This window comes from Pseudomonas sp. NY15364, assembly GCF_048068235.1.
Taxonomy (GTDB): domain Bacteria; phylum Pseudomonadota; class Gammaproteobacteria; order Pseudomonadales; family Pseudomonadaceae; genus Aquipseudomonas; species Aquipseudomonas mendocina_D.
Window position 1 is genome coordinate 1 of the sequence record NZ_JBLUPX010000001.1, and the last position, 54673, is coordinate 54673.

55 protein-coding genes and 1 pseudogene (1 of these 56 cut by a window edge) are annotated in these 54673 nt (G+C 63.0%); 33 read left to right on the forward strand and 23 right to left on the reverse strand.

The features are described from left to right. Positions 1-223: 223 nt before the first annotated feature. Entirely contained in the window at positions 224-1324 is a 1101-nt protein-coding gene (locus ACNFCJ_RS00005; protein WP_143505002.1) for a TRAP transporter substrate-binding protein, read from the reverse strand. 245 nt (positions 1325-1569) lie between these two features. On the opposite strand from ACNFCJ_RS00005, the gene ACNFCJ_RS00010 reads away from it, so the two are divergent. From ACNFCJ_RS00010 to ACNFCJ_RS00020, 3 genes are all read left to right on the forward strand, one after another. After that, on the forward strand, positions 1570-2115 hold the full coding sequence (locus ACNFCJ_RS00010) for a TRAP transporter small permease subunit (protein WP_004422912.1): 546 nt from the start codon (positions 1570-1572) through the stop codon (positions 2113-2115). Continuing rightward, complete coding sequence (locus ACNFCJ_RS00015) at positions 2108-3484, forward strand: TRAP transporter large permease (RefSeq protein WP_074859838.1); 1377 nt, start codon at positions 2108-2110, stop codon at positions 3482-3484. Before ACNFCJ_RS00010 ends, ACNFCJ_RS00015 begins: the two co-directional genes overlap by 8 nt. A gap of 99 nt (positions 3485-3583) precedes the next feature. After that, positions 3584-4486 carry a D-hexose-6-phosphate mutarotase gene (locus tag ACNFCJ_RS00020; protein ID WP_416769081.1) on the forward strand — a complete coding sequence of 301 codons (903 nt, stop codon included), beginning with the start codon at positions 3584-3586 and terminating at the stop codon, positions 4484-4486. Here the strand turns inward: ACNFCJ_RS00020 and ACNFCJ_RS00025 are convergent. The 6 genes from ACNFCJ_RS00025 to purE all read right to left on the reverse strand — a co-directional run bounded on the left by ACNFCJ_RS00025 (position 4479) and on the right by purE (position 8288). Then, positions 4479-4952, reverse strand: a complete 474-nt coding sequence (locus ACNFCJ_RS00025) for an FAD/FMN-containing dehydrogenase (RefSeq protein ID WP_416769082.1) — start codon at positions 4950-4952, stop codon at positions 4479-4481. The two genes, ACNFCJ_RS00020 and ACNFCJ_RS00025, sit on opposite strands and share 8 nt — an antisense overlap. Before the next feature lie 30 nt (positions 4953-4982). Next, positions 4983-5516 carry a DUF3299 domain-containing protein gene (locus ACNFCJ_RS00030; RefSeq protein WP_416769084.1) on the reverse strand — a complete coding sequence of 178 codons (534 nt, stop codon included), beginning with the start codon at positions 5514-5516 and terminating at the stop codon, positions 4983-4985. A gap of 63 nt (positions 5517-5579) precedes the next feature. Further along, positions 5580-5825 (reverse strand): GlsB/YeaQ/YmgE family stress response membrane protein, encoded by a 246-nt coding sequence (locus ACNFCJ_RS00035; protein ID WP_024306226.1) that lies wholly within the window; start codon positions 5823-5825, stop codon positions 5580-5582. 66 nt (positions 5826-5891) lie between these two features. Beyond that, positions 5892-6656, reverse strand: a complete 765-nt coding sequence (locus tag ACNFCJ_RS00040) for a substrate-binding periplasmic protein (protein WP_416769086.1) — start codon at positions 6654-6656, stop codon at positions 5892-5894. A 55-nt stretch (positions 6657-6711) separates the two neighbouring features. Then, positions 6712-7797: a 5-(carboxyamino)imidazole ribonucleotide synthase gene (locus tag ACNFCJ_RS00045; protein WP_416769088.1), complete on the reverse strand. Its 1086-nt coding sequence runs from the start codon at positions 7795-7797 to the stop codon at positions 6712-6714. After that, complete coding sequence (gene purE / locus ACNFCJ_RS00050) at positions 7797-8288, reverse strand: 5-(carboxyamino)imidazole ribonucleotide mutase (protein ID WP_416769089.1); 492 nt, start codon at positions 8286-8288, stop codon at positions 7797-7799. Before purE ends, ACNFCJ_RS00045 begins: the two co-directional genes overlap by 1 nt. A 276-nt stretch (positions 8289-8564) precedes the next feature. Between purE and adhP the strand changes: the two genes are divergently transcribed. From adhP to ACNFCJ_RS00065, 3 genes are all read left to right on the forward strand, one after another. Then, positions 8565-9587, forward strand: a complete 1023-nt coding sequence (gene adhP, locus ACNFCJ_RS00055; RefSeq protein WP_416769091.1) for an alcohol dehydrogenase AdhP — start codon at positions 8565-8567, stop codon at positions 9585-9587. A gap of 121 nt (positions 9588-9708) precedes the next feature. After that, positions 9709-10503, forward strand: a complete 795-nt coding sequence (locus ACNFCJ_RS00060) for a hypothetical protein (protein ID WP_416769092.1) — start codon at positions 9709-9711, stop codon at positions 10501-10503. 80 nt (positions 10504-10583) lie between these two features. Next, a complete protein-coding gene (locus tag ACNFCJ_RS00065; RefSeq protein WP_416769093.1) occupies positions 10584-11576 on the forward strand; it encodes an AraC family transcriptional regulator in 993 nt (330 codons plus the stop codon). Positions 11577-11679: 103 nt separating this feature from the next. On the opposite strand, the gene ACNFCJ_RS00070 is transcribed toward ACNFCJ_RS00065, so the two are convergent. The 5 genes from ACNFCJ_RS00070 to ACNFCJ_RS00090 are packed head-to-tail and all read right to left on the reverse strand — an operon-like array spanning position 11680 to position 16212. Next, entirely contained in the window at positions 11680-13716 is a 2037-nt protein-coding gene (locus ACNFCJ_RS00070) for an LTA synthase family protein (protein ID WP_416769095.1), read from the reverse strand. Beyond that, positions 13713-14303 carry a hypothetical protein gene (locus ACNFCJ_RS00075; protein ID WP_416769097.1) on the reverse strand — a complete coding sequence of 197 codons (591 nt, stop codon included), beginning with the start codon at positions 14301-14303 and terminating at the stop codon, positions 13713-13715. The genes ACNFCJ_RS00070 and ACNFCJ_RS00075 overlap by 4 nt, the downstream gene beginning before the upstream one ends. Next, a complete protein-coding gene (locus ACNFCJ_RS00080; protein WP_416769099.1) occupies positions 14296-15576 on the reverse strand; it encodes a sialidase family protein in 1281 nt (426 codons plus the stop codon). The genes ACNFCJ_RS00075 and ACNFCJ_RS00080 overlap by 8 nt, the downstream gene beginning before the upstream one ends. A gap of 10 nt (positions 15577-15586) precedes the next feature. Then, positions 15587-15889: a PepSY domain-containing protein gene (locus ACNFCJ_RS00085; RefSeq protein ID WP_416769100.1), complete on the reverse strand. Its 303-nt coding sequence runs from the start codon at positions 15887-15889 to the stop codon at positions 15587-15589. Positions 15890-15942: 53 nt separating this feature from the next. Next, positions 15943-16212 (reverse strand): PepSY domain-containing protein, encoded by a 270-nt coding sequence (locus ACNFCJ_RS00090; protein WP_416769101.1) that lies wholly within the window; start codon positions 16210-16212, stop codon positions 15943-15945. A 212-nt stretch (positions 16213-16424) separates the two neighbouring features. On the opposite strand from ACNFCJ_RS00090, the gene ACNFCJ_RS00095 reads away from it, so the two are divergent. Both ACNFCJ_RS00095 and ACNFCJ_RS00100 read left to right on the forward strand, forming a co-directional pair. Further along, complete coding sequence (locus tag ACNFCJ_RS00095) at positions 16425-17453, forward strand: histone deacetylase family protein (RefSeq protein WP_416769103.1); 1029 nt, start codon at positions 16425-16427, stop codon at positions 17451-17453. A 51-nt stretch (positions 17454-17504) separates the two neighbouring features. Continuing rightward, the gene (locus ACNFCJ_RS00100; protein ID WP_416769104.1) at positions 17505-18599 is read left to right on the forward strand and encodes a polyamine ABC transporter substrate-binding protein; all 1095 of its coding nucleotides are present in this window, start codon (positions 17505-17507) and stop codon (positions 18597-18599) included. A 113-nt stretch (positions 18600-18712) separates the two neighbouring features. On the opposite strand, the gene ACNFCJ_RS00105 is transcribed toward ACNFCJ_RS00100, so the two are convergent. After that, complete coding sequence (locus tag ACNFCJ_RS00105) at positions 18713-19618, reverse strand: LysR substrate-binding domain-containing protein (protein ID WP_256834053.1); 906 nt, start codon at positions 19616-19618, stop codon at positions 18713-18715. A 179-nt stretch (positions 19619-19797) separates the two neighbouring features. Between ACNFCJ_RS00105 and ACNFCJ_RS00110 the strand changes: the two genes are divergently transcribed. Together ACNFCJ_RS00110 and ACNFCJ_RS00115 are read left to right on the forward strand one after the other, a co-directional pair. After that, a complete protein-coding gene (locus ACNFCJ_RS00110; protein WP_416769105.1) occupies positions 19798-21222 on the forward strand; it encodes an aspartate ammonia-lyase in 1425 nt (474 codons plus the stop codon). Between the two features lie 12 nt (positions 21223-21234). Then, complete coding sequence (locus ACNFCJ_RS00115) at positions 21235-21363, forward strand: hypothetical protein (protein ID WP_255311661.1); 129 nt, start codon at positions 21235-21237, stop codon at positions 21361-21363. 257 nt (positions 21364-21620) lie between these two features. On the opposite strand, the gene ACNFCJ_RS00120 is transcribed toward ACNFCJ_RS00115, so the two are convergent. After that, positions 21621-22433 (reverse strand): helix-turn-helix domain-containing protein, encoded by an 813-nt coding sequence (locus ACNFCJ_RS00120; protein WP_416769107.1) that lies wholly within the window; start codon positions 22431-22433, stop codon positions 21621-21623. 159 nt (positions 22434-22592) lie between these two features. Here ACNFCJ_RS00120 and ACNFCJ_RS00125 point away from each other — a divergent pair, with 159 nt between their 5' ends. The 3 genes from ACNFCJ_RS00125 (at position 22593) to ACNFCJ_RS00135 (ending at position 25621) form a co-directional block, all read left to right on the forward strand. Then, entirely contained in the window at positions 22593-24032 is a 1440-nt protein-coding gene (locus tag ACNFCJ_RS00125; protein ID WP_125834764.1) for an alanine/glycine:cation symporter family protein, read from the forward strand. A 128-nt stretch (positions 24033-24160) separates the two neighbouring features. Next, positions 24161-25150, forward strand: coding sequence for an asparaginase (locus ACNFCJ_RS00130; protein ID WP_416769108.1), 990 nt, complete (start codon positions 24161-24163; stop codon positions 25148-25150). A gap of 27 nt (positions 25151-25177) precedes the next feature. Beyond that, positions 25178-25621: a GNAT family N-acetyltransferase gene (locus ACNFCJ_RS00135; RefSeq protein ID WP_416769109.1), complete on the forward strand. Its 444-nt coding sequence runs from the start codon at positions 25178-25180 to the stop codon at positions 25619-25621. A gap of 83 nt (positions 25622-25704) precedes the next feature. Here ACNFCJ_RS00135 and glsB read toward each other — a convergent pair whose 3' ends face one another. Beyond that, complete coding sequence (gene glsB / locus ACNFCJ_RS00140; protein ID WP_143504983.1) at positions 25705-26613, reverse strand: glutaminase B; 909 nt, start codon at positions 26611-26613, stop codon at positions 25705-25707. Between the two features lie 142 nt (positions 26614-26755). Here glsB and ACNFCJ_RS00145 point away from each other — a divergent pair, with 142 nt between their 5' ends. Then, a complete protein-coding gene (locus ACNFCJ_RS00145) occupies positions 26756-27685 on the forward strand; it encodes an AEC family transporter (protein ID WP_416769110.1) in 930 nt (309 codons plus the stop codon). On the opposite strand, the gene ACNFCJ_RS00150 is transcribed toward ACNFCJ_RS00145, so the two are convergent. Then, the gene (locus ACNFCJ_RS00150) at positions 27675-28316 is read right to left on the reverse strand and encodes a hypothetical protein (RefSeq protein WP_416769111.1); all 642 of its coding nucleotides are present in this window, start codon (positions 28314-28316) and stop codon (positions 27675-27677) included. The two genes, ACNFCJ_RS00145 and ACNFCJ_RS00150, sit on opposite strands and share 11 nt — an antisense overlap. A gap of 403 nt (positions 28317-28719) precedes the next feature. Between ACNFCJ_RS00150 and coxB the strand changes: the two genes are divergently transcribed. The 4 genes from coxB to ACNFCJ_RS00170 are packed head-to-tail and all read left to right on the forward strand — an operon-like array spanning position 28720 to position 32899. Further along, positions 28720-29844 carry a cytochrome c oxidase subunit II gene (gene coxB, locus ACNFCJ_RS00155; protein WP_416769113.1) on the forward strand — a complete coding sequence of 375 codons (1125 nt, stop codon included), beginning with the start codon at positions 28720-28722 and terminating at the stop codon, positions 29842-29844. 4 nt (positions 29845-29848) lie between these two features. Further along, positions 29849-31432 (forward strand): cytochrome c oxidase subunit I, encoded by a 1584-nt coding sequence (gene ctaD / locus ACNFCJ_RS00160; protein WP_143504979.1) that lies wholly within the window; start codon positions 29849-29851, stop codon positions 31430-31432. Between the two features lie 10 nt (positions 31433-31442). After that, a complete protein-coding gene (locus tag ACNFCJ_RS00165) occupies positions 31443-31991 on the forward strand; it encodes a cytochrome c oxidase assembly protein (RefSeq protein ID WP_143504978.1) in 549 nt (182 codons plus the stop codon). 11 nt (positions 31992-32002) lie between these two features. Continuing rightward, positions 32003-32899 (forward strand): cytochrome c oxidase subunit 3, encoded by an 897-nt coding sequence (locus tag ACNFCJ_RS00170; protein WP_179575086.1) that lies wholly within the window; start codon positions 32003-32005, stop codon positions 32897-32899. 6 nt (positions 32900-32905) lie between these two features. Here the strand turns inward: ACNFCJ_RS00170 and ACNFCJ_RS00175 are convergent, their stop codons facing one another. Next, on the reverse strand, positions 32906-33109 hold the full coding sequence (locus tag ACNFCJ_RS00175) for a twin transmembrane helix small protein (RefSeq protein WP_416769116.1): 204 nt from the start codon (positions 33107-33109) through the stop codon (positions 32906-32908). Positions 33110-33180: 71 nt separating this feature from the next. On the opposite strand from ACNFCJ_RS00175, the gene ACNFCJ_RS00180 reads away from it, so the two are divergent. The 5 genes from ACNFCJ_RS00180 to ACNFCJ_RS00200 are packed head-to-tail and all read left to right on the forward strand — an operon-like array spanning position 33181 to position 37140. Then, positions 33181-33912 carry an SURF1 family protein gene (locus tag ACNFCJ_RS00180; protein ID WP_416769117.1) on the forward strand — a complete coding sequence of 244 codons (732 nt, stop codon included), beginning with the start codon at positions 33181-33183 and terminating at the stop codon, positions 33910-33912. Next, a complete protein-coding gene (locus tag ACNFCJ_RS00185; protein WP_416769118.1) occupies positions 33887-34465 on the forward strand; it encodes a hypothetical protein in 579 nt (192 codons plus the stop codon). The genes ACNFCJ_RS00180 and ACNFCJ_RS00185 overlap by 26 nt, the downstream gene beginning before the upstream one ends. A gap of 55 nt (positions 34466-34520) precedes the next feature. Then, positions 34521-35576, forward strand: coding sequence for a COX15/CtaA family protein (locus ACNFCJ_RS00190; RefSeq protein ID WP_416769120.1), 1056 nt, complete (start codon positions 34521-34523; stop codon positions 35574-35576). Between the two features lie 23 nt (positions 35577-35599). Continuing rightward, positions 35600-36499, forward strand: coding sequence for a heme o synthase (gene cyoE / locus ACNFCJ_RS00195; RefSeq protein ID WP_416769122.1), 900 nt, complete (start codon positions 35600-35602; stop codon positions 36497-36499). Positions 36500-36507: 8 nt separating this feature from the next. Beyond that, positions 36508-37140, forward strand: coding sequence for an SCO family protein (locus ACNFCJ_RS00200; RefSeq protein ID WP_343351831.1), 633 nt, complete (start codon positions 36508-36510; stop codon positions 37138-37140). A gap of 166 nt (positions 37141-37306) precedes the next feature. Here the strand turns inward: ACNFCJ_RS00200 and ACNFCJ_RS00205 are convergent, their stop codons facing one another. Continuing rightward, the gene (locus ACNFCJ_RS00205; RefSeq protein ID WP_055986022.1) at positions 37307-38257 is read right to left on the reverse strand and encodes a homoserine kinase; all 951 of its coding nucleotides are present in this window, start codon (positions 38255-38257) and stop codon (positions 37307-37309) included. 17 nt (positions 38258-38274) lie between these two features. Further along, positions 38275-38559 carry a DUF2782 domain-containing protein gene (locus tag ACNFCJ_RS00210; protein ID WP_125834775.1) on the reverse strand — a complete coding sequence of 95 codons (285 nt, stop codon included), beginning with the start codon at positions 38557-38559 and terminating at the stop codon, positions 38275-38277. Between the two features lie 75 nt (positions 38560-38634). Here ACNFCJ_RS00210 and polA point away from each other — a divergent pair, with 75 nt between their 5' ends. Beyond that, positions 38635-41430, forward strand: coding sequence for a DNA polymerase I (gene polA, locus ACNFCJ_RS00215; RefSeq protein ID WP_416769125.1), 2796 nt, complete (start codon positions 38635-38637; stop codon positions 41428-41430). A gap of 441 nt (positions 41431-41871) precedes the next feature. Here the strand turns inward: polA and yihA are convergent, their stop codons facing one another. Beyond that, positions 41872-42513 (reverse strand): ribosome biogenesis GTP-binding protein YihA/YsxC, encoded by a 642-nt coding sequence (gene yihA / locus ACNFCJ_RS00220; RefSeq protein ID WP_416769126.1) that lies wholly within the window; start codon positions 42511-42513, stop codon positions 41872-41874. A gap of 243 nt (positions 42514-42756) precedes the next feature. On the opposite strand from yihA, the gene ACNFCJ_RS00225 reads away from it, so the two are divergent. From ACNFCJ_RS00225 to ACNFCJ_RS00245, 5 genes are all read left to right on the forward strand, one after another. After that, positions 42757-43047 carry a c-type cytochrome gene (locus ACNFCJ_RS00225; RefSeq protein ID WP_179575945.1) on the forward strand — a complete coding sequence of 97 codons (291 nt, stop codon included), beginning with the start codon at positions 42757-42759 and terminating at the stop codon, positions 43045-43047. Positions 43048-43097: 50 nt separating this feature from the next. Beyond that, on the forward strand, positions 43098-43703 hold the full coding sequence (locus ACNFCJ_RS00230) for a c-type cytochrome (protein WP_017676420.1): 606 nt from the start codon (positions 43098-43100) through the stop codon (positions 43701-43703). A 150-nt stretch (positions 43704-43853) separates the two neighbouring features. Beyond that, positions 43854-44480, forward strand: a complete 627-nt coding sequence (locus ACNFCJ_RS00235; RefSeq protein ID WP_416769128.1) for a thiol:disulfide interchange protein DsbA/DsbL — start codon at positions 43854-43856, stop codon at positions 44478-44480. A gap of 21 nt (positions 44481-44501) precedes the next feature. Further along, complete coding sequence (locus ACNFCJ_RS00240) at positions 44502-45374, forward strand: endonuclease/exonuclease/phosphatase family protein (protein WP_125834779.1); 873 nt, start codon at positions 44502-44504, stop codon at positions 45372-45374. A gap of 5 nt (positions 45375-45379) precedes the next feature. After that, positions 45380-47212, forward strand: a complete 1833-nt coding sequence (locus tag ACNFCJ_RS00245; RefSeq protein ID WP_416769130.1) for a GGDEF domain-containing protein — start codon at positions 45380-45382, stop codon at positions 47210-47212. Here ACNFCJ_RS00245 and ACNFCJ_RS00250 read toward each other — a convergent pair. Then, positions 47207-47978: pseudogene (locus tag ACNFCJ_RS00250) on the reverse strand (solute carrier family 23 protein); the annotation flags it as partial. The gene ACNFCJ_RS00245 and the pseudogene ACNFCJ_RS00250 overlap by 6 nt on opposite strands. A gap of 229 nt (positions 47979-48207) precedes the next feature. Here ACNFCJ_RS00250 and ACNFCJ_RS00255 point away from each other — a divergent pair. Both ACNFCJ_RS00255 and ACNFCJ_RS00260 read left to right on the forward strand, forming a co-directional pair. Further along, positions 48208-48798, forward strand: a complete 591-nt coding sequence (locus tag ACNFCJ_RS00255) for a MarC family protein (protein ID WP_416769132.1) — start codon at positions 48208-48210, stop codon at positions 48796-48798. Then, positions 48795-49577: an N-acetylmuramoyl-L-alanine amidase gene (locus ACNFCJ_RS00260; protein ID WP_013713335.1), complete on the forward strand. Its 783-nt coding sequence runs from the start codon at positions 48795-48797 to the stop codon at positions 49575-49577. The genes ACNFCJ_RS00255 and ACNFCJ_RS00260 overlap by 4 nt, the downstream gene beginning before the upstream one ends. On the opposite strand, the gene ACNFCJ_RS00265 is transcribed toward ACNFCJ_RS00260, so the two are convergent. Both ACNFCJ_RS00265 and ACNFCJ_RS00270 read right to left on the reverse strand, forming a co-directional pair. After that, positions 49578-50246 carry a DUF3313 domain-containing protein gene (locus ACNFCJ_RS00265; RefSeq protein ID WP_416769134.1) on the reverse strand — a complete coding sequence of 223 codons (669 nt, stop codon included), beginning with the start codon at positions 50244-50246 and terminating at the stop codon, positions 49578-49580. 51 nt (positions 50247-50297) lie between these two features. After that, entirely contained in the window at positions 50298-50690 is a 393-nt protein-coding gene (locus ACNFCJ_RS00270; RefSeq protein ID WP_013713337.1) for a response regulator, read from the reverse strand. A gap of 131 nt (positions 50691-50821) precedes the next feature. On the opposite strand from ACNFCJ_RS00270, the gene ACNFCJ_RS00275 reads away from it, so the two are divergent. Continuing rightward, positions 50822-54313, forward strand: coding sequence for a response regulator (locus ACNFCJ_RS00275; RefSeq protein WP_416769136.1), 3492 nt, complete (start codon positions 50822-50824; stop codon positions 54311-54313). Further along, on the forward strand, positions 54313-54673 hold the 5' end (the start) of the coding sequence (locus tag ACNFCJ_RS00280; RefSeq protein WP_416769137.1) for a CheR family methyltransferase. 449 nt of this gene lie beyond the right edge of the window; the window shows 361 of its 810 coding nt (coding positions 1-361); it begins with the start codon at positions 54313-54315; the stop codon falls past the right edge of the window. The genes ACNFCJ_RS00275 and ACNFCJ_RS00280 overlap by 1 nt, the downstream gene beginning before the upstream one ends.

Sequence of the window (54673 nt, forward strand, 5' to 3'; positions counted from 1 at the left end):
GAGATGGCGATGGCCGTGCAAGCCTACAACCTCAAACGTGCTATTTCGGTACTCGGGGCACGCCGCATGATCGAGCTGCTGACCTGAGCGCTGCACTTTGCATCATTGCACCAGTAAAAACACAAACGCCCCGAATCAATCGAGGCGTTTGTATTGAACCGGTTCAGTTCAGAACGTTTTCACACAGTCTGTAGAAGCCGGCGTTTTGTTTTGCCCTGAGCGGTCAGCCGCGGATGTTGTAGATATCCTTCTCGTTGCTTTCCGCGTATTCGTACAGGCGCTTGAGATAGGCCTTCTGATGTTCCCAGACTTTGGTTGCCGCCGGATCGGCCGCAGCGCTGGCATCGACCACCTCGGCAGCCACTTCCTTCAGGCGTGCCAGGACTTCGTCCGGCAGGCGGCGAACTTCCACGCCGTCGGCCTTGAGCTGCTCCATGGCCTCCATGTTCTTGGCGTTGTAATCGTCGAGCATGTCGCCGTTGACGTCACGAGCAGCCGCGCGAACGATGGCTTGCAGATCTGCCGGCAGGGTTTCCCAGGCCTTGATGTTGACGTCCAGCTCGAACAGAACGCTCGGCTCCTGCCAGCCCGGGGTGTAGTAGTACTTGGCTGCTTTGTGCAGGCCGAGGGCCAGGTCGTTGTATGGGCCGATCCACTCGGTGGCGTCGATGGCGCCGGTCTGCATGGCGGTGAAGATCTCACCGGCCGGCATGTTGACCACGGTACCGCCCATCTTGGTCAGCACTTCGCCGCCCAAGCCCGGGGTACGCATCTTCAGCCCCTTGAAGTCGTCGACCGAGTTCATTTCCTTGTTGAACCAGCCGGCTGTCTGCACGCCGGTGTTGCCGCAGGCCATCGGCAACACGCCGAACGGCTTGTAGACTTCTTCCCACAGCTGCTGACCACCGCCACGGTGCAACCAGGCGTTCATTTCCTGAGCATTGGGGCCGAATGGCGAGGCGCAGAAGAACTGCGCAGCGGGAACCTTGCCTTTCCAGTAGTAAGGGGCACCATGACCCATTTCGGCGGTACCACGGGAGACTGCATCGAATACTTCCAGGGCCGGCACCAGTTCACCGGCTGCGTATACCTTGACCTTCAGGCGGCCGTTACTCATTTCATCGACCAGCTTGGCGAAGCGCTCGGCCCCGACGCCGACGCCCGGGAAGTTTTTCGGCCAGGAGGTGACCATCTTCCAGTTGAAGGTTTGGGAACTCGAACCCTCTTGAGGTGCTGCGGCGCTCTTGGCCTCTTCTTTACAGCCAGCCAGTGCGGTGGCTGCAAGGCCTACGCCCGCTGCGGCGAGTATGTCGCGACGTTTCATGCAATGCTCCTTTATTGTTGTATTGGTCTTACCACGGGATCGCCGGAGGTAGACCGGACGTGAATAACATAGGGGGTCGTGACTCACAAGCCTAGCTACTACGACTAAAGTTTTACGGGCATTGCTGCAATACCGGTAGCCTGCATAGAATCGCCGGCCTGCAGCCCATAAGGACGCGGGCGGCGTGATATGCAGCCAACAGGTTCGCTGTCCTGTCTCCTACTCATAACGATAAAGGACTCACTATGTCCGACAAGCCTTCATTTCCCCTCGCTCTTGCATACCTGATCGATGCCCTTAACAGCTGGTTCGGCAAGGCCTGCGCCTGGCTGACGGTTTTTCTGGTAATCGGCACCGCTGTCGTCGTGGTGCTGCGCTACGGCTTCGGCATCGGCGCTACGGCCCTGCAAGAGGCGGTGCTCTACGCGCATGCACTGGTGTTCATGGGTGCAGCGGCCTGGGTGCTGCAACGCAACGGACACGTGCGTGTGGACATCTTCTACCAGAAGTTCAGCGGCCGCCGTCAGGCGCTGGTCGAGATCTTCGGTAATCTGCTGTTCCTGCTGCCGGTCGCGCTGTTCCTCGGTTGGGCCAGTTGGGATTACGTCAGCAACGCCTGGTCGACTTTCGAAGCGTCAAGCGAATCTGGCGGCCTCAAGTTCGTCTACCTGCAGAAAAGCATCATCCTGGTACTGGTCGTCAGCCTGGTACTGCAAGGTATTTCCAATCTGATCAAGGCAATCTACGTCTTCAGCGGTCGCCTGCCAGCTCCGGAGGTGAAACATGGCTGAGTTGATGGCGATTCTGCTGTTCGTCAGTATTTGCGTGGCCTTGATGGCCGGCTTCCCGGTAGCGTTCACCCTGGCTGGCGTTTCCCTGCTGTTCGCCGCCATCGGTGTCGTCACGGGCACCTTTGATCCTGGTTACCTCAGCGCCCTGCCGAACCGCCTGTTCGGCATCATGAACAACCAGACGATGCTCGCCGTGCCGCTGTTCGTGTTCATGGGGGTGATGCTGGAACGCTCACGGGTGGCCGAAGACCTGCTCGAGTCCATGTCGCGCCTGTTCGGCACCCTGCGTGGCGGCCTGGCGATTTCCGTGTGCGTGGTCGGTGCCCTGCTCGCTGCTTCCACCGGTATCGTCGGTGCCACCGTGGTGACCATGGGCCTGCTGGCACTGCCGACCATGTTGCGCCGTGGCTATGATCCGGCCATTTCCACTGGCACTCTGGCTGCTACCGGCACCCTGGGGCAGATCATTCCGCCGTCCATCGTGCTGGTGCTGCTGGGTGACGTGATGTCCAGCGCCTATCAGCAGGCGCAGCTGAAGATGGGCATCTTCTCGCCGAAGACCGTCTCGGTTGGCGACCTGTTCGTCGGCGCTCTGCTGCCCGGTCTGTTGCTGGTCGGTCTGTACATCGTCTACATCATTGCCGTCGCCATCTTCCAGCCGAAGAAACTGCCGGCACTGCCGCAAGAAGAACTCGGCCCGATCGAATGGGGCAAACTGGGCAAGGCGTTGATTCCGCCGCTGATCCTGATCGGCGCGGTACTGGGCTCGATCCTGGCTGGCTACGCTACCCCCACCGAAGCCGCTGCGCTGGGCGCAGTAGGCGCGATGCTGCTGGCCTTCAGCAAGGGCAAGCTGAACTTCGGCCAGCTCAAGGAAGTGGCCTACGGCACCACCGAAATCAGTGCCATGGTCTTCATGATCCTGATCGGCGCGTCGCTGTTCTCCCTGGTGTTCCGCGGCTTCGGCGGTGAGGCGCTGATCGAGGATGTGTTCGCCCAGCTGCCAGGTGGTGTGCTCGGCGCGTTCTTCCTAGTGATGGTGGTGATCTTCCTGCTCGGCTTCATCCTCGACTTCATCGAGATCACCTTCGTGGTGGTGCCGATCGTCGGTCCGGTGCTGCTGGCCATGGGGCTCGATCCGATCTGGCTGGGCGTGATGATCGCACTCAACCTGCAAACCTCCTTCCTCACTCCGCCATTCGGCTTCGCGCTGTTCTATCTGCGTGGAGTGACACCGGCGAGCATTCCCACCAGTACCATCTACAAAGGTGTGGTGCCGTTTATCCTGATCCAGATTCTGCTGCTGGTGATCGCCTATATCTTCCCAGGGCTGATCACCTGGCTGCCGGAGCAGGTCTACGGCAAGTAAGTCTCGCTGGCTGGTTTGGCAAAACGCCCGTCCTCGTGATGGGCGTTTTGCTTTTTGCGTTGTCACACTATTGGTCATCTATCTCAACGAGAGGTCGTCATGAGCACCGCCCAAGTCGAACGCGTGGAACTGGATCAACTGGTCTGCTGGCGCATTCGTGCTGCCGGCAGCGAATTGCTGGTAGCCCAGCAGGGCGCGCAGATTCTCAGTTACCAGCAGGGTGAGCAGCCGCCGCTGATCTGGCTAAGCCCGGATGCGGCCTATAAGCGTGGCCAAAGCGTGCGCGGTGGTGTGCCGGTGTGCTGGCCCTGGTTCGGAGATCTGCGCCGCAATCCGCAGGCCGTGCAGGCGCACTATCACCTCGAGCAGGCGCCGGCCCATGGTCTGGTGCGTGCATTGGACTGGGAGTTGCTGGGCATCGACGAGGAGGACGACGCCGTCACCCTGCGCTTTGCCTACGACACACGCACTCAGCCGCTGGAGGGCTGGCCCAGGGATGTCGGCCTGACCTTCGTCGTGCGCCTGGCAGACGATCTCGGCATGAGCCTGGAAACCCATAATCGCGGTACGGAGCCGCTGACCCTGAGCCAGGCGCTGCACAGCTACTTCGCCGTCAGCGACGTGCGCCAGGTCAGCGTCGAGGGGCTGCAGGGCTGCCGCTATATCGACACCTTGCAGGACTGGCAGGAGCTGCGTCAGCAGGAAGCGCTGGTGTTCGATGCGGAGACCGATCGCATCTACTTCGACACCGCCGCGCGACTGAGCATCGTCGATCCCGGATGGGGTCGGCGCATCCATCTGGATGCTCGTGGATCACGTTCGGCTGTGCTGTGGAATCCCTGGGTCGACAAGGCCAAGCGCCTGTCGCAGTTCCCCGACGAGGCCTGGCAGAACATGCTTTGCATCGAGACGGCCAACGTGCTGGAAGACATCGTGCAGCTGAAAGCCGATGAGCGTCATCGCCTTGAGTTGCGCCTGTCCAGCGAGCTGCTAGCTAGTTAGCGCTGCCCTGCTGCTCCAGCGCCTGGCGAAGCGGCTCGGCGCTGGTAAAGGTCTGTTGCTGAACCAACTGCCCATCCTTTAGTTGCAACCACAGCACTTTGCCTTCCGCCGCCGGGTAGCGCGGAGCGATGCGGGCGTCGCGGTCGAGGAGGATGCGGTAGTTATAGTCGCGCATCTTCGGCAGGGCGAAGAGCGTGGCGATGACGCCGGGCATACGGCTGATGTCGGCGAGAAAGACCGCCTGGCGCTGTTCCAGATAGCCCTTGGGCTTGCCTTCCAGCGCAGCGTCGACCAGCTTGGCGCCGTCCATGTCGCGGGCCACCAGCAGGATCTGCGTCTCATCGTTCAGGGTGTAAGGCGCGTCGAACTGATCCAGCAGCGTCCAGGGCGCCAGGCGCTCGCCTGGCTCGAGGGCCAGTGCAGCGGTGGATAGCAGGCACAGCAACAGCAGGGCAGCAGCTTTCATGCTGGAACTCCTAGCAGGGACAGCGGGGGGTTAGAGGTCTTCGTCGGTCACCAGGCGCACTTCGCCCGCGTCCATGGCGTAGGCGGCGTCGGCCAGGTCATTGCTGATCTTCTCCACCTTGAGCGTGCCACTGACCCACAGCGGGGCGTAGATGTCTTCGAGCGCGATGCCCTTCGGATAGCGCACCAGCACCAGCTGGTTGGGCGGTGGTGGCGGCACGTGGATGCAGGCGCCGGGGTAAGGCACCAGGAAGAACAGGGTGCTGTTGCCTTTCTCGTCGTTTTCCAGCGGCACGGGATAGCCGCCCAGGCGGATCGCCTTGCCGTCGAGTTCGGGCACGGTCTTGGCGGAGTACATCACTGCCGGCAGATCCTGATCCTGCTGGCGCAGGCCGCCCTCGCTGTAGAAGGTGCTGTCGCCTTCAGGACTGTCGTGGCTGATCTCGGGCATTTCCTCGAGGGCCTTGCGGTCTTCGGGTGGCATCAAATCGAGCCAGTCGGTTTCCGGCAATTCGGCGTGGGCCAGGCCGGTACAAAAGAGTAGGGCGAGCAGCAAGTGGCGCATGGGGTATGGCATCTCGTGGCGGCGTAAACGAGGAGCCGACAAGTCGGCTCCTGGCTGGGCTTGTCAGCCCTTCTTGATCGCGCCGTAGATTACCAGCAGAACGATGGCTCCGATCACTGCGCCGATGAAACCGGCCGCCTGGCCAGCTTCGTAGATGCCCAGCGCCTGCCCGCCGTAGGTGGCGGCAATGGAGCCGCCGATGCCAAGCAGGATGGTCATGATCCAGCCCATGCTGTCATCGCCGGGTTTGAGAAAGCGTGCGACCAGACCGACGATCAGGCCGATGAAAATGGTGCCGATAATGCCCATTGGCGTATCTCCTTGATGAGTGCCGCGTGTGCGGCAGGCGCGTCATGAGACAAGTCAATGGGGCTATCAGTTCGCCTCGTCTGGCGGCAGAACGCCATAACGGCGGTAGATCAGGGCAACTTCGCCCTCTTCACGCATGCGTTGCAGCTCAGCGCCTAGGCGGTCATAGAGCTCGCGCCGGTCGCTCTGGTAGCGTTTCAGCGATGCGCCGAAGTGGTTGCCCAGTACCTGCTGGTGGGTGTAGTGCGCGTAGCTGTAGGCGCGAAAGTTCATGGCCTGGAATTGCGCCTCCATCGGTACGGCGTCGATCACCGCGATGGTGTCCAGGCGCCCAGCCCGGAACATCGCGGCCAGCTGCGCATCGTCGCTGGCATAGGCGCGGCCGAGCAGGTCATCGCTGTCGAAAGGTTCGAAATAGGACGTACCGCGTTTAACACCCAGAGACAGCTCGTACAGATCCGCGTAGCGGCTCAGCCTGGCTTCTTCCCCAGGGCGCACGACGAAGCGAACGTTCAGTTGCTGATTGCCGATGCTGGGCAGGTAGTGGATATAGGCGCGGCGCGCCTCGGTCATGAGCACGCGCGGCACCAGGTCAATGCGCCCCGAGCGCAGGTCGTCGAGGCTGCGCAGGAAGGGGGCTTCGCGCCAGTGCAGATCGATACCGAGGCGATGGGCGGCGGTTTCCAGCACGCTGATCAGCGGACCGCTGGGCATGCCGTCGACCGCGCGCATCTCCGGTGGACGCTCGCGAAAGTCGACCCGCAGCACATCGTCCGCAGCGGCGCAGGTCAACGCGAAGAGCAGAGGCAGTAAGGAAAGGAGACGTTTCATGGAGGGGCTCTTGAACGACCGCCGTCGTTCAAGAGCTTAGCTGCGATTCGCCCTTTCAGCTTCTACCGATCAGCGCCTGAACCGCCGCGATGCCGGTATCCAGGCTGGCGCGATCAGCACTGCGCAGCGTGGCGTGACCGACCTTGCGCCCGGCCTTGAAGGCCTTGCCGTAGTGGTGCAGATGGCAGTCGGCGATGCTGATCACCTTGTCCACCGGCGGTACTTCACCGATGAAGTTGAGCATGGCGCTCTCGCCCAGCTTGGCAGTGGAGCCCAGCGGCAGGCCGGCGACGGCGCGCAGATGGTTCTCGAACTGGCTGCACTCGGCGCCTTCGATGGTCCAGTGCCCGGAGTTGTGCACGCGCGGGGCGATCTCGTTGGCCTTGAGGCCGCCGTCCACCTCGAAGAACTCGAAGGCCAGCACGCCCACGTAGTCGAGTCGGTCCAGCACGCGACCGACGTAGTCCTCGGCCAGCGCCTGCAGCGGGTGATCGGTGCTGGCGATGGACAGGGCGAGGATGCCGCTGTCATGGGTGTTGTGCACCAGCGGGTAGAAACGGGTTTCGCCGTCACGGGCGCGCACGGCGATCAGCGACACCTCGCCAGTGAAGGGCACGAAGCCTTCGAGGATGCACGGCACGCTGCCCAGCTCGGCGAAGGCGCCGGTAACGTCTTCCGGCTTGCGCAGGACCTTCTGGCCCTTGCCGTCGTAGCCCAGGGTGCGGGTCTTCATCACCGCCGGCAGGCCAATGCTGGCTACCGCGGCATCGAGGTCGGTCTGCGACTGGATATCGGCGAACTCGGGGGTGGGGATGCCCAGCTCGCGGAACATGGATTTCTCGAACCAGCGGTCACGGGCGATGCGCAGGGCTTCCGCGCTCGGGTAGACCGGCACGAACTGCGAGAGGAAGGCCACGGTCTCGGCCGGCACGCTCTCGAACTCGAAGGTGACCAGGTCGACCTCGTCGGCCAGCTGGCGCAGGTGATCCTGATCGCCGTAATCGGCGCGGATATGCTCGCCGAGCGCCTGGGCGCAGGCGTCCGGTGCCGGGTCGAGGAAAGCGAAGTTCATGCCCAGCGGGGTGCCCGCCAGGGCCATCATGCGGCCCAGCTGGCCGCCACCGATCACGCCGATCTTCATTACTGCGCCCTCGGGTCCGGATTTTCCAGCACGGTGTTGGTCTGCTCTTCGCGGAACTGCTTCAGCGCCGCGTGAAACTGCGGGTGCTGGTGTCCGAGGATGCTGGCGGCGAGCAGGGCGGCATTGACCGCGCCGGCCTTGCCGATGGCCAGGGTGGCGACCGGAACGCCGGCCGGCATCTGCACGATCGACAGCAGCGAGTCGACGCCCGAGAGCATGGACGACTGCACCGGCACGCCGAGCACCGGCAGGTGAGTCTTGGCCGCGCACATGCCCGGCAGGTGGGCAGCACCACCGGCACCGGCGATGATCACCTGGATACCACGGGCTTCGGCCTCTTCGGCGTACTGGAACAGCAAATCCGGGGTGCGGTGGGCGGATACCACCTTGACCTCGTGGGGAATGCCCAGCCGATCCAGCATTTCGGCGGTGTGGCTAAGGGTGGACCAATCGGACTTGGAGCCCATGATCACGCCAACCAGTGCGCTCATCGTCGTGCCTCTTCTCTCGGGCGCCTCGCGGCGCGTCAAAAACCAACAAGCCACGCGGGCGGGCCAGCGTGGCTTGTCATGATTCGTTGGCCGGGTGCTGCCGGCCGAAGGCCGCGCAGTATAACGCAAAGCCGCCGCTGGCGGGCAGTGGCGACGACCGTTTGTCACGCCGGCCGTGACCATGCGGCAAAAACGCCTAAACCTTGCTCTGGAGCAATGCCGGCGTGGGCTGCGCGCGCACACTGGCCAGACACTCGCATGGAAGAGGAACAGCCTATGAATCAGACCATGAAAGCCGCAGTCGTCCACGCCTTCGGCCAGCCGCTGCGTATCGAGGAGGTGAAAACCCCATTACCTGGCCCGGGGCAGATTCTGGTGAAGATCGAAGCCTCGGGTGTATGTCACACCGACCTGCACGCAGCCGAAGGCGACTGGCCGGTGAAGCCGAGCCTGCCGTTCATTCCCGGCCACGAGGGCGTCGGCTATGTGGCGGCGGTCGGCAGCGGTGTGACTCGGGTGAAGGAAGGCGACCGTGTCGGCGTGCCCTGGCTCTACACCGCCTGCGGCTGCTGCGAGCACTGCCTGACCGGCTGGGAGACGCTCTGCGAGAGTCAGCAGAACACCGGCTACTCGATCAACGGCGGTTACGCCGAATACGTGCTGGCGGATCCGAACTACGTCGGCATTCTGCCGAAAACCGTCGATTTCCTGGAAATCGCGCCGATCCTTTGCGCAGGTGTGACGGTGTACAAGGGCCTCAAGGAAACCAAGGCACGCCCAGGCCAGTGGGTGGCCATCTCGGGCATCGGCGGTCTCGGCCACGTGGCCGTGCAGTACGCGCGCGCCATGGGCCTGCACGTGGTCGCGGTGGATGTCGACGACGCCAAGCTGGAGCTGGCGCGCAAGCTCGGCGCCAGCCTGACCATCAACGCGCGCAAGGAAAACCCGGCCGAGGTGGTGCAGCGCGATATCGGTGGCGCCCACGGCGTGCTGGTCACCGCGGTGTCCAACGCCGCCTTCGGTCAGGCCATCGGCATGGCGCGTCGGCACGGTACGGTGGCGCTGGTGGGCTTGCCGCCGGGTGACTTCCCCACGCCGATCTTCGACGTGGTGCTCAAGGCCATCAGCATCACCGGCTCTATCGTCGGCACCCGCGCCGATCTGCAGGAGGCGCTGGACTTTGCCGGCGAAGGGTTGGTCAAGGCCACGGTACACAGCGACAGCCTGGACAACATCAACGGCATCTTCGACCAGATGCGCGGCGGGCAGATCGAGGGGCGGGTGGTACTGCAGTTCTAAGACGGGGGAAATGGCCACGGATAGGCAATTTTCCTACAGAACGGACGCGGAAGAGCGCACAGATTGCTGCCGGACGGCTGGCTATACTGTGCGCCCTTCATCCGTACAAGGACGTGTCGTCATGAAACAGTACGTTTCGCTCGTTGCTCTCTCCCTGCTCTCTCTTCAAGCCGCTGCGCTGGATCTGGCCAAGCATCCGCAGGTCTTTGATGCCGGCCAGGGCGTCAGCCTGGCGCTGGCTCCTTCTGCCGACGGCAAGCAGGCGCTGGTGCAGGTCCGCGGCATCAACCACCCGCTCGACGAAGTGGTGTTCCTCACCGACGTTCGCGAGCTGGGCAACGAGCAGCGCGACTACGGCATCCGTCTCGATGGTCGTGACTACAACCTGTTGAACAAGCGGCGCGCCTGGAGCGGCGAGAACTACCAGCTCAACCTGCCGAACACTCAGGGCTTCGAGCTCAGCTACAACGAGGACAAGACCAAGGCGCTGAAGCCGAAGGATCTCCTGGCACTCTATGAAAAGCAGGAAAAGGATGGCCTGCAGGCGCGTCTGGCGGCCTTCGATCGCAAGCAGCGCCTGGCCGACTACAGCGCCCGCCTGCAGGAGATGGATAGCGAAGCTTCCAAGGCCTGCGGCACACCGCTGACGACCAAGGTCGACTGGAGCGCGATCAGCGATGAGCAACTGATTGGCCTCAGCGTGCCGAGCTTCTGCGGCGAGGTGGTCAATCAGATGGCCTATCTGTGCGGCAGTGATGACCGCTACAAGGCCGAAGCCAAGACCCTCAAGGGCGTCGATTGCCGCTTTGGCGAGGCGATGAAACTGCACGAGAAGGACGGTCAGCTGCAGTTCACCACCCATTCGGATGAAGCCAACCAGGGCGACTTCATCAACGCCATCCTGCGTAACCGTTGATCGTATCGGGCGGGCGTTGCCCCGCCCCTCGCGGCATATTTCTTGCGTTCTATTCTCAGTCTTCCCCCACGGAACGCATCATGCTGCACGCCTCGCTGACCACCCTGCACGTGGTTTCCCTGATCCTGCAACGCTTCGCCGACCAGCCCGAGTTGCGCCCGCAGTTGCTGGCCGGGAGCGGTATTGGTGCGGCTGATCTGGACAATGCCGACGCGCGCATCACCCGGGTGCAGGAGTTGCAGGTGTGTGCCAATGCCCTGGCCCTGCGTGCCGACATGGGGCTGGAGTTGGGGCGCAGCCTGCATGTTTCCTCCTATGGGCTGCTTGGTTACGCCGCACTCTCGGCTGCCACCTTTGGTGACGCCTGGCGCCTGCTGTTGCAGTACCCGGCGCTGCTCGGCACCTATTTTCGCCTCGATATGCAGGTGGAAGGCGAGCTGGCCTGGATCTGCGCCAGCGGCTATCGCGATGCCGAGGCGCTGGAAGTGTTCAACGTGGAGATGTGCCTGGCTTCGCTGAAACTGATCGGCGATGAGCTGCTGCGTCAGCCGCTGCCGCTGGAGGGTGCCGAGTTCACCTATGCCCAACCGCGCTATATGAAGCGCTATGCAAAGAGTTTTCCTTGCGCGCTGCGCTTCGAGGCGCAACGTAATGCCTTCGCTTTTCCTGCCGCGTTGCTGGAGCGCCGCCTGCCGCTGGCCGACAGCGTCACCCATGGCGATATGGTCGAGCGCTGCCGTCGCCTGAACGCGGAGTTCAGCAGCCGCCAGGCCTGGCTGGAGCGGGTGCGCCAGTTGCTCGCCGCACAGTTGGCCGAGCCGCCTGGGCTGGAGAACCTGGCGCAGCAGATGCACTGCTCGCCGCGTACCCTGCGTCGCCACCTGCAGGAGCTGGGCACCAGCTACCAGGGCCTGCTCGACGAGTTGCGCTTCGAGCGTGCCAAGGCACTGCTCAATGAGGAGCAATGGCCTGTGTACCGCATCGCCGAAGTGCTCGGCTTCAGCGAGACCGCCAGCTTCCGCCATGCCTTCCAGCGTTGGAGCGGCGTGCCGCCAAGTCGCTTTCGCGCCTGAGACGAGCGATGGCATTCGCGGCTGAAGCTGCTCCTACACACTCCGTAGGAGCGGCTTCAGCCGCGATAAAAGCTCGCCGCTAAAGCGCCTCCCACAAGTGTGCTCACTTCTCTGCTTGTACGTTGCGATACATCTGCAACCGCGCGGCTTCGTGCAGGCCACGGCTTAGCGCCAGCAGGCGCTGGAATTCCTCGGGGTGGCGTTCGGCGACGTTGTCGCGCGGCGTCGGCGAGCGCAGGTCGTGCAGAGTCGGCGAGCTGCCGTCGTGTTGCATCTGCACGAGGAAATCACGGGTCACCGCGCCGATCACCGGGAAGCTGCCTTCCTGCAGCACCAGCGGTACCACGCGCTCGCCTTCCGGCGCTGGCAGTTGCAGGTCACGACCGAGGCCGCCGTTGTCGAAGGGCACGCCGACCAGCCCGGCCACGGTCGGCAGCAGGTCGGCCAGGCCCACGGCTGCGTCGAACTCGCGCGGCGCCAACCATTTCGGTGCATGAATCAGCAGCGGCACGTTGTTGCTCTCCAGCCCCAGTTGCTCGAAGGCTGGCGCCATGTGCGGGATCTGGCTGATGCGGGTGTTGTGGTCGCCGAAGAAGACGAAAATGGTGTCGTCGTAAAAAACCTGCTCCTTGGCCAGCCCCATCAGGCGGCCGATGTTGAAATCCAGCAGGCGCACCGCGTTGTACTGCTCGACGCTGCGCGAGCCGGCCTGCTGCACCTGCTCCAGCGGCAGGTCGAGCACCTCGAAGCCGTCGTTGTCCTTGGGAATGGTAAAGGGGCGGTGGTTGCCGGAGGTTTGCAGGTAGGCGAAGAACGGCTTGTCCTTCGGCAGGGCGCCGAGAATCTGCGAACTCTCCTTGAAGAAATCCAGGTCGGAGATGCCCCAGACATCCACCTGTGGCGACTGCCAGTGGCGTTCCTCATAGAGCTGCACACCGTCGATGCTCTGGCGGATCAGCGCATTGATGTTGGCCCAGCCGGCGTTGCCGCCGATCATGTAGAACTTCTCATAGCCGTCGAGCGCATTGATCAGCGTGCGTTGGCGGGCGATCAGCGGGTTACGTGTGGCTGTCTCCTGGCGCGACACGTCGGGGATGCCGGTGATGCTCGCCCACACCGTCTTGGCGGTGCCGGTGACCGGCACGTAGAAGTGGCGGAAGAACCAGCTTTGCTGGGCCAGACGATCCAGGTTCGGCGTCGGGTTCAGCGGGTTGCCGTAGGCACCCACCGCACTGGTGCCGAGGGATTCGAGCATGACGAAAACCACGTTGGGCTGGCGCTCGGTCTGGATACGGTGCGCCTGCAGCGGCTGGTGACGGAAGAAATTCAACCCCTGCGCATCACGCTCGCTGACGCCCAGGTAATCGGCCACCACCTGGTAATGCTCGCGCGTGGCGGCCTCGTCGAAGGTGGCGGGTTCGAGCTTGAGGGTGTCGAAGAGAAACAGCGCCGGGTTGAGGCCGAGCGCGCCGATCTGGCTGTTGCCGCTGTAGAAGGCATCGCTCCAGCGCAGCGGCACCGGGTTCTCCAGATTCAGCGCGCTGGCGCGGCCGAGCAGGCCGAAGAACACCAGCACGCCCACCACTGCCGCACCGCCAAGGGCTGGCAGCACACCAACCTTGCCGCTGGCGGGGCGATCCAGGGTGGCGCGCTCCAGGCGCAGCAGCGCCCAGGCCCACAGCGCCACACCCAGCAGCCAGGTCAGGGTTATCCACAGCACCGGGTAGGTCTGCCAGAGCATGCCGGCGGAAATCTGTGCATCGCCGGCAAAACGCAGCACCGTGGCATTGAGGCGCACGCCCAGGTAGGCGTAGTGGCCGAAATCGATGATGTACAGCAGGCCCAGCGCCGCCACGGCCAGCAGCAGATAGCCGCGCAGCAGCCAGCGCACGGCGCGAAAACGCGCCAGGCGCAGCTTGGGCAACGCCAGCAGGATGCCCACTGGCAACATCAGCAGCAGGGCCAGACGCAGGTCGAAGCGCAGGCCGATGCCGAGGGTGGGCAGCACGTGCGGCTCGCCGATGCTGTCGACGGCGGAAAAGCCCAGCAGAAACAGCATGCGCAAGGCGGCGAAGAGTACGAACAGCAGCGCCGTGAGGCCTGCCAGGTAATGCAGGCGGCGGGATGTCAGCCAGCTCATGCGAGGTTCCTTGTCGGTCGGGCCAGCAGCCAGCGCACAGCGGCGCTGAGCAGCGCGCCCAGGCTATAGAGGGCCAGGTAGGGGTCGATCAGGTAGTCCCAATAGTTTTCCGAGGCGCCCAGGCGCAGGGCGAAGGCCAGGGTCGCCAGTATCAGTGCCAGGGCGCCGAGCCAGCTGCGCTGGATGATCAGCACCGCGCATAGCAGGCCCAGCACCAGCAGCATCGGCCGCGGTTCGAAGCCGAGCTGGTAGGGGTCGGCATAACTCAGGCCCAGTGCTGCCGGGTAGAGCAACACGGCCAGGCCGGCGAACAGCGCCAGGCTGGCCAGGCGATCACCGGCGCTGGCAGGTGGCACGCCGAAGCGGATCAGGGTCGCCCAGCCGAGTAGCACCAGGCTGGCCACCGACAGGTCGCCGATATAGGTGCGCAACTGCAGCGCCAGGCTAATGCCTTGCGCTGGCACCAGGCTAAGCAGCAGGCAACCCGCCAGCAGAATGCCGTGTTGGGATTTATTGCGCGTCAGCCGCGCAAGGATCAGGAACAGCAGCAGGGTAAAGGCCAGATGCGGCAGCCAGAAGTCAGTCATGCGGGCGGCGCTCCGACAGCCAGGCCTCGTTGAAGGCCAGGTGCTTGATGAACATGTCGTTCCACGAATAGACGAGGTGGTAGGTGCCCTCGCGGTCGCGGGTGAAGTAGGGGTATTCGTAGTCGAAGGTGCAGCCGTCGGCGCTGCACATGCGTGCCGTTACCTGTTCGAGAAAGCGCGCCTGCAGCTCGGGTCTGCCGCCGCTGGCGCGATATTTCTCGCTGACCACGTTAGGGAATTCGTCGTGCGAGATCGGCTCGCCCCAGGGGTTGGGCGTCTCGTCCAGCTCGCCCAGGGTGCGCCAGTTGCCCAGCTTGGCGTCGGTGGCGTAGAGAGTCAGGCGGAAACGGCCGTCCTCCAGGTCGTTCATCGCCACCAGCAGGCTGCCGTCGGGGCGGCCGACCGCTGCCAGGGACGAGTTGGGGTTGCTCGGCTCTACCGGTTTTGGCCGGCTCCAGCTACGTCCGGCATCTTCGCTGTAGCTGGCCAGCACGCGGTGATGCGCTTCGCCGGCATAGCGCAGCAGGGCCACGGCGCGGCGTTCGTCCAGCGTCACCAGGGTCGGTTGCAGAGAATCTCGCCCCTTGTCGATGCGGTACTTGCCCAGCACTTCGCCAGCGGCGCTCAGATGCAGGTACTCGGGAAACTTGCCGAGAAACTCGTGATACACCGGCAGGCCGATGCTGCCGTCGGCGTGGAACACTGGCGCGGCGCGCACCAGCGTGCTGATGTTGAGGAAGGGGCTGGTGACGAGCTGGCGGGGCGCCGACCAGGTTTCACCGAGGTCGTCGGAGACCATGGCGTTGACCGCGCTGCCGGCCCAGCCGCCGAGCGACACCGAGACGTAGAACAGCCACAGGCGATTGTCCGGCGCCAGGCTGATCACCGGGTTGCCCAGCTTGCGGATGTGCTTGCCGACCGCGCGCTGGGTGGCCTCTCGGGTGGCCAGTACGCGCTCGGCGCTCCACTGGCCGCTGGCGGCATCGAAGCGCGCAGCGCGGATCTGCACATCGGCGGCGCCTTCGCGGCTGCCGGCGAACCAGGCCGCCATCAGATCGCCGCCGGGCATGCCGGTGATGGAGGCGGAGTGAACGAAATCCTCCAGATCGGAAGAGGCGAAGTGCGCGGCCAGGGCCGGTGTCGCATCGGCTGCGGGTGGCGTCGGCTGGTTGGCGAAGGGTGCCAGCGCATGCGGCGCGGCGCCGAGCCAGGCCCAGACGAACACCGTGGCAGCGCCCAGCAGCAGGGCGCAGGTCTTGAGGGTCGAGGTCATGTTCGGTGGTTCAGGGGTGTCTGGGCGAAGCCAGGTGCGAGCTGGCGACTTCTTCTACCGGGCGGGCATCGACCGGGTCGTAGTAGATCTCCAGCTTGCGGCCGTTGGCATCGAAGCCATAGATCTCGTAGCAATTGCCGGGGGTGATGCGGAACTTGGTGATCTGCACGCCCTGGCGCTTCATCTGCTCGCGGAACTGCGACTCGGGCATCCAGGCGCTGCGGTCGGGGCGGGCACAATCGGTGTCGGCCAGCAGCGGCGTAGCGCTGAACAGCAGCAGGCCGCCCAGGGCGGTGCGGGCTAGGTGGTGCATGGCGAGGCTCTCGTCACGAGGCGCCGGCCACCAGGCCCGGCGCCGGGCTGCGATCAGTCTTCGATCTCGGTCTTCACGGCCTTGCCGCTGACCGGGTCGTGGTAGATCTCCACCTTGCGGCCTTCCTTGTCGAAGCCGTAGATCTCGTAGCAGTTGCCGTCGGTGACCTTGAACTTGTTGATCTTGTAGCCATCGGCCACCAGCTTGGCCTGGAACTGCTCGGGGTCTTGCCAGGTGGAGCGCTCGGCCGTGGTGCATTCGGTCTTGGCGAAGGCCGGCGCGGCGCAGGCGAGCAGGGCGGAAACTAGCAGTAGACGGCGCATGGTGAGGCTCCTGATGGGGTTCGGAGCCGTCACCTTCGGCGCACAGGCTTAACGAAAGCTTAAGGCTCACACCCCGTTACATCTTGTCGGCGAGCATCCGGGTGGCAGCGCAAATTGGCCATTTCGATCCCCTTTTGGCCGTTGCCAGCGTTCTCGACGCTGGCCGAGCAGGCGAACAATGCAGGCACAACAACGAGCCTGGAGCGCTTTGCATGCTCACCTACTACAGCGACGACCACCACCTGCACCATGGCAAATGCGAGCTGATCGACGGGCAACTGATGCCCTGTTTCGAGAAGCCGCAGCGCGCCGACCACATCCTCGCCCGCGTGAAGAACCGCCGGCTCGGCGAAGTCCGCGCGCCCAAGGATTTTGGCCTGGCGCCCATCGAGCGCATCCACAGCAAGGCCTACCTGGAGTTCTTTCAGGGCGCCTGGGCGCGCTGGCAGGAACAGGGCGGCAAGGGTGATCTGCTGCCCTTCACCTGGCCGGCGCGCACCCTGCGCACTATGATCCCCAACGACCTGCATGGCCAGCTCGGCTACTACAGCTTTGACGGCGGCGCACCGATCACCGCCGGTACCTGGCAGGCCGCCTACAGCGCTGCCCAGGTCGCGCTAAGCGCCCAGCAGGAAATTGCCAATGGCGCCCATAGCGCCTTCGCCCTGTGCCGTCCGCCAGGCCACCACGCTGCCGGCGACGTGATGGGCGGCTACTGCTACCTGAACAACGCCGCCATCGCCGCCCAGGCCTTCCTCGACCAGGGCCGCAAGAAAGTCGCTATCCTCGATGTCGACTACCACCACGGCAACGGCACCCAGGACATCTTCTACCGGCGCAGCGACGTACTGTTCGCTTCGATCCACGGCGACCCGGCCGAGGAATTCCCGTTCTTTCTCGGTTACGCCGACGAACTGGGCGAGGGCGCCGGTGAGGGCTGCAACTTCAATTACCCGTTGCCGATGGGCAGTTCCTGGGACACCTGGAGCGCGGCGCTGGAGCAGGCCTGTCAGCGCATCGCCGACTACGGTGCGGAAGTCGTGGTGGTGTCGCTGGGCGTGGACACCTACATGGAAGACCCGATCTCGCAGTTCAAGCTCGACAGCCCAGATTACCTGGCCATGGGCCGGCGCATCGCCGCGCTGGGCCTGCCGACGCTGTTCATCATGGAAGGCGGCTACGCGGTGGAGGCCATCGGCGTCAACGCGGTCAACGTGCTGGAAGGCTTCGAAGGCGCCTGATCGGCGATCAAATCTGCCAAAACAAGAGCAACATTTCAGGGGTGAGAAACGATGAAAGCCATCAAACAGATGCTCGGCGTCGCCCTGTGCAGCGCCACCCTGCTCAGCGGTGCGGTACAGGCCAAGGAGCTGCGCGTATACAACTGGGCCGACTACATCCTCCCGGAGGTGCCCAAGGACTTCCAGAAGGAGTCCGGCATCCAGATCACCTGGGACACCTTCGAGACCAACGAGGCGCTGGAGGCCAAGCTGCTTACCGGCAACTCCGGCTATGACCTGGTGATCCCCTCCAACCAGTTCCTCGAAACCCAGATCAAGGCCGGCGTATTCGCCCCGCTGGACAAGTCCAAGCTGTCCAACTGGAAAAACCTCGACCCGGCGCTGCTCAAGCTGCTGGAGAAGAACGACCCGGGCAACCAGTATGGCGTGCCCTACATGTACGGCACCGTGCTGATCGGCTACAACCCGGACAAGGTCAAGGCTGCGCTCGGCGATGATGCGCCGGTCAACAGCTGGGATCTGGTGTTCAAGCCCGAGTACATGGAGAAGCTGAAATCCTGCGGCGTGGCCATGCTCGACTCGCCCACCGAGATCATCCCCATCGCCCTGCACTACCTGGGTCTCGACCCCAACAGCACCAACCCGGCCGACTATGACAAGGTCACCGAGCTGCTGCTGAAAGTGCGCCCCTACGTGGCCTACTTTCACTCTGCCAAGTACATGACCGACATCGCCAACGGCGACATCTGCGTGGCCATCGGCTATTCGGGCAGCTTCTACCAGTTCGCCAACCGCGCCAAGGAGGCCGGCAACGGCGTGGTGATCAACTGGCGTCTGCCGAAAGAAGGTGCGCCGATCTGGTTCGACACCTGGGCCATCCCCAAGAGCGCGAAGAACGTCGACGAAGCCCACGCCTTCATCAACCACCTGCTCGAACCCAAGGTGATCGCGCCGATCAGCGATTTTCTCGGCTACCCCAACCCCAACGTGCCGGGCATGGAACTGGTGGGCGCGGAGATCGCCGACGATGCCGATCTGACGCCGACGCCGGAGCTGCAGAAGTCGCTGTACGTGGTGCAGCCGCTGCCGCAGAAGATCGAGCGCGTGCGTACGCGGGCGTGGACGTCGATCAAGTCGGGCAAGTGAGCCTCAGCGGTTTGGCTCGAGCATAAAATCTCGCGGCTGAAGCCGCTTCTACGGGGTGTGTGATGCTCTGTAGGAGCGGCTTCAGCCGCGATTGCTTTAACTGAAGAGTGCGCTCAGCCGCCCACCTCGCCCGTCTCCAGCTTGCGCCACAGCAGGCGCACGGCCGCCTTGCGCGACATGCCCCAGCGATACAGGCGGATCTCCAGCGGGATATGCCAGTGTTCCTTGCCGCAAATCACCAGCTCGCCACGGGCCAGCTCGGGGCTCATCGATAGCCGTGGCACCCAGGCTACGCCAAGGCCTTGCAGGGCCATGGCCTTTAGGCTGTCAGCCATGGCGGTTTCGTGCACGGTGGTCGAGCGCAGGGCGCGCTGGCGCAGCAGCAGGTTCACCGAGCGGCCGAGGAAGGTGCCGGCGCTGTAGGCCAGCAGCGGGACGCTCTGTCCGGTGTCCAGGTCGAACAGGGGGGCGCCTGTTTCATCTGCGGCGCATACCGGCAGCATTTCGCTGTAGCCCAGGTGCAAGGACGGGAACATGTCCGGCGCCAGCTGCACGGCGGCGTCCTGGTCGTGGTAAGCGAGGATCAGGTCGCAGGTGCCCTCACGTAGCGAGTGCACCGCTTCGCCGACGTTGGTCGCCACCAGGCGGGTGCTCAGCGGCAGGCCATCGCGGCGCAGGCGGGCGATCCATTCGGGAAAGAAACCGAATACCAGCGAGTGCGCCGCTGCTATCTGTAGCGCTTCGCCCTGTTGCCCTTCGAGGTGATGCAGGTGACGCACCACCTCACCCAGCTGTTCGACCATGCTGCGCGCAGTGAGCAGGAACAGCTGGCCGGACTCGGTCAGCTCCACCGGCGTGCGCGAGCGGTTGACCAGCGTCAGCCCCAGCGCCGACTCGAGGCTACGGATACGTCGACTGAACGCCGGCTGGGTAACGAAGCGTTTCTGCGCCGCCTGGGAGAAGCTGCGGGTAGCGGCGAGGGTGACGAAGTCTTCCAGCCATTTGGTTTCCAGGTTCACGGGTGCGTCCTTTGCTCAATATCGGCTTATGCACACGTTTGGTGCATCTTTGCGGTCACTTCTGCATTATGCTGATTGTGCATAGGGCAGCAAGTAACAGCATTGGCTTGCAGATAAGCAAAGCCCTTAATCTATAGGCATCGCGGCGCTCGCCGTATTCCCCAAGAGTCATCTCGATCATGTCCTCTGCTGCATCTGTTCGCGTCGAAAAAGACCTGCTCGGCACCCTCGAAGTCCCCGCTGATGCCTACTACGGCATCCAGACCCTGCGCGCCGTGCAGAACTTCCGCCTGTCCGGTGTGCCGCTGTCGCATTACCCGAAGCTGGTAATCGGCCTGGCCATGGTCAAGCAGGCCTCGGCGGACGCCAACCGCGAGCTGGGCCATCTGTCCGCCGCCAAGCACACGGCAATCAGCACTGCCTGTGCACGCATCATCCAGGGCGAGTTCCACGAGCAGTTCGTGGTCGACATGATCCAGGGCGGCGCTGGCACCTCGACCAATATGAACGCGAATGAAGTCATCGCGAACATTGCGCTGGAGGCCATGGGCTTTGAGAAAGGCCAGTACCAGCACCTGCACCCGAACAACGACGTGAACATGGCGCAGTCGACCAACGACGCCTACCCGACTGCCATTCGCCTGGGCCTGCTGCTCGGCCATGACAGCCTGCTGAGTGCGCTGGAAAAGCTGATTCAGTCCTTCGCCTCCAAAGGGCTGGAGTTCGGCCATGTGCTGAAGATGGGCCGCACCCAGTTGCAGGACGCCGTGCCGATGACCCTGGGTCAGGAATTCCACGCCTTCGCCACCACCCTGGGCGAAGACCTGCAGCACCTGAAGATGCTCGCCCCGGCGCTACTCACCGAGGTCAACCTGGGCGGCACCGCCATCGGTACCGGCATCAACGCCGACCCGAAATACCAGGCCCTGGCGGTCAAGCGCCTGAGCGTGATCAGCGGTCACCCGCTCAAGCCGGCGGCCGACCTGATCGAAGCCACCAGCGACATGGGCGCCTTCGTGCTGTTCTCCGGCATGCTCAAGCGCACCGCGGTCAAGCTGTCGAAGATCTGCAACGACCTGCGCCTGCTGTCCAGCGGCCCGCGTACCGGCATCAACGAGATCAACCTGCCGGCGCGCCAGCCGGGCAGCTCGATCATGCCGGGCAAGGTCAACCCGGTGATCCCCGAGGCGGTCAATCAGGTGGCCTTCGAAGTGATCGGCAACGACTTGGCGCTGACCATGGCCGCCGAAGGTGGCCAACTGCAGTTGAACGTGATGGAGCCGCTGATCGCCTACAAGATCTTCGACTCGATCCGCCTGCTGACCCGCGCCATGGACATGCTGCGCGAGCTGTGCATCGACGGCATCACCGCCAACGAAGCGCGCTGCCGCGAACTGATGGAAAACTCCATCGGCCTGATCACCGCGCTGAACCCTTACATCGGCTACGAGAACGCCACGCGCATCGCCAAGGTCGCCCTGGAAAGCGGGCGCGGCGTGCTGGAACTGGTGCGCGAGGAGCAGTTGCTGGATGAGGCCACCCTGGCTGACATCCTGCGCCCCGAGAACATGATCGCCCCACGCCTCGTGCCCCTGCAGCAGTAACGGAGAACGACCTTGCAACCGTCACAGCCCCCCAGCGTCAAGTTCCTGTTCCGCACCCTGCATCCGCCGCGCCGCTTCTGGCCGGGCCTGGCGGGTTTCTACACCGGCGCGAGCCAGGCACCAGCCCGTCAACGCAGCTGAGCGTCTTTCATAGGAGGCATCACCAGCCTCGATCTTCAGGGATGGCCTCGGCCATCCCTTTTTTTGACCTGCCACTCGGGAAAAGCTGCCGGCGGGTACACCGCCGCTCGACCGGCTTTCAGCGCCCGCACCCGGCATAGCCCCGGCACCGCCTGGACGATCTGCGCCAAGGGCATTGCGGCGGCCGCCAATCCGCATGATCGCGAGCTGACTGCACAGACGATGCCTGGCCTGCGCGAAGGCAAACGCCGCAGGCCTCACTCCATCTCGAACAATCCCCCCCGCAGCTGCGCGCCGCCCAGGCGCTGACGAATGTCGTCGTCGATGCGTGGGTCGTCGGGGGAGTAGAGCATCAGTTGGCGATAGGCGTTGACCCGGTTGATCTCGTTGCCCAGGTACTGCCAGACCACGCGGGTGCAGGCCGGCGTGCGCCGGTCACCGCTGGAGACGCCGGTCTTGATGCCGTTGAGGCGGATGATGCGGCTCTTGAAGCTGGGGATGAGGATGGTCTGGCTCATCTCGTTGCCGGTGAGCGACTCGTAGTCCACCAGAAACAGGCGGTCCTGCAGGAAGAACGCCGTGCCCAGGTAGCGACAGCGGACCCAGTCCTCGCCACGTGCGGGCTCCTGCCGCTCCTGACGTTCCTGGCGCTCGAACAGGTAGTTGCCGCGCTCCTCGCGCAGGTGCACCAGCGATAGCAGCACATGCCCCGGCACCGACATGCAGTTGGAGTATTCGAAGTAGTAGCCGCAGTAGCGTTCCATCGGGCTGGCCTGACGGCGCAGCGGCGTGAACAGCTCCAGCAATGGATCGTTGCCACTGTGCGGCTGCGTATCGCCGCTGCGTGCGCCAATCAGCCGGGTGAACTGCTCGGCCGGCATGCTCAGCTCGAAGGGTTCGACGCCGAAGAAATCGCAGATGCGCTTGAGATTGTGCGTGGTCGGTCGGCTCTGCCCGGCCAGGTAGCGGTTGAACTGCGCGCGGTTGATCGACAGCTTGCGACATACCTCGGCAATCGAGCGGTAATGGCTGCAAAGCAATTTCAGATTGCTGCCGAGGGAATCGGACATATGGCCGCTCCAGCTGATGCGAATGACGCGATTCTAGCATCAACTCGCATCAGGTCGCCGCGACCTGCGAAATTGTCCCGCGCGGCGCCTTCACCAAAGATTGCGCCACCCGCCCGGCGCGGCGCATTCCCATTCAGAACAACAAGAGAGAAAGCCTCCATGCTCGATCTTCTCAATGACCTCATCTGGAGCAAGCTGCTGATCGTGATGCTGATCGGTCTCGGCCTGTACTTCACCATCGCTTCGCGCTTCGTTCAGTTCCGCTACTTCGGCAGCATGTTTCGCATCTTCGGCGAGGCATTCCAGCGTCAGCCGGGCCAGCTCAGCTCGTTCCAGGCGCTGATGCTGTCGGTGGCTGGCCGCGTGGGCGCCGGCAACATCGCCGGTGTATCGGTGGCGATCATGCTCGGTGGCCCGGGCGCCATCTTCTGGATGTGGGTCGTGGCCCTGGTCGGCATGGCTACCAGCTATTTCGAGTGCTCGCTGGCGCAGCTGTACAAACGTCGCGAGGCCGATGGCGGCTACCGCGGTGGTCCGGCTTTCTACATCCAGCACGGCCTTGGTCAACGCTGGCTGGGTATCGTCGTGTCGATCCTGCTGCTGGTGACCTTCGGCTTCGGCTTCAACGCCGTGCAGTCCTTCACCGTCGCCAGCTCGCTGCACGACACCTTCGGCATCCCGACCCTGGCCAGCGGCATCGCCCTGACCGCGGTCATCGGCCTGATCATCTTCGGTGGCATCAAGCGCATCGCCAAGTTCGCCGACGTGCTGGTGCCGGTGATGGCGTTCTCTTACCTGGGCATGGCGCTGCTGGTGATCGGCCTGAACATCAACGAAGTTCCAGCCACTTTCGCCTTGATCTTCAAAAGCGCCTTCGGCCTCGAGCCGGCCTTCGCCGGCGGCATCGGCGCGGCCATCATCATGGGCGTCAAGCGCGGCCTGTTTTCCAACGAAGCCGGCCTGGGCAGTGCACCGAACGTGGCCGCTGTCGCCGAGGTCAAGCACCCGGCCGCGCAAGGCATCGTGCAGTCGCTCAGCGTGTTCATCGACACCCTGATCCTGTGCAGTTGCACGGCGCTGATCATCCTGCTGTCGGGCGTGTATCAGCCGGGCATGGAGCAGGCCGGTGTGGTGCTGACCCAGAGCGCCGTTGCGGCTGTGGTCGGCGAGTGGGGCCGGGTGTTCGTCAGCCTGGCGCTGCTGCTGTTCGTCTTCACCACCCTGATCTACAACTACTATCTGGGTGAAAACGCCCTGGGCTTCTTCAGCCAGAAGCGCGGCCCGGTAATGATCTACCGCGTGCTGGTGGTCGGTCTGGTGCTGTGGGGTTCGGTGCAGGATCTGGGCACCGTGTTCGCCTTCGCCGATGTGACCATGGGTCTGCTAGCCATCGCCAACCTCATCGCTCTGGCGCTGCTGTTCAAAGTGGGCATGCGCCTGATGCGCGACTACGATAGCCAGATCAAGGCGGGTGTTGAGTCGCCGGTATTGGATGCCAAGCAGTTCGCTGATCTGGACCTCGACCCTGCCGTCTGGGGTAGCCAGCCAGGTGAAACCGCCGACCAGGCGGAAATCGGGGATCGCGTCTACCAGCGCTGATCTGACTCAGATGGAAGAAGGGGGCGAGGCCCCCTTTTTCTTGCCTGCCAGCTTTGGCAGCCATTGTTCGGGCAGTCGTAAGCGACGTTAAGAATGTCGCGCAGGCCCGTGATTTGTGAGGAGAGCCCATGGCAACCCCAGAAAAACTCCTGGTGCTGTACACAGGCGGCACCATCGGCATGCAGATGAGCGCAGACGGCCTGGCGCCGGCCTCGGGTTTCGAGGCGCGCATGCGCAGCCAGCAAGCCAGCGAGAACGCCAGTGAGCTGCCGCAATGGAGCTTCCGCGAGCTGCTGCCGTTGATCGACAGCGCCAACATGAACACCGGCCACTGGCTGGCGCTGCGCGACGAAATCGTCACTGCGGTACAGACCGATGGCCACGACGCCGTGCTGGTACTGCACGGCACCGATACCCTGGCCTACAGCGCTGCGGCGTTGAGCTTCCTGCTGCTCGGGCTCGATGCGCCGGTGGTGCTCACTGGCGCCATGCAGCCGGCTGGTGTCGATGGTGGAGATGCCTGGCCCAACCTGTTCGGCGCCATGCGTGCGCTGTACCGCGGAGTGAAGCCGGGCGTGCACCTGTACTTCAACGGGCAGCTACTGCATGGCGCACGTTGCTCGAAGTTGCGCAGCGATGCGTTCGACGCCTTCCAGGTGCTGCCGCGTCAGCGTCAGGCCGAGCGGGCCACGGTCGATGCCCGTATCGATTTCCGCCAGCCGCGTCAGCCGGTCAATCTTGCCGTGCTGCCGCTGCATCCGGCCTTGCAGGCTGGGCATCTGCAAGCCCTGCTGGCCAGCGGCGTGCAGGGGTTGCTGTTGGAGTGCTACGGCAGCGGTACCGGCCCGGCCGGCGACGCGCCATTGATGAGCGTGCTGCGTGAGGCGCACCAGCGCGGCGTGGTGCTGGCGGCGATCAGCCAGTGCCCGCAAGGCCACGTGCAGTTCGGTGTGTATGCGGCCGGCAGCCGTCTGGCCGAGGTCGGCCTGGTGTCCTGTGGCGGCATGACCCGTGAGGCCGCACTGGGCAAGCTGTTCGCCCTGCTCGGCGCCGGTTTGCCGCAAACGCAGGTCGAGCACTGGCTGGCGCGCGATCTCTGTGGTGAGATGAGCGACTGATCCACCTGCCCGAACAGAGGAAGGACGATGAGCATCGAAATTCGCCCTGTAATCGCTGCCGATCAAGAAGCCTGGTTGCCCCTGTGGCAGGGCTACCAGCGCTTCTACATGACCGAGATTCCAGCCGAGACCAGCGCCGTTACCTGGCAGCGTTTTCTCGACCCGGCCGAGCCGATGGGCGCCGCCCTGGCCTGGCGTGATGGGCAGGCTATTGGTTTGGTGCACTGGGTTATCCACCGCTCGACCTGGACCACCGGCGACTACTGCTACCTGCAGGATATTTTCATCGCCAAGGGCGAGCGCAGCGGCGGCATCGGGCGCAAGTTGATCCAGCATGTGTTTGAGCAGGCGAGCGCCGCCGGCTGCTCGCGGGTGCACTGGCTGACACATGAAACCAACAGCCAGGCCAAGCTGCTTTACGAGCGCATCGGTGAACGCTCGGGGTTCGTGCAGTACCGCAAGCTGTTGTAAGGCCTCGCATCACGTGCGGGCGGCGATATACCGCGCTGGCCGCCCGACAGGGCACGCCATGCACAGCGGCGCGTATGCGCGGCTCAAAACACCGACCAGCCGATGCGCTCGCTGAGCAGCTCCAGCGCCTTGATACCGGCCAGGGAGTTACCTGCTGCATTGAGCTCGGGTGACCATACGCACACACTGAACTGACCTGGTACTACCGCGACGATGCCACCGCCGACGCCGCTTTTGCCCGGCAGGCCAACACGGTAGGCGAAGTTGCCCGCTTCGTCATATAGGCCGCTGGTGGCCATGATGGCGTTGATCTGTTTGGTTTGCCGGGGCGACAGCACCTGTTCGCCGCTGTGCTGGCAGAAACCTTCATTGGCCAGGAAACCGAAGGCACGCGCCAGGTCGACGCAGCTCATGCGCAGCGCGCAGCAGCTGAAGTAGCTGCGCAGCACCGCCTCGACTTCGTTGTGAAAATTGCCGAACGACTGCATCAGGTACGCCGCTGCCGCGTTGCGCGCGCGGTGCTGGTACTCCGATTCGGCGACATGGTTGTCCACTGTGACCTCGGGGTTTCCCGACAGACGCCGGACGAAGTCGCGCATCGATAGTGCCGGTGCGGCATAGCGCGACTGGTTGATATCGCAGATCACCAGAGCGCCCGCGTTGATGAAGGGATTGCGCGGCTTGCCTCGCTCGAATTCGAGCTGCACCAGCGAGTTGAACGGCTGTCCGGACGGCTCATGGCCCAGGCGCTGCCAGATGCTCTCGCCACTGTGGCCGATGGCCTGGACCAGGCTGAACACCTTGGAAATGCTTTGGATCGAGAAGGGCGTACGTGCATCGCCGGCGACATGCACCTGGCCGTCGTTGCCGTATACGGCGATGCCCAGTTGGTCAGGCACCACGCTGGCCAGCGCTGGAATGTAATCGGCCACCTTGCCCTGGCCGATCAGCGGGCGGACTTCATCGAGAATTTCGGTCAACAGCGCTTGCATGTTCGGGCTCGCGAGTAGGCCGGGGAGCGTCCCGGCAGGTCAGAGCTAGACGCCCGCGGGCGCTACGGAATCACAGGTAGGCGCTTGCCCTGAGCAGTGCGGCCACCTAGTCTCGGTCCTCCCCTGTCGCTGGCGTGGTTCGATGTCCACCGTTCTTAATGTGCTATTGCCGATATTCGGCCTGATCCTGGTTGGCTTCATCTGTCGGCGAACCAATCGCCTGGGGCCAACCGCGGCATCGGAGATGAACCGCTTCGTGGTCTGGCTCGGCCTGCCTGCGTTGCTGTTCAGCCTTACGGCCAAGGCCGACTGGGCACACATCTGGCAGCCCGGTTTCTTGCTTGCCTTTACTGGCGGCATGCTCGCGGTGTTTCTGGCCACGCTGGTGTATCGCTGGAAAACCACTGGCAGCTTGGTCGACGCCAGTATCGACGGGCTCAGCGCCGGTTACGCCAACACCGGCTATATCGGCATTCCGCTGTGCGTGCTGGTACTGGGTGAGGACGGCATGGCGCCGGCCTTGATCGCTTCGCTGATGGTGGTCTGCGTACTGTTCGGCCTGGCGGTGATATGCATCGAAGTCGGTTTGCAGAACAGGAAGGGGTTGGGCGGCGCTATCGTTCAGGTGGTCACCGCTCTGCTGAAGAATCCGCTGGTGGTGGCGCCTTTACTCGGTGCGGCCTGGGCGTCTGGCGGTGTGCAGTTGCCAGCAGCGCTGGATGAGTTTCTGCGCCTGCTCGGCGCGGCCACCGTACCCTGTGCGCTGGTGTCACTGGGGTTGTTCCTGGCACAGCGGCAGAGCGGTCCGAGCGAAGGTGCCTGGCCGCTGGTGGCCCTGAAGCTGGTACTGCAGCCGCTGGTGACCTGGTTCATCGCTTTCGTGCTACTCGACCTGCCGCCGTTCTGGGCACATGCCGCGTTGCTGCTCAGTGCACTGCCGACCGGCACCGGGCCGTTCATGCTTGCCGAGTACTACCAGCGCCAGGCGGCGCTGGTGTCGCGGGCGATCCTGTTTTCCACCCTCGGTTCGCTGCTGACCTTGAGCCTGATCCTGCTACTGATCACGCCTTGAGTTGCAGCTCCACGCCGAGCTGCTGCGACAGGCAGGGCCAGCGCTTCCAGGCTGACGCGGTATCCGGCGCTGCCAGGCGCTCACGGTAGGCTTGCACCGAGGGCTGGTCGAAGCTGGCGTCATCGAGCATGCCGGTGAGGGCATGATGCACAGCCTCATCGAGTTGGTTGGCGAAAGGTTCGCCGATCAACTGATGAGCGATCAGGTTGGCGCGCGTGGTGTCCAGTGGGATCAGCGGCTGGCCGAGATGGGCGATATAGCGATCATTGACCTCTTCCACCAGGCGATGGGCCAGATAGGCCTCGTCGAGCAGGCCTTCCAATCCTTCATGGCCTTCCATCAGCGCCGGTGGCTGCAGGAAGAAATGCTCGGCGATCTTCAGCACGGGTTTCACTGCGGCTTCGATTCCGGCTTCCTGCGCCACCTCGGCGGCGGCGTCCAGCACGTCCGGCACCTCTTCAATATAGGCGATGACGAAGGCCGTCAGCGCGCCCGAGGCGTCGTCTTCGGGCAGGCGGATGGACGGGTGCAGGCGATCCAGTTGGGCCTGCAGGAAGTGTGCGAGTGCCTGGCTGCCGCTTTCATGCTGACGAGCCTGGGTGATCAATTGACGAAGGGCGGCGGTGTTCATGACTGCTCCTACATTTCAGGACATGGACGTGAACCTTAGCCGGCTCCGGCAGTCGGCTAAGACGCGATTGTCATAACTTTTTCATACTTATGCGAGTCTGCTATATCCACCTGTATCAGAAAGGCTACAGCCCGCGTCAGTCGCGGCGTTTAGGACAAGGGCTGCGCGGCTTCGGCCATTTTCCCTCTTACGTTGCGAGGTGAAAGTCGCCGTCTATACTCGATTTCGAAAGGCAGTACCTGATGGAACCGGACGGGCTTAGGCACGGAGAGGTTTCGGCAGCAGTCGCCAGCAGTCGAGCGTGGTTCGCGAACAGAGTTCGCAGCGCATGCTCTATGGCAGTCGATCCCTTAGCCGCAGGCTCAGCCGGCGGGATAACAAGAACAATCAAGGGGAACCCGCAATGATGCGACATCCACGAGTCTGGATGGGCCTCCTGCTGTGGCTGGCATTAAGCTCGGCGCACGCGCAGTGGACGGTCAATATGGCGCCCGGTGTAACCGACGTCAGCCGCTCCGTTTTCGATCTGCACATGACCATTTTCTGGATCTGCGTTGTGATTGGCGTGATCGTGTTCGGCGCCATGTTCTGGTCGATGATCATGCACCGCCGCTCCACCGGCCAGAAACCCGCGCATTTTCACGAAAGCACAACCGTCGAGATTCTCTGGACCGTGGTGCCATTGGCCATTCTGGTGGTGATGGCGATCCCGGCGACCAAGACGCTGATCGAGATCTACGACACCACCGAGTCCGAGCTGGATATTCAGATCACCGGCTATCAGTGGAAGTGGCACTACAAATACCTGGGTCAGGAAGTTGAGTTCTTCAGCAACCTGACCACGCCGCGCTCGCAGATCAACAACCGCGAAGCCAAGGGCGAACACTATCTGCTGGAAGTGGATGAGCCCCTTGTGGTGCCGGTGGGCACCAAGGTGCGCTTCCTGATCACCGCCGCTGACGTCATTCACTCCTGGTGGGTACCGGCACTGGCAGTGAAGAAAGACGCCATCCCCGGGTTTATCAACGAAGCCTGGACGCGCATCGAGGAGCCCGGCATCTATCGTGGCCAGTGCACCGAGCTGTGCGGCAAGGACCACGGGTTCATGCCGGTGGTGGTCGAGGCTAAGTCCAAGGAAGACTTCGATGCCTGGCTGGCCGAGCGCAAGCAGGCCGCCGCCGCTGAGCGTGAGCTGACCAGCAAGGAATGGACCATGGAAGAGCTGATGGCGCGTGGTGAGAAGGCCTACAACACCTCCTGCGCAGCCTGCCACCAGCCTACCGGTGAAGGTCTGCCACCGATGTTCCCGGCGCTCAAGGGCTCGGCCATCGCCACCGGGCCGGCCGAGGGGCATATCCACATCGTCTACCAAGGCAAGCCGGGTACCTCCATGGCCGCCTTCGGCAAGCAACTGTCGCCGGTCGACCTGGCCGCCATCATCACCTACGAGCGCAACGCCTGGGGCAACAATGTCGGTGACATGGTCACGCCCAAGGACATTCTCGATTTCTCCAAGGCGCAGGAGTAAGGACATGAGTGCAGTGATCGACCACGGTCATACTGACCACCACCATGGCCCGGCCAAGGGCCTGATGCGCTGGGTGCTGACCACCAACCACAAGGACATCGGCACGATGTACCTGTGGTTCAGCTTCTGCATGTTTCTGCTGGGCGGCTCGATGGCCATGGTCATCCGTGCCGAGCTGTTCCAGCCGGGTCTGCAGATCGTACAGCCGGAATTCTTCAACCAGATGACCACCATGCACGGCCTGATCATGGTCTTCGGTGCGGTGATGCCGGCTTTCGTCGGCCTCGCTAACTGGATGATCCCGCTGATGATCGGCGCGCCGGACATGGCGCTGCCGCGGATGAACAACTTCAGCTTCTGGCTGTTGCCCGCGGCATTCGGCTTGCTGGTCTCGACATTGTTCATGGAGGGTGGCGGGCCGAACTTCGGCTGGACCTTCTACGCGCCGCTGTCGACCACCTACGGGCCGGAGAGCACCACTTTCTTCATCTTCGCCGTGCACCTGATGGGCATCAGCTCGATCATGGGGGCGATCAACGTGGTCGCCACCATCCTCAACCTGCGCGCCCCCGGCATGACTCTGATGAAAATGCCGCTGTTTGTCTGGACCTGGCTGATCACCGCGTTTCTGCTGATTGCTGTGATGCCGGTACTGGCTGGCTGCGTGACCATGATGCTGATGGACATCCACTTCGGCACCAGCTTCTTCAATGCTGCTGGCGGTGGGGATCCGGTGCTGTTCCAGCACGTGTTCTGGTTCTTCGGTCACCCCGAGGTGTACATCATGATCCTGCCTGCCTTTGGCGCGGTGAGCTCGATCATCCCGGCGTTCGCGCGCAAGCCGCTGTTCGGCTACACCTCGATGGTCTACGCCACAGGGGCGATCGCCTTCCTGTCGTTCATCGTCTGGGCGCACCACATGTTCACCGTCGGCATCCCGCTGACCGGAGAGTTGTTCTTCATGTACGCGACGATGCTGATTGCCGTTCCCACCGGGGTGAAGGTGTTCAACTGGGCCAGCACCATGTGGCAGGGCTCGATGACCTTCGAGGCGCCGATGCTGTTCTCGGTGGCCTTCGTCATCCTCTTCACCATCGGCGGTTTCTCCGGGCTGATGCTGGCCATCGCCCCGGCGGACTTCCAGTATCACGACACCTACTTCGTGGTGGCGCACTTCCACTACGTGCTGGTGCCCGGTGCGATCTTCGGCATCTTTGCTTCGGCCTATTACTGGCTACCGAAGTGGACCGGCCACATGTATGACGAAACCCTGGCCAAGCTGCATTTCTGGATGAGCTTCATCGGCATGAACCTGGCGTTCTTCCCGATGCACTTCGTCGGCCTGGCCGGCATGCCACGGCGCATCCCCGACTACAACATGATGTTCGCCAACTTCAACATGGTCTCCAGCATCGGCGCCTTCATGTTCGGCGCCACCCAGTTGCTGTTCCTGTTCATCGTCATCAAGTGCATCCGTGGTGGCAAGCCGGCCCCGGCCAAACCCTGGGACGGTGCCGAAGGCCTGGAGTGGACGGTGCCGTCACCGGCGCCCTACCACACCTTCAGCACGCCGCCGGAAGTGAAATAGGAGGTCTGCCGTGAGCGAGGTCATCGCGACTCGTCGCCTGGTTACCCGTCTGCTGCTCGTGGTGGTGGTGATGTTCTGCTTCGGCATCTTCATCCTGCCGCCTTTCTACGACGCCATGTGCCGGGTGTTCGGCATCAACGGCAAGACGGCCGGAGCCTACCAGGGCGAGCAAATGGTGGACGTAGCTCGAGAGGTGCGCGTGCAGTTTCTCGCCACCAACGCCGCCGGCATGGTCTGGGAGTTCGGTCCGCAGGCCGACGAGATTCTGGTTCACCCGGGGGAGGCGCGGGACATGCTGTTCGTCGCCTACAACCCCAGCGACCAGCCGATGAGCGCACAGGCAATTCCCAGCGTTTCGCCGTCCAAGGCGGCAGCGTTCTTTCATAAAACCGAGTGCTTCTGTTTCACCCAGCAGGTGCTGCAGCCGGGCGAGCGCATCGAAATGCCGGTGCGCTTCATCGTCGACCGTGACCTGCCACAGGACGTGAAGCACCTGACGCTGGGTTACACCCTGTTCGATATCACCGCGCGCAAGCCGCCAGTGGCACAGGCTCCATAAGGAGAACAACAATGTCGAGTCATGAAAGTCACGAGAACTATTACGTACCGGCACAGAGCAAGTGGCCCATCGTTGCCAGCGTCGGTCTGCTGGTCAGCTTCTACGGTGTGGGCACCTGGTTCAACGATCTATCGGCAGGGCGCGACGGTTCCAACGGGCCGCTGATCTTCTTCGTCGGTGGGCTGATTCTGGCCTGGATGTTGTTCGGCTGGTTCGGCAACGTCATCAAGGAAAGCCGCAGCGGTCTGTACAGCGCACAGATGGACCGCTCCTTTCGCTGGGGCATGAGTTGGTTCATCTTCTCGGAGGTGATGTTCTTCGCCGCCTTCTTCGGCGCCCTGTTCTATATCCGCATGTGGGCCGGGCCCTGGCTCGGCGGCGAGGGTGACAAGGGCGTGGCCAACATGCTCTGGGAGGGCTTCGAATACAGCTGGCCGATGTTGCAGAACCCCGATTCCAAACTGTTCCCGCCACCAAGCGGGGTGATCGACCCGTGGCATCTGCCGTTGGTCAACACCATCTTGCTGGTGTCCTCCAGCGTCACCATCACCTTTGCCCATCATGCCCTGAAGAAGAACCACCGCGGCCCGCTCAAGGCCTGGCTGGCCGCGACCATTGTCCTCGCCCTGGCGTTCCTGTTCTTTCAGGTTGAGGAGTACATCGAGGCTTACACCGAGCTGGGGCTGACCCTTGGCTCAGGCATCTATGGTGCGACCTTCTTCATGCTCACCGGCTTCCACGGCGCGCATGTGACGCTCGGTACCATCATCCTGATCGTGATGCTAGTGCGCATCATGCGTGGGCACTTCGACGCCGATCAGCACTTCGGCTTCGAGGCAGCCTCCTGGTACTGGCACTTCGTCGATGTGGTCTGGCTGGGATTGTTCATCTTCGTCTACGTATTGTAGCGAGGGCTACCAGGTAACGTGGGACACCAGTTGCCCTGAGTAGAAGCCCCAGGCGACCAGGGCAACGGTGATAGCGGTCAGGCCGACACGGACAGTCAGCGCGCCGACCACGCGGGAACCATGGCCTTCGTCCCTGACCAGGAAGAACAGGCCGCTGAACAGGCTGGCGATGGTTGCCAGCAGCATGAGGACGATCGCGGCCTTGAGCATGTGAGACTCCGGGGGATTGACGTGATGCATTGCAGTATAGCCAGCAACCCCGATCGTATCGGCAGGGCGCAATGAGCGCTTTCCGTCCCGGTTGGTTGCCCTGCGTGCTGGTTGCCCTGCTGCTGCCGGGGTTGATCTGGCTGGGCTTCTGGCAACTGCAGCGTGGTGATGAGAAGCGTCAGCTGTTGGCCAGCTTCGAGGCACGGCGGACGGCCGAGCCGATCAGTCTCGAGCAGCTTGAGCCTATGCGTGATCCTGCCTACCGCCGGGTTCAACTGCGTGGGCACTTCGATACCGAGCACAGCCTGCTGCTCGATAGCCGTATCCGTGATGGCCATGCCGGTGTCGAGTTGCTGCAGCCTTTCTACGATCAGTCCAGCGGTCTCTGGGTGTTGCTCAATCGCGGCTGGCTGCCCTGGCCGGATCGGCGTACAGCGCCGCCTTTCGATAGCCCTGACGGCGTGCTGCAACTCACCGCCTGGGTCTATGTCGCGCCTTCTGGCGGTTTCAATCTGCGCTCCGGTGCGGCGACCGAAGGCTGGCCGCGACTGATCACGCAGGTCGAGGCCGCCAGTCTCTGGCGCCAGCTGGGTCGTGGTGGTCTGCCTTTCGAGGTGCGTCTGGAGCCCGGGCCTGCCAGTTATCGCGTCGATTGGCCAATCGTGGCGATGAGCCCCAGCAAACATCTTGGCTATGCGGTGCAATGGTTCTCTCTGGCTGCGGCACTGCTTGGTCTGTTCATTTATCTCGGAATTCACAATGCACGGGAGCGTCGTCATGAACCCAGCCATCGCCATGCCTGAGGCGCCGCGCAAGGGGCGTGGTCGCCTGCAGTTGTTGTTGATCCTGGCCATTATCATCGGCCCGATGTTCCTGGCTAACGCCATGTACAAATGGCGCTTCTGGGTGCCAGAGACGCGCAGCTACCACGGTGTGCTGATCGGCGATGGGCGCACCCTTGCCGATCTCGGCGTACAGGGTGAGGTGGAGCCGCTGTGGCAGATTCTGGTGACAGCACCGGGCGCCTGTGAGGCCGACTGTCAGCAGCTGGTTTACCTGGCGCGGCAGATCCAGATTGGCCTCAATCGCGAGACTGCCCGCGCGAGTCACGGCCTGGCGCTGGCCGAACCACTGAGCGCCGAGTACGACGCCACGCTCAAGCGCGAATACCCGCAACTTGGACGCTATCGACTGGATCTGCAGGCCTACGACAAGGCCGCTGAGGCAGTGCCGGGGGCACAGCTATGGCTGGTCGATCCACACGGCAATCTGGTGCTGCGCTATCCGGCCGGCAGCAAGGGCAAGGCCATTCTCGATGATCTGCGCTACCTGCTGAAAATTTCCCTGATCGGTTGACGCCTCGCTCTGTCCATATCGACAGAGCGTCAGGCCCAGTGCCCAAGGAGTAGACATGCACAAGCCCGGTTACCGTCTAGCGTTGTTCGCGACCCTCCTGACCGTGGTGGTGGTGCTGCTAGGTGCCTACACCCGACTGACCCATGCCGGGCTGGGTTGCCCGGATTGGCCAGGCTGCTACGGGTTTCTCGGCGTGCCGATGAGCGAGCACAAGCAGGCCATCGCCGAAGCGCGTTTTCCCGAGGCGCCGGTAGAGGTTGCCAAGGGCTGGTACGAGATGATCCATCGCTACTTTGCCGGCGCACTGGGGTTGGTGATTCTCGCCATTGCTGCCCTGTCCGTGCGCCGCCGTGCGGAGCCAACTCAGCCGCTCAAGTTGCCGCTGGCGATTCTGGCGCTGGTGATTCTGCAGGGCGCCTTCGGCATGTGGACGGTCACCCTGCAGCTATGGCCGCAGGTGGTCACAGCTCACCTGCTCGGCGGTTTCGCCACGCTCAGTCTGTTGACCTTGCTCACTTTGCGCCTGTCTGGACGATTCGCGCCGCTGCAGTTGCCGGGGCGCCTGCGGACATTGGCGGCGGCATGCCTGCTGCTGGTGATCGGGCAGATCACCCTCGGCGGCTGGGTCAGTTCCAACTACGCCGCTGTCGCCTGCGTCGACCTGCCCACCTGTCACGGCGAGTGGTGGCCGGCGATGGATTTCGGCAAGGGCTTTCACCTGACCCAGCACATCGGCCCCAACTACCTGGGCGGACAGCTCGACAGTGACGCGCGCACCGCTATTCACATGAGCCACCGCATCGGAGCGCTGCTGGTAACGCTGGCGCTGTTTGCACTGGCCTGGCAGCTGCGCATTGCCAAGCTGCCGCGCCTGGCCGGTCTGCTGCTGCTGGCGCTGGCTCTGCAGGTTGGCCTGGGTATCAGCAATGTGATTTTCCATCTACCGCTGCTGGTGGCGGTGGCGCACAACGCTGGTGGCGCTGCTCTGCTGCTGGTGATGGTGCTGATCAACTATCGCCTGAGGGCTGTTTCTGCGGCGGCTCGCGAAGCATCCGGTCTGGCGGGCAGGCGCACGGCTCTGGTTTCCAACGGTCTGGTTCAAGGTCGGTAAATAACGAATCAAGGAGCAATGCCATGGCGACAATGCTGCGAGCTCACTCCGAACACGCCACCTGGCGCGATTATCTGGAGCTGACCAAACCGCGGGTGGTGATGCTGATGCTGATCACCTCACTGGTCGGCATGTTCCTCGCTACCCGTGCCGGTGTGCCCTGGACCGTGCTGCTGTTCGGCAACCTCGGCATCGGCCTGTGTGCCGGCGCGGCGGCTGCGGTCAACCATGTGGTGGATCGGCGCATCGACTCGATCATGACGCGCACGCACAAACGTCCGGTCACCGCCGGTCGTGTCTCGCCGCTGGCGGCGCTGACCTTCGCCCTGCTGCTGGCCATCGCTGGCATGAGCCTGCTGATGGTGTTCACCAATGAGTTGGCTGCCTGGCTGACCCTGGCTTCATTGCTCGGTTATGCGGTGATCTATACCGGCTTTCTCAAGCGCGCCACGCCGCAGAACATCGTGATCGGCGGCCTGGCGGGTGCTGCCCCGCCGTTGCTGGGTTGGGTCGCCGTTACCGGCCACCTCAGTGCCGAGCCGCTGCTGCTGGTGCTGATCATCTTCGCCTGGACGCCGCCGCACTTCTGGGCCCTGGCCATCCATCGCAAGGCCGAATACGCCAAGGCCGACATTCCCATGCTGCCGGTGACCCACGGTGAGCACTACACCAAAGTGCATATCCTGCTCTACACCCTGGTGATGTTTGCGGTGACCCTGCTGCCGTACGCCATTCACATGAGCGGGCCGTTGTACCTGGTTTGCGCCGTGCTACTGGGCGGGCGCTTCCTGCACTGGGCCTGGGTGCTGTACCGTGACAGCAAGCCGCACGCCGCGATCAACACCTTCAAGTACAGTATCTGGTACCTGTTCCTGTTGTTCATCGCGCTGCTGGCGGATCACTATCTGTTGCTGAATATCTAAGGGCCCTCATGACGCGTACACAGACCACCGTTTTCGTCCTCGTTGCCATCGTTGCGCTGGTGCTGGGCCTGACCGTCAACAAGGTGCTTAACAGCAAGAGCCAGGGTGACCCGGCCGCATTGCTCGATGCCGGTATCGTGCTGCTACCGCAGAACCGCAACCTGCCAGCGTTGAGCCTGATCGATCAGGACGGCAAGGAGGTCATGGTTGATCAGCTCAAGGGTGACTGGAAGCTGCTGTTCTTCGGCTACACCTTCTGCCCGGATATCTGCCCGGCCACCCTCGCCCAACTGCGCCAGTTGCAGACTCAACTGCCGGAAGAAACCCGCGCGCGACTCGGGGTGGTAATGGTCAGCGTCGACCCCCATCGTGATACGCCGGAGCAGTTGAGCAAGTACCTGGGCTTTTTCAATGCGGGCTTCAAAGGTCTGACTGGCGAAGAGGAAACCCTGCAGAAATTCGCCAACTCGGTGAGCATTCCTTACATCCCGGCTGACACCAGCAAGGAAAACTACACCGTCGATCACAGCGGCAATCTGGTGATCATCGGCCCGGATGGCACCCAGCGCGGCTTCATCCGTGCGCCGATCAACAACGCCAAACTGGCCGAGCAGTTGCCGGGGCTGGTTTCGGGTAGCTGATCGGCTTGGGTGCGCCTGCGAACCGTTACCATCAAGGCTGTATGGCACAGAGTTTCCCGGATTTCATCCGGGTTACGGCCCTGAGTTTGGGATTGTAGGGTGCGCCGCGCGCACCGGCGTGCGCTCAAAGGCATTGGTGCGCACGGCGCACCCTACGGGGCGTGCCCTAAAGCGCGAACGGCAGCGGCAGGTTGACCTGCTGACGTTGTGCCAGGCGCCGCTGGAATTCGGCCGGATCATGAATCAGCACTTCCTGCCCAGCGAACGACTCGGCGGCGATCAGTCGCGACAGCCAGAAACGCACGCAAGCCACGCGCAGCATGGCTGGCCACAGCTCTGCTTCGGCAGCGCTAAACGGGCGTAGAGCCGCATAGGCGCCGAGTAGCGCACGGGCGCGAGCGCCATCTAGGCTGCCGTCTTCGTTCGAGCACCAGTCGTTCAGGGTGATGGCCAGGTCGTAGAGCATCGGCCCCGAGCAGGCGTTGTAGAAGTCGATCACCCCGGCCAGGTGGTTGCCATCGAACAACACGTTGTCGCGGAACAGGTCGGCATGCAGGTTCGCCCGCGGCAAAGCGAGGATGCGTGGCTTCAGCTCGGCGATCTCGGCCAGTGCATCACGCAGCAGCGGTAACGCCTGTTCATCAAGCTTAAGCGCCTGGCTCGGACCTTCGGCGAGCATCCAGTCCAGCCCGCGGTCACTGCGACGTTCCACCGGCTGTTCGCGAGTCGCCAGATGGATGCGGGCCAGCAGGCTACCCACTTCCTGGCAATGATGAGCATTGGCCTCGCGCACATGCTTGCCGGAAAGCCGGGGCTGTAGCAGCGCCGGTTTCTCGGCCAGGGTGCGCAGCGCCTCGTCGTCCTGCGTGCGCAGGGCGTAGGGCACCGGCAGGCCGGCATCGTGCAGCACGTCGAGCAATTCGATGAAGAACGGCAGATCGGCCACTGGGCCGCGTTCGACCAGGGTCAGGACATATTCGCCCTGCTCCAGGCTGACGAAGAAGTTGCTGTTTTCGCTGCCCGCAGCAATGCCCTGGAAGTCACGCAACCGGCCAAGCCCATAGGGCGCCAGGAAGACTTCGAGCTCATGACGCTCCAAGGGGGTGAATACCGACATATCAGACCTTAATTGCCTTACCAGCTAAAGATTTCCCAGGACGGGATCAACATGTCCGGATCGTCCGAACGTACGAAGTTGCCGTCGCTGCCATCGGCGCGAACGAGAAAGTAGGGTTTACCGTTCTTCGGGATGACCTTGATGGCATAGAGAAAGCCATTGACCCGGTATTCCTGAATGGTGCGGTCGCCGTCCTGGCGGATGGTCACATCGGGATCGGCAGACACCGGATCTTCGGCGTGAGCGGCAAGTGGCACACAGGCCAGCAGGCCGACCAGCAACAAGCGATTGACTGTACCCATGGTAACCTTGCTCCTTCGTTTTTTACCGATGCAGCCATTCTACCGCTGCACCCGCCGAAAAGGTTGATCCCGCGCATGAGCCAAGCCCCTCTCGTTCTGGTCGACGGTTCCTCGTATCTGTACCGCGCCTTCCACGCCCTGCCGCCGCTGACCACTTCCAAAGGCATGCCCACCGGAGCGGTGAAGGGCGTGCTGAACATGCTCAAGAGCCTGCGCAAACAGTACCCGGACAGCCCCTTTGCCGTGGTTTTCGACGCCAAGGGCGGCACCTTCCGCGATGAGCTATTCGCCGAGTACAAGGCCAATCGCCCGTCCATGCCGGATGAGTTGCGCGTCCAGGTCGAGCCGCTGCATGCCAGCGTGCGCGCCCTGGGGCTGCCGCTGCTGTGCGTCGAAGGCGTCGAAGCCGATGATGTGATCGGTACCTTGGCCCGTCAGGCAGCCGGGGAAAAGCGCGACGTGGTCATCTCCACCGGCGACAAGGACATGGCGCAACTGGTCTGCCCGCACGTTACGCTGGTCAACACCATGACCGGAAGCGTCTACGACGCAGATGGCGTGAAAGAGAAATTCGGTGTCGGCCCTGAGCTGATCATCGACTACCTGGCGCTGATGGGCGACAAGGTCGACAACATTCCGGGTGTGCCTGGTGTCGGTGAGAAAACCGCTTTGGGCTTGCTGGTTGGTATCGGCGGCGGCCTCGACGTGCTCTACGCCAACCTCGACAAGGTGCCCGAGCTGCCGATCCGAGGCGCCAAGGGCCTGCCGGCCAAGCTCGAGGAACACCGCGAGATGGCTTACCTGTCTTATCAGCTGGCGACCATCAAGACCGACGTGCCGCTGAATATCGAAATCGAATCGCTGCATCCCGGCGAGCCGGATCAGGCCGCGCTGGTGGAGCTTTACGGCGAGCTGGAGTTCAAGAACTGGCTGGACGACCTGCTGCGCCAGAACAAGGCGCTGGCGGCCAAGGCTGCTGCGCCGGCTGGCGATCTGTTCGCCGAGCCGACTGGTGACACCGTTGAGGAAACCGCCGAGCCAGCACCAGCCAGCAGTGGTGATTACCAGCTGGTATTGGAGCAGGCGCAGTTCGATGCCTGGTTGAATAAGCTGGAGCAGGCCGAGCTGATCGCTTTCGACAGCGAGACCACCAGCATCGACGCCCAGCAGGCGCAACTGGTCGGCCTGTCCTTCGCGGTCAAGGCCGGCGAAGCGGCCTATATCCCGCTGGCGCACTCCTACATGGGCGTGCCGCAGCAGCTCGACCGCGACGCGGTGCTCAAGGCGCTCAAGCCGATCCTCGAAGACCCGGCCAAGGCCAAGGTCGGCCAGCACGCCAAGTACGACATCAATGTCCTGGCCAACGCCAGCACACCGATCACGGTGCAGGGCGTGGCCTTCGACACCATGCTCGAATCCTACGTGCTGGACTCCACCGCCACACGTCACGACATGGACAGCCTGGCGCTGAAGTACCTGAACCACAGCACCATCCGCTTCGAGGACATCGCCGGCAAGGGCGCCAAGCAGCTGACCTTCGACCAGATTGCCCTGGAACAAGCCGGCCCGTACGCTGCCGAGGATGCCGACGTGACCTTGCGTCTGCATCAGGAGCTTTGGGGACGCCTCGAAGCTGTGCCGTCGCTGGCCAAGGTGCTGCGCGACATCGAAATCCCGCTGGTACCGGTGCTGGCGCGTATCGAGCGCAACGGCGCACTGGTCGATGCCAAGCTGCTCGGCGAACAGAGTGTCGAACTGGGCGAGAAACTGGTGGAGCTGGAGCGCAAGGCGTTCGAGATCGCCGGTGAGGAATTCAATCTGGCCTCACCCAAGCAACTCGGCGTGATCCTCTACGAAAAGCTCGGTTACCCGGTGATCAGCAAGACTGCCAAGGGCCAACCCTCCACCGCCGAAGCGGTGCTGGCAGAACTGGCCGAGCAGGATTTCGAACTGCCCAAGGTGCTGATGCAGTACCGCAGCCTGAGCAAGCTCAAGAGCACCTACACCGACAAGCTGCCGGAGCAGATCAACCCGCGCACCGGGCGTATCCATACCAGCTATCACCAGGCGGTCGCCGCCACTGGCCGCCTGTCCTCCAGCGACCCGAACCTGCAGAACATCCCGATCCGCACCGCCGAAGGCCGGCGCATCCGCCAGGCTTTCGTGGCGCCCAAGGGCTACAAGATGATGGCCGCGGACTACTCGCAGATCGAGTTGCGCATCATGGCTCATCTGGCCAAGGACAAAGGTCTGCTCGATGCCTTCCACCATGACCTGGACGTGCACAGGGCCACTGCTGCCGAGGTGTTTGGTGTGGCACTGGAAGAGGTGACCAGCGACCAGCGGCGCAAGGCCAAGGCGATCAACTTCGGCCTGATCTACGGCATGAGCGCCTTCGGCCTGGCCAAGCAGATCGATGTCGAACGCAAGGAGGCGCAGGCCTACATCGACCGCTACTTCGCCCGCTATCCGGGGGTGCTGACCTACATGGAAAGCACCCGCGCGCAGGCTGCCGAGCAAGGCTATGTGGAGACGGTCTACGGCCGTCGCTTGTATCTGCCGGAGATCCACGCGCAGAACCAGGCCATGCGCAAGGGCGCCGAGCGCGCGGCGATCAATGCGCCGATGCAGGGCACCGCTGCGGACATCATCAAGCGCGCCATGATCGCCGTGGACAGCTGGCTGCAGGACAGCGGCATCGATGCACGCATCATCATGCAGGTGCACGACGAACTGGTGCTGGAGGTGCGTGAGGAACTGATCGACGAGGTCAGCGCCAAACTCAAGAGCCTGATGAGTGGCGCCGCCGACCTGGATGTACCGCTACTGGTGGAAGTCGGCGTCGGCGCCAATTGGGACGAGGCGCATTGAGGCTCGTCGCCGCGGCTTAGAGCCGCGGCCGCTCTAGCTTTTGGGTTTCAGGGAATCAAAAGGCGTTTTCTTATTGCAAATGGTTTTTAAGACGGCGATGAACTTTCTGCAAACCCACCTGGTCAGAGTTCATGAATGGCCGTTAAGCCCTTCAATGCTCCTTTGTTGTGTTAAGTGTTGGCAGACATCTGAACCCCGCCCTAGCGGTTCAGACCTTGAACCCCGAACTTCTCCCTCCCCATACGAAGCTCGGGGTTTTTTTTGCCTGTAAAAAGGCCGCTAGCGGCATTCTGATGACCCTCTCCCTCCGGGAGAGGGTGCCCGAAGGGCGGGAGAGGGTTTATCCGGCGATGCCGAGCGTCGCCTGAACCACCCTCTCCCCAGCCCTCTCCCATAAATGGGAGAGGGAGCAGACCGTGCATGCCGGGTGTGCGTCGCACCCTACTCCTGTTCCTCATCCTCTTCCGGCAACAGATCCAACCAGCCGGCCAGCACCATCTGCGCTTCTTCCACGCCCATGCGCTTAGGCGCCGAGAACAGCTGGATACTGATGCCATCGCCCCACTGCTTGTGAATTTCCTGGCGCACCTTGAGCAAGGTGGTCTTCGCTGCGCCGAAAGCCAGTTTGTCGGCCTTGGTCAGCAGGATATGCAGCGGCATGCCACTGGCTACCGACCAGTCCAGCATCATGCAGTCGAACTCGGTCAGCGGATGGCGGATATCCATCATCAACACCAGGCCGCTCAAACTCTCGCGGCTGCCCAGATACGCTTCCAGATGTTTCTGCCAGTGCTGTTTGAGCGGGATCGGTACCTTGGCATAACCGTAGCCGGGCAGGTCGACCAGGCGACGCTCGTCGTCCAGGCGGAAGAAGTTGAGCAACTGCGTGCGTCCCGGTGTTTTCGAGGTGCGCGCCAGGCTGGCGTGGGTAAGGGTGTTGAGCGCGCTCGACTTGCCAGCGTTGGAGCGGCCGGCGAATGCCACCTCCAGGCCGCTGTCCTCGGGGCACTGGTCGACCTTGGCGGCACTGATGAGGAAGCTGGCCTGCTGGCACAGACCGATGATGGGATTTTTCGGGAGCATGGGGGTATCCGGTGGATGCCTCGATTCCTGTTCAGTGGTTCGAGGGCTTGCGACATTTCCGCGCACCTGCTGCGCTCCAGAGGGGGCGGCAGGGGGCGTCGTTTCCGTTTCAGTGTTGCCAGTATATAATGCCGCAGATTTTGTGTGCGCTTTGTCCCACCCGCAGGAACCCAATTGCCGGGAGCGATTAAATCTCTGCTCGATAGAAAGCAGGACGTTCCCAACCCTGATGAGGTTGATCTGATGAAGAAAATGCTGCTTGCTGCTGCCGTTATGATGTTGTCGTTCAACGGCTATGCTGCTCAGGATCCGCAAGCTGTGTACGACCGTGCGTGTGGCGTTTGTCACAACGGCCAGATTCCCACGGCGCCCAAGAAGGGCGACAAGGCCGCATGGGAGCCGCGTTTGGCCAAGGGCATGGATGCACTGGTGCAAAGCGTTACCAATGGTTTGAATGCCATGCCGCCGCGCGGCCTGTGCATGGACTGCTCGGCCGAGGATTACCAGGCGGTCATCAAGCTGATGACCGAGTGAGTAAGCCCGCTCGATAACCCTTTCTCTCTTAGCCGTAATTGGATTAGCTGATGAACAAAGTACTCGTGAGTCTGCTGTTGACCCTGGGCCTCACTGGCGTGGCACAGGCTGCTGGCGATGCCGAAGCCGGTCAGGGCAAAGTCGCTGTCTGTGGTGCCTGTCATGGCGCCGATGGCAACAGCCCTGCACCAAACTTCCCCAAGCTGGCCGGTCAGGGCGAGCGTTACTTGCTCAAGCAGCTGCACGACATCAAGTCCGGTGCCCGTCCGGTGGTCGAAATGACCGGCATGCTCGACAACCTCAGCGAACAGGATATGGCTGACATCGCCGCTTACTTCTCCAGTCAGAAGATGAGCGTTGGTGCCGCCGATCCCAAGTTGGTCGAGCGTGGTGAAGCACTGTTCCGTGGCGGCAAGCTGGAAGAGGGCATGCCATCCTGCATCGGTTGCCATTCGCCCAACGGCGCTGGCCTGGCCGCTGCCGGCTTCCCACACCTGGGCGGCCAGCACGCTCAGTACGTGGCCAAGCAGCTGACCGACTTCCGCGAAGGCAACCGCACCAACGACGGCGACGCGATGATCATGCGCGCCATCGCTGCCAAACTGAGCAACAAGGATATTGAAGCCGTATCCAGCTTCATCCAGGGCCTGCACTGACGGACCATCGTTGCTTTTGGCAAGACAAAGGGTGGCTACGGCCACCCTTTTTCATTTGCGCCGCGGCTACAATGGCCGGAACCTGCCTCGTGTCGTCCGGTCTTACTAGCGATTCGCCACGAGGCGATGCCTACTACCAAGGAGTACTCCATGCGTAACCTGATTCTCGGCGCCGCTCTGGCCCTCAGCAGTCTGTTCGGTATCACTGCTCATGCCGAGCCGGTGGCTGGCCAGCAGTACGTCGAGCTGAAGAGCCCGGTGCCGGTGTCCAAGCCTGGCAAGGTCGAAGTGGTGGAGCTGTTCTGGTACGGCTGCCCGCACTGCTATCAGTTCGAAGCGACTCTCAACCCCTGGGTCGAGAAGCTGCCGGAAGACGTCAACTTCGTCCGCGTGCCGGCGCTGTTCGGTGGTATCTGGAACGTGCATGGTCAGGCGTTCATCACCCTGGAAAGCATGAAGGTCGAGCACAAGGTGCATGACGCCGTGTTCAACACCATCCACCAGGAGAAGAAGAAGCTGGCTTCGGCCGAAGAGTTTGCCGATTTCGTCGCCACCCAGGGCGTTGATCGTGATGCCTTCCTCAAGACCTTCAACTCCTTCGCCGTCAAAGGCCAGATGGAAAAGGCCAAGAAACTGGCCATGGCCTACCAGATCACTGGCGTACCGGTGATGGTCGTGGGCGGCAAGTATCGCTTCGACCTGGGCTCGGCCGGTGGTCCGCAGCAGACCCTGCAGGTCGCTGACCACCTGATCGCCAAGGAACGCGAGGCGCTCTAAGCGCGGCCGCAGGCGCGAAGCATGTTGCGCCGCTGGCGAAAGACACGTGCGGTTGGTCTGTGCGATCCGCAGATCAACCCGCACTGTTCGCCCCATGCCGACTGGCCAGCTGACGGCCTGTTGCGCTTGCTCAGTTTCAATGTCCAGGTTGGCATCAATACCCAGCGTTATCACCATTACCTAACGCGCAGTTGGCAGCATCTGTTGCCCCACGCCGGGCGTGCCGGCAACCTGCAGCGCATCGGTGATCTGCTCGCCGACTTCGATCTGGTGGCTTTGCAGGAGGTCGATGGCGGCAGCCTGCGTTCTGGCTACATCAATCAGGTAGAGTACCTGGCCCAGCAGGGGGCCTTTCCTTTCTGGTACCAACAGCTCAATCGCAATCTCGGGCGCTTCGCCCAGCACAGCAATGGCGTGCTCAGCCGTTTGCGTCCCTCTCTGCTGGAAGACCATCCGCTCCCCGGCCCGCCTGGGCGCGGTGCGATCTTCCTGCGTTTGGGCGAGGGTGAGCATGCACTGGGTGTAGTGATGATGCATCTGGCGCTGGGAGCTCGCACCCGAACGCGGCAACTGGCCTACATTCGTGAGCGTGTCAGCGAGTTTCGCCACCTGGTGCTCATGGGCGACATGAACACACAAGCTGTCGACCTGCTGGAGAACTCCCCGTTGCGCGATCTCGGCCTGCTCGCACCGCAGGTCGAGGCGACTTTCCCCAGCTGGCGCCCGCAGCGCTGTCTCGACCATATCCTGCTCAGCTCGGAGCTTGAACTGGGGCGTGTCGACGTGCTCAGCCAGCCTATTTCCGACCACCTTCCCGTTGCCGTGGAAATCCGCCTGCCGGAAGCACAGAATGGCGCGCAAATGCCTATGCTGAAGACGCCATCTCCCGAGTAAGCCGTATGAGCGATGACGCGCAGCGCTGGAAAGAAAAGTACCTGAGCAGCCTGGAACAGCAGGAGAAGCTCGACCGCCGTTGGGAGTTGCGCCTGGATCTGCTGCGCCGGGGGCTGGTGCGCAGCAGCCTGGCCGCCGAGGGCGCGGACAAGGCGGTCGATCAGTGCATGCAGGAAATGCGCGAAATTCTTCGCCGCGACGATATGGACGCTGCATTGGGCAGCCTTATCCCGCGTCTGGAAAAGGCCGTGCTGGATTCCGAGCAGCGCCGTCAGCAGCGTGCCGGCGAGGCCGCCACGGCATTGGCGTGCCTGATCGAACAGTTGCAACGTCTGCAGCCGCCGCGTGAGGTACGCAAGGTACTCAAGTCACTCGGCAAACAACTGCAGGACGCCACCAGCCACCAGTATCTGTTGCCCGCATTGCTCAGCCAACTGAGCAACCTGCAAGGGCAGGCGCTGAGCGTTCTGCAAGCCCCGGTGCAGGAACAACCCGGCTTGCTGCAGCGCCTCTTCGGCTCGCGTGGTGAAAGCAGCGAAGAGATCGCGAACACTGCACCTGCACCTATATCTGAGCCTGAGGTTGAGCCTGCCACTGTCTCCGAGAGTGCAGAGCGCACGCCAGCGGTCCTCATGCCTGCGAGCGAGCCAGCGGCGGTTGCCAGCTTGGCAAAGAGAAAGCATCAGGCCAACGACGCCGCGCCCATGCTCGACAGCCTGCCATTGCCGCCTGGCCTGGTGCCGCCGGAGGATGCAGGCGACAGCCCGTTCTCCCTGCCCAGCAGCGAACCCGGATACAGCGCGGTGGCCCCGCATATCGCCAGCAGCTTGCGCAGCCTGCTCGACGAGCTGGAGTTGCCGGCACGTCATCAGCCGCAAGGCGATGCGCTGCGCCAGCGTCTGGAGGGCAACCTCAACTGGTACGAACTGGTACCCGTGCTGGACGATCTGGCTGTGCTGGTATTGGCAGTCACCGACAGTGGCCAGCGTGAGTTCGCCGGTTATCTCAAGCAGCTCAACGAGCGCCTGGCCGCCTTTATCAGCACCCTCAGTGAAGCGCATGAGGGTTATACCGCCTCGGTGGAAAGCACGCGCCACTTCAACCAGCAGTTGCGCGATCAGGTCAGCGACTTGCAGAACAGCGTGCAGGAGGCGGCCGATCTGGACGCGCTCAAGCAAGCGCTGGAGCAGCGTCTGGAGGGCCTGCTGCAGAGCGTCAGCAATCATCAGCGTCAGCGCGACAGTGGTGAGGATGACGTGGCGGAACGGCTGCAGGGTCTGGTCAAGCGTGTCGCTGAAATGGAGCTCGAGGCGCAACAGTTTCGCCAACATATCGAGGAGCAGCGGCAGAAATCGTTGCTCGACCCTCTGACCGGCTTGCCTAATCGCGCGGCCTGGAGCGAGCGCCTCGACCTGGAGACTGCCCGACGCCAGCGCTATGGCGGCCAGTTGCTGATGGCGGTGCTGGATATCGACCACTTCAAGCGTATCAACGATGGCTACGGTCACCTGGCAGGGGATCGAGTGCTGAAGATCATTGCCGGTGAACTGCACAAACGTCTGCGCAAGACCGATTTCATTGCCCGCTTCGGTGGCGAGGAGTTCGTTCTGCTGATTCCGGGCACACCGCTGGAGGGAGGCGTGCAATTGCTGGAAACCCTGCGTGCAGCGGTCGAAGCCTGTCCGTTCCACTTCAAGGGCGAGCCGGTGACCATCACTCTTTCTGCCGGCATTGCAGAGTTTCGCAATGACGAGGCCACCGAGGATACCTTCGAGCGCGCCGATCAGGCGCTATATCGAGCCAAGGGTGCTGGGCGCAACCGCGTTGAACAGGCCTGAGTCGGCGTAAATCCAGCCGCCGATGAAGTGGTCACCCTCGTGCAGGGCGGCGATGTCGCGATAGCGCAGGCTGCGCTCGGTATCTGCCACGAATACCGACTGCTGGTCCGAGTTGCCGGTGGTGAAATGGTTAAACAGCAGGTTGAGCAGGATCGCCATGATCGCCGCCGAGCTGATACCGGAGTGGAAGATGGTTTCGAACCAGGTCGGGAAATGGTGATAGAAGCTGGGCATGCCAATGGGGATCATGCCGAAACCGATGGAGGTGGCGACGGTTACCAGATTCATGTTGTTGCGGTAATACACCTTGGCCAGGGTGCGGATGCCGCTGGCCGCGACCGTACCGAACAGCACGATGCCGGCGCCACCTCGAACACCGGCACGCCGAAATGCAATGGAGTCGGGAAGGCCAACACCGGCTCTTCACTGACCTTGGAAAAGTCGGCCATGCCGAATGCCAGGGCGACCAGCGTGCCGATCACCATCGCCAGCAGGATCGACAGGCGCGAGATAGTGGCGCTGCCTACCTTGCTGAATAGAAGAACGGCAGGCCGATGGTCTGCAGCAGGGTAGCTGCGCCGCCAACGAACAGTGAGGCCGCGATCAGCATGCCGATATCGGCAGGTGACAGGCCGGCCGCCTGACCGACGATCAATGGCACGGCAACGATGCCGCCATACATGGTCAGTACGTGTTGCAGACCGTAGAGCAAGTTGGAGCCGATACCGAGGTTTTCGTCCTCGGGGCGCGGAGCGGTGGAGGTCATGGAAAAACTACTCGCTGTTGTTCTTGTTCGGTCAATGTAGACATTTTGTGAATGTCTTGGCTACTGCTTTGTATACAATTCTACAGGTGGTCGTTTCCATGAACGCCGCTGCGTTTTCGGTCATTAACAGTCCGCCCCGGCTAAAAAAGCAGGTATTAGGTGCGCGCGCCGACTCGCGAGACGCCCCCCGCAGGCCCTAGACTATGCGCACCTGTCAGCGGAGATACCCATGGACATTTTCAGCATCGCCGTGCTGATCTTTCTGGTCACCGACCCTTTCGGCAATATCGCCATCTACATCGCCGCGCTGAAGAACGTCGAGCCGCGCCGGCGCATCTGGATTGCCACGCGCGAACTGCTGTTCGCCCTTGGCCTGCTGCTGCTGTTCCTCACCTTTGGTGACAAATTCCTCACCAGCCTCGGGCTCTCGCGCGAGGCAACGGCCATCGCCGGCGGTATCATCCTGTTCGTCATCGCCATGCGCCTGATCTTTCCCAGCCCGCAGGGCCTGCTCGGTGACGTGCCGGACGGTGAGCCGATGCTGGTGCCGCTGGCGACGCCTGCGGTGGCAGGGCCTTCGGCACTCGCGGTGCTGATGACCCTGCGCAACACCCACACCGGGCCGCTCTGGGAGCTTTATCTGGCCTTGATCCTGGCCTGGGCGGCGACGGCATTCATTCTGTTGCAGGCTTCGTTCCTGCAGCGGTTCCTAGGTAACCGCGGGTTGATGGCAGTGGAGCGTCTGATGGGGATGCTGCTGATCATGCTCAGCGTCGACATGCTGCTGGACAACCTGCAAAGCGTATTCGGTCACGCATGAAGTCTCTTTGCCTTGCCCTCGTTCTTGTTCTGCTCGCTGGTTGTGCCGGTGGCCTGCGAATTGACGACAGCCATACCGCGACTGGCCAGAACAGCCGCGTGCAGTACGTCGTACTGCACTACACCTCCGCTGATCTGCAGCGTTCGCTCGAGCTGCTGACGCAGACCGAGGTCAGCAGTCACTACCTGATTGGTGATGCGCCACCGACCGTCTACCGCCTGGTGGACGAGAACCGCCGTGCCTGGCACGTCGGGGTCAGCGAGTGGAAAGGGCGCACCTGGCTCAACAGCACCACCATCGGCATCGAGTTGGTCAACCAGGGCTATTACCAGACGCCTGCCGGGCGCTATTGGCAGCCCTTTGCGCCGCAGCAGATCGACACCTTGATCGTATTGCTCAAGGACATCGTCAAGCGTCATCAACTACCGCTGGGCTCGATCATTGCGCACAGCGACGTGGCGCCGCAGCGCAAGGTCGATCCGGGCCCGCTGTTCCCCTGGAAGCGACTGGCCGACGAGGGGCTGGTGCCCTGGCCGAACGAAGGCGCGGTGGCGCGCCAGCAGGCGCTGTTCAGCACCAGCCTGCCCAGCGTGCAGTGGTTCCAGGCGCAGCTGGCGCAGCAGGGTTATACGGTGCCGCAGCATGGCGAGCTGGACGAGGCGACGCGCAATGTCATTGCGGCCTTCCAGATGAAGTATCGTCCGGCCAACTACGACGGTCAGCCGGACGCGGAAACCGCAGCGCGCTTGCTGGTGCTCAATCTGCAGGCGGCCGGCTGATCAGCGCAGGCCGGGTTGGAAGTCCCGCGCGTCGCGTGCCCAGACATCCAGTACCGGCTTGAGGTCGTCCAGGGTCAACTGGGTGCTGCTGTTGGCCAGCGTCAGGCCATGACCTTTGCGCACCACCCGCAGCACCGGTTCACTGGTGCGGGCATCGAGTGCTTCCAGTTCGATAAAAATCTCGGTGTCGCGGTCACGGGTGCCGGCAGCCGTGCTCGCTGCGGCGATCACCAGGGCCACGGGGATCACCTCGTAGGCCTTGATCCCCTCGGTCGAGACGTTGACCCCGGTGATCGCGCTGCGCAGCACCAGGCTATCCATGCTTGGCGTGTCGACCAGCTTCAGGCGCCCGTCCTTGAGCTCGCGCAGCAGTGCCTGGTGCAGGTAGTCACGCGCCTGTTCCAGCGTCTGGTCGCTGACTTGATCGCTGGGCATGGGTTCGGGGTAGAAGCTCGGCTGCTCGACGTAGACCGAGGTGTAGCGCTCGCTGCGAAACCGCGGCGAAATCCAGCGTAGCACCGGTGCTCCAGTGGCCGAGGTGGCAGGCTGGAGCTGGGAGTAATCGGCGAGGTAGCCGGAGAACTGCGTGGGTTGGGTGGTCTGACTGGCGCAGCCGGAGAGCAGCAAGCCAGCGAGAAGGCCCAGGCGAAGCGGGGTGTCGTAACGCATCGGCGGACTCTCCTGTCCAGTGGTCTGAAAATCAGACTAGATGCCGCTCCGTCAGCCCGCCAGTTCGCCCAGTCGTTGTGCCAGCAACCTGAAATCGTAGGGTTTGACGATGCTGTCGGTGGCGGCTGCGCTGTCGCGAGCTCGCACGGCCTCGAGCAGTTCGCGTTCGTCGTAGCCGCTGGCGAACAGCACCGGCAGGGTCGGTTGCAGCTGGCGTGCGGTTTCCACCAGTTCGCGCCCGTCCATGCCGGGCAAGCCGATATCGCTCATCAACAGATCGACCCGCTGCCCGCTGCGCAACAGATCGAGCGCGCTGGGACCATCACGCAGGGCGTGCACGCGATAACCGAACTCGCCGAGCACCTCCGCGGTGAGCTCGCGCACGACATCGTCGTCTTCGACCAGCAGGATGGTCTTGGCACTGGCGCAATCGGTTTCGGTCATGAGGCTCTCTGTTTCAGCGCGCAGAATACGCAAATGTTTGGCAAACTTCGGAGTCTGCACGCGGTCAGTGTGCCACACGCCTTCCCCCGATAGATAAGAAGAAGCGAGACAATCATCGAATGGACGTCCCAATGTCGAATGAGTCCGCAATGGACGAAAAAGGTTTTCGCCGAATTCTCAATCGTAACGTCGGGCTACCGCTCGGCCTGGGTCTGGTCGGCGCCCTGTTCTTTGCGCTGTTGATCGGTTACCTGCTCAATGTGATTCGCTGGGTCGAGCACACCGACCAGGTGCTGAACCGGGCCAGCGAGGTGTACAAGCTGACCCTGGATCTGGAAACCGGCATGCGCGGGTTCCTGCTCAGTGGCGACGAGGACTACCTCGCCCCCTATGAACAGGCGCGCGGCAAATTTCGTCCGCTGACCGAGCAGCTCATCGACATGGTCGGTGACAACCCGACACAGATGCAGCGGCTGGAGCGCCTGCTGGCATTGCAGGAACAGTGGGACCTGTTCGCTCAGGAAGTCATCGGCAGTCGTCGCGATGGCGGCAATTTCATGGCCGAGGTGGGACGAGGGCGCGGCAAGAACCTCACCGATGGCATGCGCCGCGAGCTCGACACCTTCATCAACAGCGAGCGAGAGCTGCGTCAGCAACGCAATGCCGATGTCAGCAGCACCACGCTCTGGGGCGCCGGCATCTACCTGGTGGTGAGCATCCTGTTCAGCGCCTTGTTGGCGCTGTTTGGTCGTCGTGAGCTGATGAGTCTCTCGCAGACTTACTCCCAGGCCATGGCCAGACAAGCCGAGTACGGCGAGGAGCAACGACGTCGCGCCTGGCTGGGTGGCGGCCAGACCCTGCTGTCGGAGCGCCTGCTCGGTCAGCCTCAGGTGCAGGAACTGGCTGACCGCTCCCTCGAGTTTCTCGCCGAGTATCTCAACTGCGTGGTCGCCGCCCTGTACCTGCGTGATGCCCACACGGGTGATCTGCGACGGGTTGCCGGCTATGGCTTCAGCAAGGACGCCAGCCTCAAGGAGCAGTTCTACAACGGCGAGGGGCTGGTTGGCCAGGCTGCCCGAGGCCGTCGTCTGGTGTGCCTGGATGACTTGCCGGCGGATTACATCAAGGTGGCTTCGAGTCTCGGCGAGGGGCAGCCTGTCAGCGTTGCCCTGGTACCGCTGCAGTCCGAAGACAGTGTCAACGGCGTGATCGAGCTGGCGTTCATGCGCAAGCTCGATCCGCGTGAGCGCGAGTTCCTCGAAGCCATCGCCGGCAGCGTCGGTATGGCCCTGGAGGCCGCGCGTTATCGTCAGCGCCTGCAAGAGGTGCTCGGCCAGACCCAGCAGCTCAACGAGGAGTTGCAGACCCAGCAGGAAGAACTGCGTGCCGCCAACGAGGAGTTGGAGCAGCAGGCGCGGGTGCTCAAGGAATCCCAGGCGCACCTGGAAACCCAGCAGGCCGAGCTGGAGCAGACCAATGAGAAACTCTCCGAGCAGGCGCAGACGCTGGCTGACCAGCGCGACGAGCTGGACCAGCGCAATACCACGCTCGGCCGCATCCAGGCGCAGCTCGAAGAGCGTGCCGAAGAGCTGCAACGTGCCAGCCGCTACAAGTCCGAATTCCTCGCCAACATGAGCCATGAGCTGCGCACGCCGCTCAACAGTTCGCTGATCCTGGCCAAGCTGCTGGCGGAGAACGGCAAAGGCAATCTCGACGACGAACAGGTCAAGTTCGCCGAATCGATCTACTCGGCCGGCAATGACCTGCTCAACCTGATCAATGACATCCTCGACATCGCCAAGGTCGAGGCCGGCAAGCTCGAGGTGCGCCCTGAACGCACGCCGTTGGCCAGCATGCTGGAGAGCCTGCGCGATGTGTTCGTGCCCCTGGCTGGTGAGCGCGGCCTGAGCTTCCAGATCGAGGAGCAGGGCGAGTTGCCACAGGTGCTGTTCACCGACCGCCAACGCGCCGAGCAGATCCTGCGCAACCTGCTGTCCAATGCCTTCAAGTTCACCGATCGCGGCGGCGTGACCCTCAGTGTGTCGCGTCAGGATGATCATTACCTGGCCTTCGCCGTACGCGACACCGGCATCGGCATCGCGGCGGATCAACAAGAGGCGATTTTCGAGGCCTTCCGCCAGGCCGATGGCACCACCAACCGCCGCTATAGCGGCACCGGTCTGGGGCTTTCCATCTCGCGAGATCTGGCGGGGCTGCTCGGTGGCTCGATCACCGTCAGCAGCGTGCCGGGCGAGGGCAGTACCTTCACCCTGCTGCTGCCCGAACGGATGGTCGAAGACGCCGTTAAGAGCAAGCCGATGCCGCAGGTCTCGGCACCGCTCCCGGTGCCGGCGGCCTCTATTCCTGCTGCTGCTGCGCCAATGCCGCGGACTCCGGCGCCTTTCGCCGATGATCGCGGGCAACTCGACGAGCGCGGTGGTCGTCGCGTGCTGGTGGTGGAGGATGAAGTGCGTTTCGCCCGCATTCTCTTCGATCTGGCGCATGAGCTCGGCTACGCCTGCCTGGTCGCCACATGCGCCGACGAAGGCCTGGAGCTGGCGCGGCAGTACCGACCCGACGCCATCCTGCTCGACATGCGTCTGCCCGATGGTTCCGGCCTCAGCGTGCTGCAGCGCCTCAAGGACGATGCGCAGACTCGCCATATTCCGGTGCACGTGGTCTCGGTCGAGGACCAGAGCGAGGCTGCCCTGCACCTCGGCGCAGTCGGTTATGCATTCAAGCCCACCAGCCGCGACCAACTCAAGGAAGTCTTCGGCAAGCTGGAGGCCAAGCTCAACCAGCAGGTGAAACGCGTCCTGCTGGTTGAGGACGACCCGTTGCAGCGCGACAGCGTGGCCCGCCTGATCGGCGACGAGGACATCGAGATCACCGCCGTGGCCCTGGCCGGCGAAGCGCTGGAGAAACTGCGCACGACCGTCTTCGACTGCATGATCATCGACCTCAAGTTGCCTGACATGCTTGGCAACGAGCTGCTGCGACGCATGGCCGAGGAAGACATCTGCTCCTTCCCGCCGGTGATCGTCTACACCGGGCGCAACCTGACCCGCGACGAGGAAGCCGAGCTGCTCAAGTATTCGCGCTCGATCATCATCAAGGGCGCACGCTCGCCGGAGCGGCTGCTGGACGAGGTCACCCTGTTCCTGCACAAGGTCGAGGCCGAGCTGTCCAGCGAGCATCAACGTATGCTCAAGACGGCGCGCAGCCGCGACAAACTGTTCGAGGGCCGCCGCCTGCTGCTGGTCGATGACGACGTGCGCAACATCTTCGCCCTGTCCAGCGCGCTGGAGCAGAAGGGCGCCTCGGTGGAAGTGGCGCGCAACGGCCATGAGGCGCTGGCCAAGCTGCGCGAGCATGACGACATCGACCTGGTGCTGATGGACGTGATGATGCCGGAGATGGACGGCTACGAAGCCACCCGGCAGATTCGCCTGGAAGAACGCTGGAAAAACCTGCCGATCATTGCGGTAACGGCCAAGGCGATGAAGGATGATCAGGAGCGCTGCCGCGAGGCCGGCGCCAACGACTACCTGGCCAAGCCCATCGACCTGGATCGCCTGTTCTCCCTGATCCGCGTGTGGATGCCCAAGCTGGAGCGTTTGTGATGCCTGACGAGATCGAGCTGCGCCTGCTGATCGAAGCGATCTATCTGCGTTACAACTACGACTTTCGTGATTACTCGAAGGCCTCGCTCAAGCGCCGTGTACGCCAGGCGCAGACCCAGCTTGATTGCCCGACCATTTCGGCGCTGCAGGAGCGCATCCTGCACGAGCCGCAGGCGTTTATGCAGCTGTTGCAGTACCTCACCATCCCGGTCAGCGAGATGTTCCGCGACCCCGACTACTTTCTGGCCCTGCGCGAGCAGGTGGTGCCGCTGCTGCACACCTATCCGTCGTTGAAGGTCTGGGTGGCTGGCTGCAGCACGGGTGAGGAGGTGTACTCCCTGGCCATCCTGCTGCACGAGG

Bases quoted from the DNA above. Each gene is read 5' to 3' on its own strand.
- ACNFCJ_RS00260 (WP_013713335.1), top strand. From the start codon at position 48,795: ATGAAGTCTCTTTGCCTTGCCCTCGTTCTTGTTCTGCTCGCTGGTTGT.
- polA (WP_416769125.1), top strand. From the start codon at position 38,635: ATGAGCCAAGCCCCTCTCGTTCTGGTCGACGGTTCCTCGTATCTGTAC.
- glsB (WP_143504983.1), bottom strand. From the start codon at position 26,613: ATGCAAGCGCTGTTGACCGAAATTCTCGATGAAGTCCGCCCGCTGATC.
- ACNFCJ_RS00065 (WP_416769093.1), top strand. From the start codon at position 10,584: ATGCTGCACGCCTCGCTGACCACCCTGCACGTGGTTTCCCTGATCCTG.
- ACNFCJ_RS00170 (WP_179575086.1), top strand. From the start codon at position 32,003: ATGTCGAGTCATGAAAGTCACGAGAACTATTACGTACCGGCACAGAGC.
- coxB (WP_416769113.1), top strand. From the start codon at position 28,720: ATGATGCGACATCCACGAGTCTGGATGGGCCTCCTGCTGTGGCTGGCA.
- ACNFCJ_RS00145 (WP_416769110.1), top strand. From the start codon at position 26,756: ATGTCCACCGTTCTTAATGTGCTATTGCCGATATTCGGCCTGATCCTG.
- ACNFCJ_RS00045 (WP_416769088.1), bottom strand. From the start codon at position 7,797: ATGAAGATCGGCGTGATCGGTGGCGGCCAGCTGGGCCGCATGATGGCC.
- ACNFCJ_RS00090 (WP_416769101.1), bottom strand. From the start codon at position 16,212: ATGCGCCGTCTACTGCTAGTTTCCGCCCTGCTCGCCTGCGCCGCGCCG.
- ctaD (WP_143504979.1), top strand. From the start codon at position 29,849: ATGAGTGCAGTGATCGACCACGGTCATACTGACCACCACCATGGCCCG.
- ACNFCJ_RS00270 (WP_013713337.1), bottom strand. From the start codon at position 50,690: ATGACCGAAACCGATTGCGCCAGTGCCAAGACCATCCTGCTGGTCGAA.
- ACNFCJ_RS00125 (WP_125834764.1), top strand. From the start codon at position 22,593: ATGCTCGATCTTCTCAATGACCTCATCTGGAGCAAGCTGCTGATCGTG.
- ACNFCJ_RS00110 (WP_416769105.1), top strand. From the start codon at position 19,798: ATGTCCTCTGCTGCATCTGTTCGCGTCGAAAAAGACCTGCTCGGCACC.
- purE (WP_416769089.1), bottom strand. From the start codon at position 8,288: ATGAGCGCACTGGTTGGCGTGATCATGGGCTCCAAGTCCGATTGGTCC.
- ACNFCJ_RS00015 (WP_074859838.1), top strand. From the start codon at position 2,108: ATGGCTGAGTTGATGGCGATTCTGCTGTTCGTCAGTATTTGCGTGGCC.
- ACNFCJ_RS00035 (WP_024306226.1), bottom strand. From the start codon at position 5,825: ATGGGCATTATCGGCACCATTTTCATCGGCCTGATCGTCGGTCTGGTC.
- ACNFCJ_RS00120 (WP_416769107.1), bottom strand. From the start codon at position 22,433: ATGTCCGATTCCCTCGGCAGCAATCTGAAATTGCTTTGCAGCCATTAC.
- yihA (WP_416769126.1), bottom strand. From the start codon at position 42,513: ATGCTCCCGAAAAATCCCATCATCGGTCTGTGCCAGCAGGCCAGCTTC.
- ACNFCJ_RS00135 (WP_416769109.1), top strand. From the start codon at position 25,178: ATGAGCATCGAAATTCGCCCTGTAATCGCTGCCGATCAAGAAGCCTGG.
- ACNFCJ_RS00095 (WP_416769103.1), top strand. From the start codon at position 16,425: ATGCTCACCTACTACAGCGACGACCACCACCTGCACCATGGCAAATGC.
- ACNFCJ_RS00010 (WP_004422912.1), top strand. From the start codon at position 1,570: ATGTCCGACAAGCCTTCATTTCCCCTCGCTCTTGCATACCTGATCGAT.
- ACNFCJ_RS00265 (WP_416769134.1), bottom strand. From the start codon at position 50,246: ATGCGTTACGACACCCCGCTTCGCCTGGGCCTTCTCGCTGGCTTGCTG.
- ACNFCJ_RS00085 (WP_416769100.1), bottom strand. From the start codon at position 15,889: ATGCACCACCTAGCCCGCACCGCCCTGGGCGGCCTGCTGCTGTTCAGC.
- ACNFCJ_RS00190 (WP_416769120.1), top strand. From the start codon at position 34,521: ATGCACAAGCCCGGTTACCGTCTAGCGTTGTTCGCGACCCTCCTGACC.
- ACNFCJ_RS00275 (WP_416769136.1), top strand. From the start codon at position 50,822: ATGTCGAATGAGTCCGCAATGGACGAAAAAGGTTTTCGCCGAATTCTC.
- ACNFCJ_RS00240 (WP_125834779.1), top strand. From the start codon at position 44,502: ATGTTGCGCCGCTGGCGAAAGACACGTGCGGTTGGTCTGTGCGATCCG.
- ACNFCJ_RS00230 (WP_017676420.1), top strand. From the start codon at position 43,098: ATGAACAAAGTACTCGTGAGTCTGCTGTTGACCCTGGGCCTCACTGGC.
- ACNFCJ_RS00075 (WP_416769097.1), bottom strand. From the start codon at position 14,303: ATGACTGACTTCTGGCTGCCGCATCTGGCCTTTACCCTGCTGCTGTTC.
- ACNFCJ_RS00205 (WP_055986022.1), bottom strand. From the start codon at position 38,257: ATGTCGGTATTCACCCCCTTGGAGCGTCATGAGCTCGAAGTCTTCCTG.
- ACNFCJ_RS00005 (WP_143505002.1), bottom strand. From the start codon at position 1,324: ATGAAACGTCGCGACATACTCGCCGCAGCGGGCGTAGGCCTTGCAGCC.
- ACNFCJ_RS00225 (WP_179575945.1), top strand. From the start codon at position 42,757: ATGAAGAAAATGCTGCTTGCTGCTGCCGTTATGATGTTGTCGTTCAAC.
- ACNFCJ_RS00030 (WP_416769084.1), bottom strand. From the start codon at position 5,516: ATGCGCCACTTGCTGCTCGCCCTACTCTTTTGTACCGGCCTGGCCCAC.
- ACNFCJ_RS00100 (WP_416769104.1), top strand. From the start codon at position 17,505: ATGAAAGCCATCAAACAGATGCTCGGCGTCGCCCTGTGCAGCGCCACC.
- ACNFCJ_RS00180 (WP_416769117.1), top strand. From the start codon at position 33,181: ATGAGCGCTTTCCGTCCCGGTTGGTTGCCCTGCGTGCTGGTTGCCCTG.
- adhP (WP_416769091.1), top strand. From the start codon at position 8,565: ATGAATCAGACCATGAAAGCCGCAGTCGTCCACGCCTTCGGCCAGCCG.
- ACNFCJ_RS00080 (WP_416769099.1), bottom strand. From the start codon at position 15,576: ATGACCTCGACCCTCAAGACCTGCGCCCTGCTGCTGGGCGCTGCCACG.
- ACNFCJ_RS00185 (WP_416769118.1), top strand. From the start codon at position 33,887: ATGAACCCAGCCATCGCCATGCCTGAGGCGCCGCGCAAGGGGCGTGGT.
- ACNFCJ_RS00150 (WP_416769111.1), bottom strand. From the start codon at position 28,316: ATGAACACCGCCGCCCTTCGTCAATTGATCACCCAGGCTCGTCAGCAT.
- ACNFCJ_RS00210 (WP_125834775.1), bottom strand. From the start codon at position 38,559: ATGGGTACAGTCAATCGCTTGTTGCTGGTCGGCCTGCTGGCCTGTGTG.
- ACNFCJ_RS00060 (WP_416769092.1), top strand. From the start codon at position 9,709: ATGAAACAGTACGTTTCGCTCGTTGCTCTCTCCCTGCTCTCTCTTCAA.
- ACNFCJ_RS00070 (WP_416769095.1), bottom strand. From the start codon at position 13,716: ATGAGCTGGCTGACATCCCGCCGCCTGCATTACCTGGCAGGCCTCACG.
- ACNFCJ_RS00200 (WP_343351831.1), top strand. From the start codon at position 36,508: ATGACGCGTACACAGACCACCGTTTTCGTCCTCGTTGCCATCGTTGCG.
- ACNFCJ_RS00235 (WP_416769128.1), top strand. From the start codon at position 43,854: ATGCGTAACCTGATTCTCGGCGCCGCTCTGGCCCTCAGCAGTCTGTTC.
- ACNFCJ_RS00255 (WP_416769132.1), top strand. From the start codon at position 48,208: ATGGACATTTTCAGCATCGCCGTGCTGATCTTTCTGGTCACCGACCCT.
- ACNFCJ_RS00130 (WP_416769108.1), top strand. From the start codon at position 24,161: ATGGCAACCCCAGAAAAACTCCTGGTGCTGTACACAGGCGGCACCATC.
- cyoE (WP_416769122.1), top strand. From the start codon at position 35,600: ATGGCGACAATGCTGCGAGCTCACTCCGAACACGCCACCTGGCGCGAT.
- ACNFCJ_RS00025 (WP_416769082.1), bottom strand. From the start codon at position 4,952: ATGAAAGCTGCTGCCCTGCTGTTGCTGTGCCTGCTATCCACCGCTGCA.
- ACNFCJ_RS00040 (WP_416769086.1), bottom strand. From the start codon at position 6,656: ATGAAACGTCTCCTTTCCTTACTGCCTCTGCTCTTCGCGTTGACCTGC.
- ACNFCJ_RS00245 (WP_416769130.1), top strand. From the start codon at position 45,380: ATGAGCGATGACGCGCAGCGCTGGAAAGAAAAGTACCTGAGCAGCCTG.
- ACNFCJ_RS00020 (WP_416769081.1), top strand. From the start codon at position 3,584: ATGAGCACCGCCCAAGTCGAACGCGTGGAACTGGATCAACTGGTCTGC.
- ACNFCJ_RS00175 (WP_416769116.1), bottom strand. From the start codon at position 33,109: ATGCTCAAGGCCGCGATCGTCCTCATGCTGCTGGCAACCATCGCCAGC.